This window comes from Bacillus sp. GS3m_15504 (assembly GCF_055825275.1).
In genome coordinates, this window is sequence record NZ_JBVVNL010000002.1 from 346,028 (window position 1) to 403,698 (window position 57,671).

Annotated in this window: 46 protein-coding genes and 10 pseudogenes (1 of these 56 cut by a window edge); 19 read left to right on the top strand and 37 right to left on the bottom strand. The window is 33.1% G+C overall.

What is annotated here, in order from left to right; genetic code table 11:
- Positions 1-412, bottom strand: a pseudogene (locus AC0L0O_RS21035) (helix-turn-helix domain-containing protein); it reaches 481 nt to the left of the window's first position.
- 342 nt (positions 413-754) lie between these two features.
- On the opposite strand from AC0L0O_RS21035, the gene AC0L0O_RS21040 reads away from it, so the two are divergent.
- Entirely contained in the window at positions 755-889 is a 135-nt protein-coding gene (locus AC0L0O_RS21040; RefSeq protein WP_270728302.1) for a hypothetical protein, read from the top strand.
- 187 nt (positions 890-1,076) lie between these two features.
- Here the strand turns inward: AC0L0O_RS21040 and AC0L0O_RS21045 are convergent, their stop codons facing one another.
- The 9 genes from AC0L0O_RS21045 to AC0L0O_RS21085 form a co-directional block, all read right to left on the bottom strand.
- Entirely contained in the window at positions 1,077-1,304 is a 228-nt protein-coding gene (locus AC0L0O_RS21045; protein WP_473786048.1) for a hypothetical protein, read from the bottom strand.
- A gap of 81 nt (positions 1,305-1,385) precedes the next feature.
- Positions 1,386-2,198 (bottom strand): DUF6973 domain-containing protein, encoded by an 813-nt coding sequence (locus AC0L0O_RS21050; RefSeq protein ID WP_473786049.1) that lies wholly within the window; start codon positions 2,196-2,198, stop codon positions 1,386-1,388.
- A gap of 322 nt (positions 2,199-2,520) precedes the next feature.
- Positions 2,521-2,916, bottom strand: a complete 396-nt coding sequence (locus AC0L0O_RS21055; RefSeq protein ID WP_473786050.1) for a hypothetical protein — start codon at positions 2,914-2,916, stop codon at positions 2,521-2,523.
- 477 nt (positions 2,917-3,393) lie between these two features.
- Positions 3,394-3,996, bottom strand: coding sequence for a DUF421 domain-containing protein (locus AC0L0O_RS21060; RefSeq protein ID WP_473786051.1), 603 nt, complete (start codon positions 3,994-3,996; stop codon positions 3,394-3,396).
- A gap of 583 nt (positions 3,997-4,579) precedes the next feature.
- Complete coding sequence (locus tag AC0L0O_RS21065; protein ID WP_473786052.1) at positions 4,580-5,218, bottom strand: DUF2953 domain-containing protein; 639 nt, start codon at positions 5,216-5,218, stop codon at positions 4,580-4,582.
- Between the two features lie 374 nt (positions 5,219-5,592).
- Positions 5,593-5,736, bottom strand: coding sequence for a hypothetical protein (locus AC0L0O_RS21070; RefSeq protein WP_473786053.1), 144 nt, complete (start codon positions 5,734-5,736; stop codon positions 5,593-5,595).
- A 211-nt stretch (positions 5,737-5,947) separates the two neighbouring features.
- Positions 5,948-6,334: a YidH family protein gene (locus tag AC0L0O_RS21075; protein WP_473786054.1), complete on the bottom strand. Its 387-nt coding sequence runs from the start codon at positions 6,332-6,334 to the stop codon at positions 5,948-5,950.
- Between the two features lie 16 nt (positions 6,335-6,350).
- On the bottom strand, positions 6,351-7,163 hold the full coding sequence (lgt, locus tag AC0L0O_RS21080; RefSeq protein WP_473786055.1) for a prolipoprotein diacylglyceryl transferase: 813 nt from the start codon (positions 7,161-7,163) through the stop codon (positions 6,351-6,353).
- 759 nt (positions 7,164-7,922) lie between these two features.
- On the bottom strand, positions 7,923-8,129 hold the full coding sequence (locus AC0L0O_RS21085; protein ID WP_473786056.1) for a spore coat protein: 207 nt from the start codon (positions 8,127-8,129) through the stop codon (positions 7,923-7,925).
- A 243-nt stretch (positions 8,130-8,372) separates the two neighbouring features.
- Between AC0L0O_RS21085 and AC0L0O_RS21090 the strand changes: the two genes are divergently transcribed.
- Positions 8,373-9,266 (top strand): cation diffusion facilitator family transporter, encoded by an 894-nt coding sequence (locus AC0L0O_RS21090; protein ID WP_473786057.1) that lies wholly within the window; start codon positions 8,373-8,375, stop codon positions 9,264-9,266.
- Positions 9,267-9,566: 300 nt separating this feature from the next.
- On the opposite strand, the gene AC0L0O_RS21095 is transcribed toward AC0L0O_RS21090, so the two are convergent.
- Together AC0L0O_RS21095 and AC0L0O_RS21100 are read right to left on the bottom strand one after the other, a co-directional pair.
- Positions 9,567-9,791, bottom strand: coding sequence for a hypothetical protein (locus AC0L0O_RS21095; protein WP_473786058.1), 225 nt, complete (start codon positions 9,789-9,791; stop codon positions 9,567-9,569).
- Positions 9,792-10,696: 905 nt separating this feature from the next.
- Positions 10,697-11,494, bottom strand: a complete 798-nt coding sequence (locus AC0L0O_RS21100) for an alpha/beta fold hydrolase (protein ID WP_473786059.1) — start codon at positions 11,492-11,494, stop codon at positions 10,697-10,699.
- 466 nt (positions 11,495-11,960) lie between these two features.
- On the opposite strand from AC0L0O_RS21100, the gene AC0L0O_RS21105 reads away from it, so the two are divergent.
- Positions 11,961-12,737 (top strand): C39 family peptidase, encoded by a 777-nt coding sequence (locus tag AC0L0O_RS21105; protein ID WP_473786060.1) that lies wholly within the window; start codon positions 11,961-11,963, stop codon positions 12,735-12,737.
- A 321-nt stretch (positions 12,738-13,058) separates the two neighbouring features.
- On the top strand, positions 13,059-13,784 hold the full coding sequence (locus AC0L0O_RS21110; RefSeq protein WP_473786061.1) for a DUF421 domain-containing protein: 726 nt from the start codon (positions 13,059-13,061) through the stop codon (positions 13,782-13,784).
- Positions 13,785-14,825: 1,041 nt separating this feature from the next.
- Here the strand turns inward: AC0L0O_RS21110 and AC0L0O_RS21115 are convergent.
- From AC0L0O_RS21115 to AC0L0O_RS21140, 6 genes and pseudogenes are all read right to left on the bottom strand, one after another.
- Positions 14,826-15,455, bottom strand: a pseudogene (locus AC0L0O_RS21115) (ZinT family metal-binding protein); the annotation flags it as partial.
- 27 nt (positions 15,456-15,482) lie between these two features.
- A pseudogene (locus AC0L0O_RS21120) lies at positions 15,483-16,427 on the bottom strand (metal ABC transporter substrate-binding protein); the annotation flags it as partial.
- A gap of 348 nt (positions 16,428-16,775) precedes the next feature.
- Entirely contained in the window at positions 16,776-17,645 is an 870-nt protein-coding gene (locus AC0L0O_RS21125; protein ID WP_473786062.1) for a DUF421 domain-containing protein, read from the bottom strand.
- Between the two features lie 20 nt (positions 17,646-17,665).
- The gene (locus AC0L0O_RS21130) at positions 17,666-17,872 is read right to left on the bottom strand and encodes a DUF1657 domain-containing protein (protein ID WP_473786063.1); all 207 of its coding nucleotides are present in this window, start codon (positions 17,870-17,872) and stop codon (positions 17,666-17,668) included.
- 165 nt (positions 17,873-18,037) lie between these two features.
- Positions 18,038-19,621 (bottom strand): bifunctional metallophosphatase/5'-nucleotidase, encoded by a 1,584-nt coding sequence (locus tag AC0L0O_RS21135; protein WP_473786064.1) that lies wholly within the window; start codon positions 19,619-19,621, stop codon positions 18,038-18,040.
- Between the two features lie 122 nt (positions 19,622-19,743).
- Positions 19,744-20,806 (bottom strand): annotated as a pseudogene (locus AC0L0O_RS21140) (MGDG synthase family glycosyltransferase).
- A gap of 180 nt (positions 20,807-20,986) precedes the next feature.
- On the opposite strand from AC0L0O_RS21140, the pseudogene AC0L0O_RS21145 reads away from it, so the two are divergent.
- A pseudogene (locus tag AC0L0O_RS21145) lies at positions 20,987-21,838 on the top strand (metallophosphoesterase).
- A 214-nt stretch (positions 21,839-22,052) separates the two neighbouring features.
- Here the strand turns inward: AC0L0O_RS21145 and AC0L0O_RS21150 are convergent.
- Together AC0L0O_RS21150 and AC0L0O_RS21155 are read right to left on the bottom strand one after the other, a co-directional pair.
- A pseudogene (locus tag AC0L0O_RS21150) lies at positions 22,053-25,001 on the bottom strand (Tn3 family transposase).
- Positions 25,002-25,043: 42 nt separating this feature from the next.
- Positions 25,044-25,589 (bottom strand): recombinase family protein, encoded by a 546-nt coding sequence (locus AC0L0O_RS21155; protein ID WP_473786065.1) that lies wholly within the window; start codon positions 25,587-25,589, stop codon positions 25,044-25,046.
- Between the two features lie 313 nt (positions 25,590-25,902).
- On the opposite strand from AC0L0O_RS21155, the gene lgt (AC0L0O_RS21160) reads away from it, so the two are divergent.
- Together lgt (AC0L0O_RS21160) and AC0L0O_RS21165 are read left to right on the top strand one after the other, a co-directional pair.
- On the top strand, positions 25,903-26,715 hold the full coding sequence (gene lgt / locus AC0L0O_RS21160) for a prolipoprotein diacylglyceryl transferase (protein WP_473786066.1): 813 nt from the start codon (positions 25,903-25,905) through the stop codon (positions 26,713-26,715).
- 32 nt (positions 26,716-26,747) lie between these two features.
- Positions 26,748-27,119, top strand: coding sequence for a YidH family protein (locus AC0L0O_RS21165; RefSeq protein WP_473786067.1), 372 nt, complete (start codon positions 26,748-26,750; stop codon positions 27,117-27,119).
- Between the two features lie 210 nt (positions 27,120-27,329).
- Here AC0L0O_RS21165 and AC0L0O_RS21170 read toward each other — a convergent pair whose 3' ends face one another.
- The gene (locus AC0L0O_RS21170; protein WP_473786068.1) at positions 27,330-28,022 is read right to left on the bottom strand and encodes a DUF1295 domain-containing protein; all 693 of its coding nucleotides are present in this window, start codon (positions 28,020-28,022) and stop codon (positions 27,330-27,332) included.
- A 141-nt stretch (positions 28,023-28,163) separates the two neighbouring features.
- On the opposite strand from AC0L0O_RS21170, the gene AC0L0O_RS21175 reads away from it, so the two are divergent.
- Together AC0L0O_RS21175 and AC0L0O_RS21180 are read left to right on the top strand one after the other, a co-directional pair.
- Positions 28,164-28,778 carry a TetR/AcrR family transcriptional regulator gene (locus AC0L0O_RS21175; RefSeq protein WP_473786069.1) on the top strand — a complete coding sequence of 205 codons (615 nt, stop codon included), beginning with the start codon at positions 28,164-28,166 and terminating at the stop codon, positions 28,776-28,778.
- 520 nt (positions 28,779-29,298) lie between these two features.
- Positions 29,299-29,928: a hypothetical protein gene (locus AC0L0O_RS21180; protein WP_473786070.1), complete on the top strand. Its 630-nt coding sequence runs from the start codon at positions 29,299-29,301 to the stop codon at positions 29,926-29,928.
- A gap of 165 nt (positions 29,929-30,093) precedes the next feature.
- Here the strand turns inward: AC0L0O_RS21180 and AC0L0O_RS21185 are convergent, their stop codons facing one another.
- The 4 genes from AC0L0O_RS21185 to AC0L0O_RS21200 form a co-directional block, all read right to left on the bottom strand.
- Positions 30,094-30,447 (bottom strand): hypothetical protein, encoded by a 354-nt coding sequence (locus AC0L0O_RS21185; protein ID WP_473786127.1) that lies wholly within the window; start codon positions 30,445-30,447, stop codon positions 30,094-30,096.
- Entirely contained in the window at positions 30,357-30,548 is a 192-nt protein-coding gene (locus AC0L0O_RS21190; protein WP_473786130.1) for a hypothetical protein, read from the bottom strand. The genes AC0L0O_RS21185 and AC0L0O_RS21190 overlap by 91 nt, the downstream gene beginning before the upstream one ends.
- 86 nt (positions 30,549-30,634) lie before the next feature.
- Positions 30,635-31,054 carry a universal stress protein gene (locus tag AC0L0O_RS21195; protein WP_473786071.1) on the bottom strand — a complete coding sequence of 140 codons (420 nt, stop codon included), beginning with the start codon at positions 31,052-31,054 and terminating at the stop codon, positions 30,635-30,637.
- A 22-nt stretch (positions 31,055-31,076) separates the two neighbouring features.
- Complete coding sequence (locus AC0L0O_RS21200) at positions 31,077-32,540, bottom strand: SulP family inorganic anion transporter (RefSeq protein ID WP_473786072.1); 1,464 nt, start codon at positions 32,538-32,540, stop codon at positions 31,077-31,079.
- 180 nt (positions 32,541-32,720) lie between these two features.
- Between AC0L0O_RS21200 and AC0L0O_RS21205 the strand changes: the two genes are divergently transcribed.
- Positions 32,721-33,263, top strand: coding sequence for a recombinase family protein (locus tag AC0L0O_RS21205; RefSeq protein WP_016097421.1), 543 nt, complete (start codon positions 32,721-32,723; stop codon positions 33,261-33,263).
- Positions 33,264-33,438: 175 nt separating this feature from the next.
- Here the strand turns inward: AC0L0O_RS21205 and AC0L0O_RS21210 are convergent, their stop codons facing one another.
- Positions 33,439-34,062, bottom strand: coding sequence for a YkoP family protein (locus AC0L0O_RS21210; protein ID WP_473786073.1), 624 nt, complete (start codon positions 34,060-34,062; stop codon positions 33,439-33,441).
- 213 nt (positions 34,063-34,275) lie between these two features.
- On the opposite strand from AC0L0O_RS21210, the gene AC0L0O_RS21215 reads away from it, so the two are divergent.
- From AC0L0O_RS21215 to AC0L0O_RS21230, 4 genes are all read left to right on the top strand, one after another.
- A complete protein-coding gene (locus tag AC0L0O_RS21215; protein ID WP_473786074.1) occupies positions 34,276-34,584 on the top strand; it encodes a hypothetical protein in 309 nt (102 codons plus the stop codon).
- Positions 34,585-34,868: 284 nt separating this feature from the next.
- Positions 34,869-35,063 (top strand): DUF1657 domain-containing protein, encoded by a 195-nt coding sequence (locus tag AC0L0O_RS21220; RefSeq protein WP_473786075.1) that lies wholly within the window; start codon positions 34,869-34,871, stop codon positions 35,061-35,063.
- A gap of 914 nt (positions 35,064-35,977) precedes the next feature.
- Positions 35,978-36,259 (top strand): hypothetical protein, encoded by a 282-nt coding sequence (locus AC0L0O_RS21225; RefSeq protein ID WP_000301883.1) that lies wholly within the window; start codon positions 35,978-35,980, stop codon positions 36,257-36,259.
- A gap of 21 nt (positions 36,260-36,280) precedes the next feature.
- Complete coding sequence (locus tag AC0L0O_RS21230) at positions 36,281-36,595, top strand: hypothetical protein (RefSeq protein ID WP_473786076.1); 315 nt, start codon at positions 36,281-36,283, stop codon at positions 36,593-36,595.
- Between the two features lie 202 nt (positions 36,596-36,797).
- Here AC0L0O_RS21230 and tnpB read toward each other — a convergent pair whose 3' ends face one another.
- Positions 36,798-37,919 (bottom strand): IS200/IS605 family element RNA-guided endonuclease TnpB, encoded by a 1,122-nt coding sequence (tnpB, locus tag AC0L0O_RS21235; RefSeq protein ID WP_473786077.1) that lies wholly within the window; start codon positions 37,917-37,919, stop codon positions 36,798-36,800.
- A 920-nt stretch (positions 37,920-38,839) separates the two neighbouring features.
- Between tnpB and AC0L0O_RS21240 the strand changes: the two are divergent.
- The 4 genes and pseudogenes from AC0L0O_RS21240 to AC0L0O_RS21255 all read left to right on the top strand — a co-directional run.
- A pseudogene (locus tag AC0L0O_RS21240) lies at positions 38,840-39,418 on the top strand (IS6 family transposase); the annotation flags it as partial.
- Positions 39,419-39,505: 87 nt separating this feature from the next.
- A pseudogene (locus AC0L0O_RS21245) lies at positions 39,506-39,847 on the top strand (transposase); the annotation flags it as partial.
- Between the two features lie 347 nt (positions 39,848-40,194).
- A complete protein-coding gene (locus AC0L0O_RS21250; RefSeq protein WP_473786078.1) occupies positions 40,195-40,677 on the top strand; it encodes a thioredoxin family protein in 483 nt (160 codons plus the stop codon).
- Positions 40,678-40,716: 39 nt separating this feature from the next.
- Entirely contained in the window at positions 40,717-41,862 is a 1,146-nt protein-coding gene (locus tag AC0L0O_RS21255; protein WP_473786079.1) for a DUF418 domain-containing protein, read from the top strand.
- 453 nt (positions 41,863-42,315) lie between these two features.
- Here AC0L0O_RS21255 and AC0L0O_RS21260 read toward each other — a convergent pair whose 3' ends face one another.
- The gene (locus AC0L0O_RS21260; RefSeq protein ID WP_473786080.1) at positions 42,316-42,999 is read right to left on the bottom strand and encodes a lysostaphin resistance A-like protein; all 684 of its coding nucleotides are present in this window, start codon (positions 42,997-42,999) and stop codon (positions 42,316-42,318) included.
- Between the two features lie 2,091 nt (positions 43,000-45,090).
- On the opposite strand from AC0L0O_RS21260, the pseudogene AC0L0O_RS21265 reads away from it, so the two are divergent.
- A pseudogene (locus tag AC0L0O_RS21265) lies at positions 45,091-45,875 on the top strand (sulfotransferase family 2 domain-containing protein).
- A gap of 215 nt (positions 45,876-46,090) precedes the next feature.
- Here AC0L0O_RS21265 and AC0L0O_RS21270 read toward each other — a convergent pair.
- The 9 genes and pseudogenes from AC0L0O_RS21270 to AC0L0O_RS21310 all read right to left on the bottom strand — a co-directional run bounded on the left by AC0L0O_RS21270 (position 46,091) and on the right by AC0L0O_RS21310 (position 57,590).
- Positions 46,091-46,390 (bottom strand): DUF2325 domain-containing protein, encoded by a 300-nt coding sequence (locus AC0L0O_RS21270; protein WP_473786081.1) that lies wholly within the window; start codon positions 46,388-46,390, stop codon positions 46,091-46,093.
- A pseudogene (locus AC0L0O_RS21275) lies at positions 46,383-46,760 on the bottom strand (hypothetical protein); the annotation flags it as partial. The pseudogene AC0L0O_RS21275 and the gene AC0L0O_RS21270, both read right to left, overlap by 8 nt.
- A 157-nt stretch (positions 46,761-46,917) precedes the next feature.
- A complete protein-coding gene (locus AC0L0O_RS21280) occupies positions 46,918-47,493 on the bottom strand; it encodes a hypothetical protein (RefSeq protein WP_473786082.1) in 576 nt (191 codons plus the stop codon).
- Positions 47,494-47,509: 16 nt separating this feature from the next.
- Positions 47,510-49,714 carry a lysozyme family protein gene (locus AC0L0O_RS21285; protein ID WP_473786083.1) on the bottom strand — a complete coding sequence of 735 codons (2,205 nt, stop codon included), beginning with the start codon at positions 49,712-49,714 and terminating at the stop codon, positions 47,510-47,512.
- Positions 49,711-53,727: a type IV secretion system protein gene (locus AC0L0O_RS21290; protein ID WP_473786084.1), complete on the bottom strand. Its 4,017-nt coding sequence runs from the start codon at positions 53,725-53,727 to the stop codon at positions 49,711-49,713. Before AC0L0O_RS21290 ends, AC0L0O_RS21285 begins: the two co-directional genes overlap by 4 nt.
- 30 nt (positions 53,728-53,757) lie before the next feature.
- Positions 53,758-55,836, bottom strand: coding sequence for a VirB4 family type IV secretion system protein (locus tag AC0L0O_RS21295; protein WP_473786085.1), 2,079 nt, complete (start codon positions 55,834-55,836; stop codon positions 53,758-53,760).
- Positions 55,837-55,838: 2 nt separating this feature from the next.
- A complete protein-coding gene (locus AC0L0O_RS21300; RefSeq protein ID WP_072181142.1) occupies positions 55,839-56,753 on the bottom strand; it encodes a hypothetical protein in 915 nt (304 codons plus the stop codon).
- Positions 56,754-57,104 carry a PrgI family protein gene (locus AC0L0O_RS21305; protein WP_001233518.1) on the bottom strand — a complete coding sequence of 117 codons (351 nt, stop codon included), beginning with the start codon at positions 57,102-57,104 and terminating at the stop codon, positions 56,754-56,756.
- A 66-nt stretch (positions 57,105-57,170) separates the two neighbouring features.
- Positions 57,171-57,590 (bottom strand): hypothetical protein, encoded by a 420-nt coding sequence (locus AC0L0O_RS21310; protein WP_473786086.1) that lies wholly within the window; start codon positions 57,588-57,590, stop codon positions 57,171-57,173.
- Between the last annotated feature and the right edge of the window lie 81 nt (positions 57,591-57,671).

Here is a 57,671-nt window from a genome sequence, read left to right on the forward strand (position 1 = left end):
AAAAGAGTTAAAGCAGTTTTTATTGATCTATTCACTTCAAATATAGCAATTGCTTCATGCCATATTAGAAATTGTTTCTCTTCTTTTGTTTGAAAATTATTTAAGTATTTCTCTTTTTTTACTATTTCATAAAGTTCTTTATATTGTTTTTGTTTTAAGCAATCTTTTATTACACATTTTACATTTTCTATATATTTAATTTTTTTGTTTTGAGTTAGTGCAAATATATTATTTGGATCAACACCAAGTCTTTCAGATAATTGATATAACAATATACTAGATGGATAAATCACACCTTTTTCGATCTTGCTAATTTGACTTTGTGAACATATTCCATGACATAATTCAGATTGTGATATATTTTTTTCATTCGAAGTTCTTTAATGGTAATACCCAAATCGTTAAATTCCATTTTCTCCACCTACTATTTAGCGCTTTATTAGTATAATATTCTTTAACCTTAATGTAATGTAAAATTAATATAGTTGCAATTATTGTTTGTTGTAAAGGTCTTATCCTTTCTATAGGAAGATGAGGCTTTTTTTGCATAAAAAAAGACACCCTGAGGTGCCTTCTTTTAGCTAAATAACCACTTCAAATGTAAAATATTTATAATTATAAATAGATCAGCAATATTTCATATCATAATTATTTTATCATGTTTTATAAATCTTAAAAACAAACTATTTAACTATATCAATAATAAAATTTTATACATACAATGTATTAAATCTAACAGAAGGGAGGGTTCGCCATGCAATTAGTATGTTTTAGAATAGTTGATGGTCAATACTTCTTATTTGTAGAAGATATCCAGATTCCTGTACCAATTCCAGCGCTTGTTGCAGCTCTATTAATTGGTTTAGGATTAATCCCGCTTTGTTCCTAATTTAAGGGATTCCAAACAGTTCTACCTTTCAATTGATAAGCCCTCAAGTGTATAAATACTTGGGGGTTTTCTTATAAAGAAAAGACACCCTAAGGTGCCTTCTGACTTGAACCATTTTAATTATATTTATTGGGTAATCCTATTTTATAACATCAGTAATATAAGATATATAGTTAGAGAATTGTTTTTAAGAACAACAGTATATTGCTTTATCAAATGATTTTTCAGGAATATAGACTTTATCACCCTCAATTTTGTACTCAATATTATTCCTTTTTAGGATTTCAGTGTTAACGGTATCAACACTATCACCCCATCTTACGAATTTCGTATTATCTTCTTTTTGATAGAAATAAAATGCTATTAACAAAATAAAACATGACAAACATAGGAGAACTATCTTTTTTTTGTTCAAAACAATCACCTCTTTATTTGATTTGTAAAAAAAAAAACCTGTATAAAAAATAATACAGGGTTTTTTTTACAATACTACTTCTTAGCTATTTCTGTCGCCATTTGTTCTAACTAATTGCTTATTAACGATTCTAGCAAGACCGCCATTTGCTACTGCATTTTTTAAATGATTGCTGTATTGTTCTATACTCCAAGAATAATTGTTGTATGCAAGCATTCTACCAATCCAGTTATTATGTAAATCCATTTCTAAATCAATTCCAGAAGCATATTGCTCATGAGCATTCGTCCAAATTTGCGCTCTGTCTTCTCCAAAATCACGTCCTTTATTACCACCTAAACGTTTAACAAGGGAGGCGTTCCAAAATGAATGTCTAAATGCATCTCCATTCCCTTGATTAAGTGAGGCCTGACTGTAATGATTCTTAGCTGCTTGTATTGCTGTAACGCCGCAAGCACTATAAATTGCGAATTCAAAAGGATTATTCTTAGCTAAGTTAACTTCAGCATCGGATAATTTACCAAATCCAGGGATTTCATATGAATATGCTGCAGCATAAGAAACGGTTTGGTTATTTTTAATTTTTTCAGCAACTAACTGATTTAGTTCATCTGTAGACTTACTAAATTCTGCATTTTTAACTTCTTCATAAATAGCATTTAAAGATTCTAAACTAATAGATTTAACTTCTTCAGTAGTTAAATACTGTTTTCCTTGTTTTGTATCATTGATGTTTAATATTTTTGCTTTTGCAGGCATGTTGGACTTAAAAGCTTCTACTTTTGCTGTATCTGCTTGCGCTGCATAAGAATTACTTGGCAATACCACTCCACTTAACATTCCTAAAGTTAATGCTGTAACACCTAATCGCTTTAAATTTTTAACTTTTTTCATAATTTCCCCAAAATTTCCCTAATATTTTTAGTACAATTAGAATTGTAATATATATCTTTTTGGATTTCAATATTTCTCTAAAAATTTTAAATAAATGTAATTTTTTTATTTTTTTACTAATTTGTTGTTAATTGGATTTAGAATAAGTACTTTTAGGGAATAATCATCTTGTAGTATTTTTAAACTAAAAAAGACACCCTAAGGTGCCTTCCTCCGACTTGATTAACATGAGATTTTTCTTATAGTACAAATATATCTGGGTTCCCACCCAACTTTGTTTCACCACATCTATTCATAAATTTTAATTAATTTATGGTTTAGACTACACACATTTATACATTTCAAACACCAAATCGTCTAACTTACTTGTCCATCTTAATCCAGAAATTTCAGGGAAAAGAGATCTATAATTACCCCAGTTTAAGATATGAATATCCTGAAATTCTAAATCCTTTAGCGAGGATATACTCCTAGCATTATATGCAGGTTTATGTACGTAAATTAACAATCTTTCAGCCAAGTCAATTTCAACTGACCATTCAGTTTCAGTTGGGTTTTTAGAACCATGAAACCTTCCAACATATATTTTAGTATTGTTAGAATCGTTAGTGTCCAGCCAATTTTCTTGGGAAATTCTTTTTCCTAGAGTCTGAAAATCGGCTTTTCCAATATACAACAGAACATCATTAGCATATATTGGGTAATTTCCTGTATGCATGCTGCTTCATTAGGGAAAAACCCATTTCCTTGTAAAGTCGCTTTTGGAATTATGGACACAAATTTTTTTGCGGAATTCAAATGAAAAGGTCTGCTTATTCAGCAGACCTCCCATCAAAAGAGATAGCTTAAGAAAATTCACAGAAAATCCAAACTTATCTTGATGAGCATGTATGGTGAGCCCAATTAGTTTTTGCTGACTGCCCTATTACAGAAATTTCTTAACAGGAGTAAATAAAATAAAATTAACATTTACGATACTTAAAACTCTTTTCTATATAATTGGGATTAACTTTTTAATTGGAATAGTTGGAACTAGTATTTACATGGACTATATTAAGTAGTTCAACTTTTCATTTCTTTGAATAAAGTTCAGTATTCAGTTAATGATAAGAACAAGCTACTTTTCCCCAAAGTAGTCCTTTGTTGCAGTGTTTGTAAGAGCAGTTTGCTTTCGCTAGCTGCTCTTTTTTATTTCTCACTTTAAATCATGATGTTTCGAATCAGATTGATCATCAATTTCTTGAAATATATTTGAATTATTATTTTTTGCTTGTAAATCTGTTGGATTATTCGATAGTATATTTTGATTTAAAATTTGAGGTTGAATTAATCTTTTTAAGTCTCCTACTGTTAACGGCTTAGCATCTTCTTTTAATTCATACCCTAATTGACCATTTGGTTCTAACGTTGCTGTTTTTACATCTCCAATTCTTGAAATCCCTTGGTTACGTAATCTCATTTCTAATTGATCTACTGTTAAACGCATTTTCTTCAAGTTAGAAACATTTAAAATACCGTTTTCAATCACTATTTTAGATTTGCCAGTAATAAACTTCTCAAATACATTAGATTTTAATTGGAGATATTCTATAATAACTACTGAAATGACAAATATAAGTGCACTTACAATAGCCTTTAATGCACTTTTTTCTACAATAGGTTGTACAATAATTGTACCAATAGAAATCATCACTACAGTTTGTGCTAATGTCATCTGCGAAATAGACTTTCTACCTGCTACTCGTAATAAAAGAATGCCGCTCAAAATTAAAATAAATGATTCCCATATAAAATTCATATAATCCCCCTCTAACAAAGAATCTCCATTTTACATTTCCCTTTTGTACTCGAATTAATACTTTACCTACTATTTTGCAAGATGTGCTTTTGTAATAACCCTGCATAACATTTTGAATCGCGTATACACTATTTTTGTAAGTGCAGCGTTTCTTTTGTACAACGAGCAGTTAGTTTTATTAACTAACTGCTTTGTTGTGCTTACTAAAGTTTTTATTTCGCTTTCTTGTATATCATTTTTGCTTCTGCTCATCCTATAGCTGTAACCTTAAGTTACAACGTGTTGTGGGTATCGTTCTTGTTGAACAATAAAGCAGTCAGTTCATTGAGCTAGCTGCTTTATTATTTAAATAAACACCACCACTTAATAAGTACAAACTAACGTTTTTGTTCACTTGTTCATTGCAGTTATGTAATATTCATATGATATTCTTTTTCAATATTAATTTTGTTCATAGAGTACCTTGAAAAGCACTCTTTCATTTTCGAATGTAGTCTTATCATAATTACTAAATGTAAAAAACAGTTAAAAAGTTGCTGAGAATGAACGCAATAAGTTGCTTTCTCTTTTTTATTGTCACCCTTTATATTTGAACTGATTTTTCTGTGCTAACAGATTGTTGTTTTTTCATGAATATAAGTAACATAAATACAGTTATGATTGAACGATAAATATGAAATGACGCTGTTAACTCACACCTAGATGCAAAACCTTTCCCTTGGAATACAGGTGTAATTTCAAGCTCTGGTATATCAATAATGTGCATATATTCTCCAGCAACTCCGACAACCATTCCTTTTATTGACCACGCAAAACCCGTTATGATTCCAGTACTAGCTGCGTCCCCTGTGCCAATTTGTGAATGCCATCTCCATTGATTGATTTTAACTTTTTTTAGATTTTTTTTAAGTACAGAATGAATATCTTGCAACTTTTTTGCTATCTCTCCAATACTATCAATCTGTGCCATTACTTTATTTTCAATACCGCCCTCTTCTTCCGCTTTTTCAATTTTTTGTCTAGTCTTTTTTTTCTGCTTTTCTATTCTCTCTAACACATCGAACGTATACTTGAATTTCCATATTTTAACTTGTAGTAAACACTGTTTTTCTATTTCTGTATATAAGAAAGTAACTTTCAAAGATATTTTCAAAAACAATATAAACAAAATAATCAATAACAAAATCCCAATCCCAATTACAAGCCACTTCATGCTTATCATCCTTTCATTCCATATCCATTATCGACATGCTCAAGGAATATTATACAAATTCTGAAAATCACGTATGAACAATCATCTTTAAACAATGAACAACATACAGCGTCTATCTTAAAATCCTTGTTTTGCAATCATAATAATTAAATAGCATGGTAGAATGTTAATCGTTAGAAAGAACAAAAAGTACACGATTTTTGAAATGCTACTATATAACTAAAAACACCTCTTACTATCGAACTTAATTAGATACGATAGTAAAAGGTGTTTCTGCTTGTTCTATTCCATTAAATCACTATATATATTGTTCTACTTCAATTAGTCTATTTTATATTTATGAGCTAACTGTACGTTAATGATAAATCTTATATTATATCCTATTATTGATTATTATTTTCTTGAATTTCTTCAGAAGATTCTTCTGTTGGATCTGGCTCATCTTCATCAACGCCATTGCAATCATATAACAAACCTACAGATAAAACAGTGGACATAAAAACAAGTAAATATTTTCTTTTCTTCATGGGGTAGCACCAGCTAATATTTTAAATTACCCTCTAAATGAAAATTTTGTGTTTTTATAGCATAAAAATTTATTTTTTTCCTTTTGAGGGTGACTTGTTTTCTTAAATTGATGGACATGGGGTTCAGCCGAGATATATGTAAAAATAGGTCATAATGCTACATTATTTACCAACAGTTGTTTTTTAGGATATTGGTAACATAAATCTTGCATCATATAATGAGCAAAAAATAAGATGCAATCACTAAAATAATCACAATCACTAAAATTGATAACCCTACTATTAATGCTGTATGTGCTTTAAATGTTTGTGAGTTAATGCTTCTACGCTTAATCAGATAGTGTGTTGTTGCAGTAATAATAATACATATTCCAGCAACAACTGATCCTACTCCAATGCCAATAGCAATTTTATTGTTTAATGTGGAAAGCTCTTTTCGAACAGCTAAATGAAGATTAGCTACAAGAAATCCCAAACCGGCAATGGTAATGGCAGTGCGAAGCCAAGCCAGGTAGGTTCTTTCATTGGCTAAATGTTGCTGAATATATTTCGAGTCCACTGTTTCAAATGATTTTGATTTAACCTTGTTTTGTTCCATTACATAGACCACTCCATTAATCGGCAGTATAGTGTAGTTGTGCGTATCCCTTCTTACGTCTATACAACGCGATAAGAATGCTACAAATAATGCATCCAAGTGAGACTAACTGAGCAATTCTAATATGGGATGTTAACATAAGACTATCTGTTCGTAAGCCTTCTACAAAAAATCTTCCTATGGAATACCATAATAAATAGGTTAAAAAGATTTCTCCCCTTTTTAAATTGGCTTTCCTTAATAAAAGTAATAGTATTACTCCAATAATGTTCCATATAGATTCATATAAAAACGTTGGTTGATAATATGTACCATTTATGTTCATTTGATTAATGATAAATTCCGGTAAATGAATAGATTCTAAAAAATCTTTTGATACAATTCCTCCATGAGCTTCTTGGTTCATAAAATTTCCCCAACGTCCGATTGCTTGACCTAAAAGTAAACTTGGCGCTAAAATGTCAGCCATTTTCCAAAATGAGAGATTCCGTTTTCTTGTAAACCATATAGTTGTTAATACAGCACCAATAATGCCACCATGAATTGCAATTCCCCCATGCCAAATTGCGAAAATTTCTTCAGGGTTTTGCTTATAAAAGCCCCATTCAAATACTACATAATATATTCGTGCTGAAATAATCGAGATAGGTAAAGCAAGAAAAATTAAATCAGAAAATGTTTCTGAAGAAATCCCACGTTTTTTCCCTTCATTATTAGCTAAGATAAACCCTAATATAGCTCCGATACCAATAATAATTCCATACCAATTTACATTTAGTGGCCCTAAGTGAATTGCAATAGGGTTTAAAGGTTGAATTTGTCCTATCATTGGGAAAATACCCCTTTTCATTTAAGAAATATAATAATATTTACAATCTATGTTAAATCTATTATACATTGAACTTTATCAATATATAAGTGAAGTTTGGTTCAGATATCTTTAAAAACAAGGTATATCCTAGATTCCATTCCCATTATATTTTTTCCATTTTTTATGGAACTAAATTTTCTCAGTATATATTTCCGTTAAAATGTGACGGTATCCCAAATATTATTTTTAAGCGAAATGAAAATAAAGAAAAGACGCTCTAAGACGCCTTTCTTTAGGCAGATAAAAAGTTAGATTTCCAATCTAATATGAAAAATATAAGCAGTTTCTTAAGCTTTATCATAAGTTTATAATAATTTTTAATGTAATATTATATATTGTTAATAATAAAGATACTCCAAACAAGTTCATCTTTTAATCGCAGTTTAGAAGGAACAGATTCATTGTCTTCTTTTGAAAGCCTCCCGTTAAAAGACTATACGCTCTACTTGGGATTTACTTCCAATTGAGTGGTACCATTTTATACATTTCAATTCAATGAGTAATAGTAGAGACATCAAAAATAAGATCAATCCGATTAATTAATTTACCTTCTGAGGAAATCCTAAAATCAAATCTTTTATATCTCTCTATAAAATGCTTGTTTCACTTCCTTGAAATATAACATAAAATAATTCATTGAGTATCCTTTTTTATTTCAAATCAAGATTCTTAGCAGTGTTTAAAGTAAATTACATGAATTCAAAGTTAATTGTGTGGTTAAAAAGATTGATTAACAGGTTGGTATATAATAACTAAAGTTTGCACTTCTGATTCTGGAGCTGTAGATAATGTATAATATCCTTTTTCGATCCTATATTTCCATGCATCGTATGCATGGCTACCACTATTTAAGAAAGTATTTTCTAAGAATGTTCTTAAGTTAGGGTTTGCGTATTCTAATACAGAACCAGCATAATTTAACATTGCTGACCTTTGATTTTAAATGCTTATTCCTTTATTTTAAATCATATATTTATATATTTAAAAATGAAGTAATACGGATTTTGTTTTTTCCCAATCTTTTTAAATATGAATAATATATGAATAATTTCTCTTTATCATCTTAATATTTTTATAACATGCTATTATATAGATGAAATGGAATTAATTAGAACTATTTTATTAGAAATCATATCCCTATTTTTATTCAAGAAGGAGGGAAAAATTATGAATAGAAGTTCCGTATCATCTCTATTTGCTGCTTGGATAAGTGTAATTAGTAATTTAATTATTTGTTTATTAAAAATCGGGATTGGCATAGTTTTCCGAAGTCAGGTATTGATAGCAGATGGTATTCATAATGGAGCTGACATTTTAGCATCTGTTACATCTTTAAGTTCCATAAAAATTGCGGATCAACCTGCAGATAATACATACCCATATGGTTATGGGAAAGTGGAACACATATCTTCTGGGATTATCTCTATTATCCTGATGCTTGCTTCTTTCTTTATGTTGTATCAATCAATAGAATCTCTTTTTCACCCTTCTAATGATGCCCACATAATTACATTCCTTGTAGCAGTCGCCTCACTTATTTGGAAATTAATTTTATATTCGTACACGATACATATTGGCCAAAAAGAAAATAGTCAAAGTTTAATAGCAACTGCCTATGATCATCTTGCAGATGTATACACTTCATTAGCTGCAATTTTAGGAATCGGTATTACATTACTTAATAATATATTTCCAATCCCCTATGCAATTTATAGTGATCCCTTTTTTGGAATAATAGTTTCAATACTAGTATTTAAAATGGCTATAAAAATTGGAAGAAACTCTTTAAAAAACTTGATGGAAGTTTGTCTACCTGCAAAAAAATGCACTGAATATCAAAATCTTATTCAAGTGCATCCTTATGTAAAACAAATTAACAAACTTTGTGCTCGGGATTATGGTCGTTATATTATTATTGATGCCCAGATATGTATTCCTGAAGAGTTAACTATCTATCAAGGAAATAAGGTTTGCAAAGAAATCCAAACTATAATTACTCAATATGACCCTAAAGTTAAAGAAGTTTTTATTAATTTAATACCATGGGATAAAAAAAGATAGTTTTATTTTTGAATAAAATACTTTGGTTTAACATGAAATGTTCTGCATAGAGCATGTATCTGATTGAATGCTCTGTTAATACTCATAAATCGATAGTTCTACTTCACTCAATTTATGAGTATTAACATCTAATAATCCAGCAGCTTCCCCTTGAGACATTCCGAATAAATACCGAAGTTCTGTTGACTTCTCTCATTAAGATTACTCGCAACATTTCGTTTCCACTGAATAAAACTCAATATTCGTTCTGAACCACATTCCATGATTGGAGGAGCAGTTAGGCTTTTGTTAGCTGCTCTTTTAACTTTTTGGATGGCCATACACTTCTGTATAATCCCAATGTCCTTTACACTCAGTTGAATTAGGCGCCATTTTGAAGTCTGTTAAACTTACTGATACACACTCTTTTAAATTAGAACAAATAGGAAAATACATATTCCAATAACACTCTGTGTAGCTACAAGTTAATTCTTGATTACCTTGCACTTGAGCAACCTTCATAAATAATTCTTCAAATTCATCCATATCTATTCCTCCTCAGTGAATAAATTCCCAAATCATGTATATAATATAGCTACACTTAATTATTGAACTTCCTAATTTAAGCTTTAAATGAATAAAATTCTAAATATTTTCTGATACTATGGAAGAATTTAAAAGGTGGCTTTAAATTCTTCTCACTCTAGCTCTCTTGGTCGAGAGGCGGGCAGTTAGCTTTTGCTAACTGCTTTTTTATTTCTTTCCTGTTCTTGCTTCTTAAAGAACTCTTTAATTGTCTTTTCCGAATAGTACACATTCTTTGTTTCTCCATGAATAAAATCTATAACTTGGCATATAATATCTACGCATCTAGATTATTACCTTTGTATCGAGCAGTTAGACTGGGCTAACTGCTCTTTTATTTGTGAAAAAATGAAAGTTTTTATTTAGTTTCACTGTTATCATTCACACTAGTACTAGTACCGCTAAGACATTAAAAAATCAACATAAATATCACAATTTCACCAAAATTTATAATTAATTTTCACAATATACAAAATGTTATATTTTTATCTTTTTTCTATTAACTGTTACTATTAAAAGTCAACAGCCCCATAAAAAGCAGCTAGCCGGTTCCTTATTTTACAGGAAATCGGCTAATCTGTTTTAATACGTACAATTCTCTTTTTTGGATATGGTGACCCAAATTAGTTTTTCGACATCTCCACTTGTTAATTTTTTATTTATCTTCTTTTAACTCATACCTTAATTGTCCATTAGTACATGGGTTGCTTTATTCATCTTCAATTTCCGAAAATCCCCTGTTTCCACGATTTTATTTCCAATTGATCTACTGTTCATTATAATTTTTCAAGTTAGAAACAAAACTCATCCCGTTAACCTTTTTGAAAATATTAATTTTAAACCCCTTTTAGATTTGAGATAATACTTTATGATTTAAGAACTTCTTTAGACACCTTAGAATGCGTACAAACAAACTGCTCAATCATTTGATTTAACTCTGTAGCCGCTTTTGTTGGTATTTGATGTTTTGCACCCGTAATAAATCTTAATTCATTACATGGCAATTCTTCATGTAGTAAGTTTGCATGACTATAAAAAATTTTGTCATTTTTTCCATAAACCAATAACATAGGTAGATGAATGCCTTTAAGGCGATTGGTACAATTATAGTGCAAACTATAGCGATAATATTGTTCGATATTTTTTGCATTACCTTTCCGAGCTTCTCGAAACATTCTTTTAAATAATTTTTTTGTATTAGAATTTCCCCACGAAATGGCAAATGCTAAAAATGAAATTGCTCTTGCTTTCGCCAATTGGACACCTAGAGAAATCTTGTTTTTTAAGTACCCTTTACGCACTTCTGACATTCCACCTATTAAAATTCCCCCTAAACTATTTTCGGGATATGTTAATAAAAATTCCAAGGCAACTGAGCTTCCTGTTGAATACCCACATACAAAAGACTTTTTTATTTCCAAGTGGTCCAGTAAACTCTTCATATCTTTAGCAATTAGTGAATACGTAATTGGCTGACTTGAACTCTGACTGTTCCCATGTCCTCTGACATCAAAAGCGATTACTTTAAAATTTCTAGATAATTCTTCTATCTGATATTCAAAATTTTCACAGGTAAGTGTAGGTGGGTGTATAAAAATGATAGGAGTCCCTTCTCCTTTTACTATGTAGTAAAGACTACATCCCTCTACCTCTAACTTTGGCATGTATTGAATCACCCCAACAATTTATAATCTCTTAATAAAATTCTACTGATTTCATAAGTATTTTACTCTTAATAATTTGTATAAAAAGAAAGAAATATACTTACTTCCTATTTTGTAAAAGGATTCAATATTCATTTCTCTCTTTACAAAACATAAAATGTTCAAAAAGTTCATTTTGATTAACGAAACATGTTAGACAGATATATACCCAGTTCATTAGTCATTTTGAGAATAAAGCTTTTAATACTTTTTATTCCTGCATAGCTCTCCTCAACTCGCTTATACTATAACTGTAACTTGAAGTCACAAATTATTGATCGGTGCGCGTGGGCTTCCTTTTTACTACACGTAAGTATTTGGAATTTGCCATATAAAATGAAGCTTATTAAACATTCTTTACCTCTAAAAAATATCGAATAATAGAATATTATGGTATTAAGTAAGTACTATTAAAAAGGTGAATGATATGAAAAGATTTCTAACTTTGTATGTCTTAGTTTTAATTTTAACGGGATGTTCAGAAAAAACACCCTCTCTTAAAAAGAATGAATTACAAGTTAAACAAAAAGATAATAAATTGATTCAAAATACAACACATTCATTTCCAAAAAATAAATCTTTACAACCATCTCCCACTTCAGCCACTAAAAAAATCATTTTAGATGTGCCGCTTATATCACAAAAGCCAGAATTAAAATATGGATGCGAAGTTACAAGCTTAGCGATGGTATTACAGCATGCAGGTATTAAAGTTAATAAAATGGATTTAGCTAAAGAGATAAAAAAAGATCCTACTCCACTGTCTACAAATAAAAGTGGAGACATTATTCAATGGGGAGATCCTAAAGAAGGTTTTGTCGGAGATATAACTGGGAAAAATAAGGGATACGCTGTCCACGTTCAACCGTTACAAGAATTAATGGAACGTTATCTACCAAATCGCACAGTAAACTTAACAGGAAAAACTTTTAATACTGTGTTAGCTCAAATTAAGCTCGGTAAACCTGTGGTAGTATGGACTACAGGAGATTATCGCCTTCCAGATAGATGGGAGTCTTGGAAACATGATGACAAAAAAATTACAGCTCCTTTGGATTTACACGCTGTTGTTATTGTAGGGTTAGAGGACAAATACATTTATATCAATGACCCATTAACTGTGAAAAAAGCACATAAAGTGAGCCAAGATATCTTCATTGAATCGTGGGAAGCATTAGGGAAACAAGCATTATCCTATCGCTAATGCAATTTCATTAAATAGTTAATACTTCCTTTAGGTGCACCTTGTCTATACAAAAAATAAAAAATACTCATTAAATCCACTTTCGTTTCGCATACTATTTCTAATGTCATTTATACTACGTTTGTAAATCAAGGTTACAAATCATTGCTGTAAGTGTGGGCTTGTAAGATGTAATAAAGCAGTTAGTTCCATTTACTAATTGCTTTATTGCACAAAAGTAAGATTATTCATTTTTAGCTACAGATCACTATTTTCAAGTATATATGCTCTGTTATAACAGTAGCACAAACACAATTACAAGTTTTCTAAAGAGGTGTAATTATGATTGATTTTTTAAAAGAAATATCACTAGTACTATTAAGAATAATCACCATCTTACCTTTATTGCTATTTGTCACTCTATTTATGGGGAAACGAGCAATTGGTGAATTACCTATATTCGACTTTCTCATTATTATTACATTAGGTGCTGTTGTTGGCGCTGATATAGCTGATCCTAGTATTAAGCATTTTCCAACGGTAATAACTATCATTGCAATGGGTATTCTCCAAAAAAGTGTTGCTAGTTGGAAAATATCAAATCGAAAATTGGATAAATTGCTTACCTTCGAACCAACAATTGTTATTCAAGATGGAAAAATTCTCGATAAGAATCTAAAAAAGATACGTTATTCTATTGATAATATTTTACAAATGTTAAGAGAAAAAAACGTATTTGATATTAATGATGTTGAAACAGCAATCATTGAAGCAAATGGTGCATTAAGTGTATTAAAAAAGCCTTCAAAAAATACAATTACACTTGAAGATATTAAAATACAAAACAAAATGTCTGCTATTTCCTTCCCTATTATCTTAGAAGGAAAAGTTTGTTTGAATATTTTAGAAAAGTTACATATAAACGAAGAATGGCTAAACCAACAATTGTCAGATCAAGGCGTTAATAATATAAATGATATCTTTTTTGCTACAGTAAATTACAACCTTGATTTGTATGTTTCTTTGCGAAATGAAAAGAATATAACAATTCCACCAATAGTACATTAATCAATTTATATGCCAGCTAGAATGCACGCTAATTTTTCAAAAATACATAAAAACTAATCACTAAGTTCTGTAATTTAACATTCCGTTAACATAATTTGCTGAACATTGTTTGTAGCTAAATTCTCTAAATCATTCTGTACATTACATCTCTAACTGAAAGTATTGATTTTCAGTGTTAAATATCTAAATGCCCCGTAATAAACCACATGATTGTTTCGTATTGATAGAATATTCACACTTATAATCATGATGTAAAATGTTCCAAAATTTCATATTGATCAACAAAACATTGTAAACACTTTGAACAAATATAATTTTTTCATGACCACTCCCTTTTTGAATAAAGCTGTTATTAAGTCTTATTCCTACATAACTCTTCCAATTTCTTTTATACTATAATTGAAACTTTAAGTTAGAATTCACTGTTTTCAAGCGCTAATTATTTTTATACAATAAGTTGTTATCAAATTGCTTTAACTACTTTAATGTACAAAATGATGTGTTTGTTTAGGTTAGTTTTCTTGCATATCAGAATAATATTCCCCCCCCTGTTCATACTATCACTGTAACTTTCACTTACAAAATATTTCTGTAAGCGCAGTGTTTCTTTTGTACAACGAGCAGTTAGTTTATTAACTAGTTGCTCTGTTGGATAGTTAGATAGGTAACTTTTGTAAGAAAACAAAAAGTTACTTTCTATAGGAATTCAAAATACACAAATGTTCTGTCATATCATTTACGATGGATGCTATTAGTTAGATTCTAATTACTCTACAATTGCTAAAGTGATTGAATATAAAAGAATAATTTGCAGCATTCCAAGCGTAAATGATACATCTGGAATAAACTTAATAACAGAGTAAATAAAAAAGCGTGTTTTAAAAATTGTTATTAAAACACGCTCTTACTATCGTTAAATATTTAGTTATTTTATACTTCTAATCTCATTAAATCATTTGTTACTATAAAAAATATAATTCTAGATTGATAATCTTTGAATTTTATATATTGCTCAAAGAAGTAATTATCGTGACCCCTAATTTAATGCGCCATCATCTCGTGCGCAATATCATGTCCATTCATATCCGATGGGTAGTAGGTAGGCCAGTGTATAACTTCATCGAATAAAGCTTCACGATTGTCACCCCAATACAAGTGGTAGTGATTAGCTTTATTCGGATAAATACCATGATCACTAAATTGAATATACTGAGGAACTCCTTCTGTTTTATCTGCTAGTTTAAATATGTATCTTACACCTCTATTCCCTGCATCATATGTCAAAATTTTGTATCCATCATAGATATACTTGCCAGAATATTCTTCTTTGTTTTTGTAGAATGTTACAGTATCTCCTTGAATCACGATACGGTTCACATCTGTTTGATATCCTTCATTATAATACTCCTTATATTCTTTGGCTGACATTTTACCTTTATGTTTCGCTTTGTGAGCAAATACCTCATCAAGCGTTCCATCTTGTAAATACGGATATACAGATTGCCAGTCTCCTTTCCAATCGGAAAGTGGTCGATCCTTCACTTGATTGTCTTCAAAATATCCTTCAAAAATTCTTTCTGTTGATTTATCATGAGCATGACTATGGTTATGACTGTGATCGTGTTCATTTTCATGTGTATGACTTTCAGTTGTTTGCTCTTGCTTTTCAGAAGGTTTTTCTGCAACTGATGCGAATTGTGTTGCTTCTTTTAAAGTATTCACGTTTTCTTCCATTAAAGTGAAGTAATCTTTATTGCTCTTCGCATCGTCTTCAGAAATAGTAGCAAGGTGATTTAAGCGTAAAATTTTTGTACCAGTTTCTTTCTGAATAACTGATGCTACTTTTGGAGTAGAAAATGTTTCGAATAAAATGTATTTTAGACCGTATTCTTTAACTGTTTTTGTAATTTCAGCAAGCTTTTTTTGAGATGGTTCATCAGAAGCTGAAATCCCAGCAATAGGAATTTGTTTTAAACCATAGCGTTGTTCCCAGTAGCCATAGGCTGCATTGGAAACTAAAATTTCTTTCGTTTTTGCATTTGCTACAACAGCTTTAAATCGATCGTCTAAATCTGTAAATTTAGTTTGAAGTGCTGCAAAATTCTTTTCGAATTCTTGTTTATAATCAGGCTGTAATTCTACAAGAGCATTTTTGATTTTTTCAGCTTGTTTCATCGCTAGTATAGGATCTAACCACACGTGTGGGTCTTTATCGTGATGATGTTCATCTTCTTTATGTCCATCTCCATGATCATGATGTTCATCTTCGGTTGCTGCGCGCAGTTCGATGCCTTTTGATGCATTTACAATTTTAACATTTTCTTTTTGTAATGTTTTTTCCATTTTTTCAGCAAACGGTTCTAATTCTACACCGTTATAAATGAATAAATCGGCTTTCGCAATTTTCACTGTTTGTTTTTGGCTTGGTTCAAATGTATGAGAATCTGCACCAGGAGGGTAAATTGCTTCAATATTTACATAGTCTCCACCAATTTTTTTTGCGAAATCAGCAAGTGGGAAAATAGTTGTATAAACAGAAAGTTTCTCATCTTTTTTTACTGCACTTTCTTTTTTATTAGAACATCCAGCATAAATTAAAGTGAAAATAAGTAGGAATGAAAACATAGTTAATTTTTTTGGCATGAAATTCTCCTCTTTTCTTTTTTACAAGTTTATTTCCTCCAATTCTATGAAGAAAATATCGCTTTGACGCAAAGCGTAATGATTACGTTTTATCTCGCGAACCTAGTATAATACATCTTTTCGAAATTCGCAATAAATAATAATCATTACGATTTATGTTTGTTATCAACTTAAGAAACTGGTAGTTTCCCAAAACGCAGAAAATGAGTTAAATTCTCATAAATAACTGTAAAGCAATAAAATTTTCATTTTGGGTGACACTTCAAAATATTAGCGTGATGTGCATGCGGTACCCTCCCTATATATTTTTTCATTCACTAAAATATAAAAAGAAGACAGCCTACCTTTTTATTCCTTTAAAAGGTAGGCTGTCTTCTTTAAAATAGCTTCAATTTGTTGTGCATTTTTAGCATACATTTCACTTGCCTTTTTTGATTTTGTTTCTAAAGAAAATAGCTCAAAATCAGCATGACATTTTTTTAAAGATGCCAATAATAAAGGTTTGTTTTGAGGAGAATGCATTTGGAGTTTGTCATTGTAAATGTCTATAGTGAGTTGCCCGTATGAGTCAATTTGACCGAGAAACACATTTTCTATGACAACGCCGAGTTTTTCTAATTCAGAATGTAACCAAGAGCGGTTATGCCCACTTGCGGAAAGAGGTTCATCTAGTACATTTCCATCCATAATAACAGTTTGTGGTTCTTTTTCATTTGGCACTTTTAAACCGAGATCTTTTGCAGTAAGTGGTTGAGAATCTTTCTTTAATAACACATTTAATTCTCCGCTCGGTTCTAAGACAGCAAATTCAACTTCAGCTATACTGAATGCACCATTACCTCTAAGAAGTTCGAGTAACTCATCACTTGTATATTTTTCTTTCTTTAAATTATCTTCAAGTACTTTGCCATCCTTTATTAAAACTGTAGACTTCCCTTCAAAAAAATCTCGAGCCGTTTTATTTTTTAAAGAAAGAATTCCGACAAAAAAAGGTACCAATGCGAAAGTAAGTATGGCAAAGACGCCGTGGAAAAACTTTTGGTCTAGCCCTGTAGATACTTGAGCCGCGATACTACCAATTGTCATTCCCGCTATGTACTCAAAAAAGGAAAGGTGAGAAATTTGCCTTTTTCCTAAACATTTTGTGATAGTGAATAAAACAATTAATATGAATACAGAGCGGAGAATAACAAGCGTCCATTCGGGTAGGTGAGACATAGTCATTTCCTCCAATCTACTTAACACCCTTTATATTGAGGTTCTTCACGTTCTAATATTGAAACTCTATCCTTTAAATCAGAGATGACACTGTCCATTTCTAATATACATTCATGGAATACGCATTTTGCTTCATCGTCTGTAGAATTTAGCGAAAGAGAGCTTAAGCTTGCTTGAGCTCCCCTTTTACTAGCAAGGAAAGTTTTTACACTAGCGATGACAGTCATACAAACACTCCTTATCCTTTCGGTTAGAATAGCAATGCACCAATCAAGCCGAAAATAATAACTGCTGATACAACGACGAAATTAAAAGCGTTAAAAAAACAAGATAATGCAAAATTAAATTAAATGATGGGGGAAGCCTATCTTTTTTGGTTTTATTAGAATTGTTTATTTGATAACTTTCCAATTACAGTTAATTGTCGCTTTAATTGTTCCACGTTCTAATATGTAATTCGCGATAAGTTCAGACATATCAATTGGTATGTCTTTTATGATGGGTTTATTTAGGTACATAGAATAATTTCCGCCACCACTTGCGCGATAATTATTCATGACTACGTCATATTCTTGATTAAGTTGAATGGGATATCCTTCATATTGTAGGAAAACGACTCTTTCACCAATTGGCTTTGAAATATTTAATATGTACGAAATTCCTTCCCACATATCGTAATTATAATGCTGTGGTTTTGGTTCGGTATAAGCAGGATTTACAATAATATTCCCATCTATATGTAACGTGAAATATTCAGCAGATAGCTCAAGGGCTTCTTTTATATCTCTTCCTGTAATTCTTATGACCTTTAAAGTATTTGGATAAATATAATTAGAAACAATATCTCTCATTGTAATGTGTTTTGGAAAGCCAGAAGATTCATTATGAAATAGGCTTGTACAAGAGATATTGACTTCAGCTACTTCCATCTGCACTTTATTTATAAATTCGATAAAAGGATGGTCTTGTAAACGTGTTTGCATTGCATCATAAATCAACATATCTCCTATAATTGTACCGATAGGCTGATCTAACCATTCTTGTGTTTGTTTTTCATAAATGGATACGAGTGATAAGACTGTTTTATCTGCTGGAGTGCTTTGGACAGATAACAGTTCTGAATGGCAGTCCTTAATCAACCATCGATCTTTATTTTTTTGTAGTTTTACATGAATTTTCCCTAATGAATGACCGTTACAACCGGTTTGCAAAACTGTCACATTATTTACTTTTGTATTAGAAATATAGCGGTGTTGATGTCCAGTTAATAGTATATCGATTCCTTCTATTTCTTGACACATTGCATATCCCTGATTTTCTCCTGTTAAAATTTCAGTCGGTTCTCCAGTTTGTAAGTCTCGCTCAAAGCCGCCGTGATATGCTACGATTAGTAAATGTGGTTGTTCCTTTTCACGAATGTAGAGAACCCATTTTTTTGTTGACTCTAGCGCATTTTCAAATAGTAAATCTTTAATATGGTTTGGTTGCTCCCAATTTGGGATGTAATGTGTTGTAACTCCCAAGATAGCGACTTTTATATTAGGGGGTATGTGTTTAATGACATAGGGTTTGCCGAAATAAGGATACTTTGTATGTCTACTTATAATATTTGCGGCTAGATAAGGCATATTCGCATTTAATACAAATTTGTTTAATACATCCATTCCATAGTTGAACTCGTGATTTCCGATAACGCCCGCATCATAATCAATGTAATTCGCGATAAGTGACATTGGGTTGTTTGTATGCTGCATATATTTAGCGTAGAAATAGGTGAATGGAGTTCCTTGTATAAAATCACCGTTATCGATCATAATTACATGTTCGTGCTGGTTACGCTCTTGTGTGATACGTGTTACAAGTTTGGCTAATCCTATTTCTGCTGGTTCGTTATTTCGATACTGAATTGGATAAACTGTACCGTGTATATCGCTTGTTAGTAGAATGTTTATATGAACAATATGGTTCTTATTCAAGCTTATCAACCTTCTTTTTTTGTTATCTTAAACAATCTGAAATCATTCCTAACTCTTCTTTAAAGAAAAAATAGCTCTAAAAAAATGATGCATACCAAAAAAATAATTTTAGTACACTAGCTTTACTCTTTCGTTATTAATTCTTTTATAATTTGTGAAGGTTCTTTATTGATAAGCTGTTGATGATATTTTGTTATACGTTCCTGATAACGTTGAAGCTGATTTTCGTTTTGAAAAAATGACTGCAATTGCTTGTCGAGCCTGCTTCTTTCATTCTCCCATTTGTTTAAATGAAAGATCACCCCTAACTTTTTGAGTTGTTGCAAATTAATTTCCTCTTGTCCAGGTAATACATGATAAATAAAAATAGGTATCCTTTTAAATAAACTTTCACTTATTGTTACTCCTCCGGGTTTTGTAACAATTGCATCTACTTGATCATAGAGTTTGTTCATTTTTTCCACATAGCACATAAAATTGAATTTTTGTTTCCGTTCCTATTTTGTAAATTAAATCTTCTATTGCACCAACTCCCAAACTTCCACCAGTAATTAAAACTGACCATGAAGAAGAAGTGGCGGTATTCATTATATTTTCTTTTGTTTTTTTTATTTTTTTATGAATAGGAATTCCTGTGAAAAAGATCTGCTCATCGTTTACGCCCTTCTTTTTTAAAAAGTCCCTCATATGATGAGACGGTACAAAATGACAATCAATATGTTCAATGCCCCAACAATTATGAATGAAATAATCTGTATATACATTTATAACTGGTGTTTTCAGTTCACCTTTTTCTTTTAAATAATTTAATATATATGAAGGTAAAGCATGAGTGCAAATAATCAGATCCGGTTGTTTATCTCTTATTAATCTTCTCATGAATGGTGCGAACAGAAGTTCATATAATCGATAACGTTTCTTCTCGTCGACATTTTTGTAGACAGAGTTTTGGTATATCCAATTATAAAAACCAGGGCATACTTTAATCCATTTTAAATAAACATTTGAAACCAATGCTTCTATGCTTCCGTAACTATACGAGAGAATATCCACTTGATCACATTTTATATCGATTTGATCCTTTTGTATTCCTTCCATTAATGCATGTGCAACTTGGTGATGGCCTGATGGAATCTGCAAAAATGGAAAAAACAAGATGGTCTTTTGTGTTGAATTTTGTTTCATAAATCACCTCTTGAGGTAAACTTGACGATATGTTTTTTCATTAACTTTTTTTATTATGTAGCACTTCTCCATTTCTATTCTGGCAACCATTTAGAATAAATTATTCTAAATCTTGTTCCATAAATTACATACAAAATGAATAGATTTTTCATGTATAATTTTTATAAAAGGAGTGATGTAATGAAAATTTTATTACTATCTATTTTATTTATTGCTCTCTTCTATCTATTCAAAAAAGCTAACAAAAACACGACTGATGTTGTGACAAATAGAGTTCAAATAAATCAAAAAAACATTCACGAAGATGATTCGATACTAAATATTCTCCACCTTTCTGATATGCATCTTGAAAACATCTCCATTTCCTCAGCTCAGCTTTATGAAAAACTAAAAGATGAATCAATTGATTTGATTGCACTTACTGGAGATTTCCTTGACCGTAAACGTACAATTCCTAATCTTGCTCCATATTTAGAGGTATTAAATCAATTACAGGCAAAGTATGGCATATACGCTGTTTTCGGTAACCATGATTATGTATTACATGAAAAAGATTTACAAAGATTAAAGGAAACACTTGAACAATATAACTGTAAAGTACTGCAAAATGAAAATTATGTCATTTAAGTTCAAGGTAAACGTGTAAATATTATTGGTATTGATGACTTTAGTACGAAACGTAGTGATCTTACAACTTCTTATAAAGAGATTAAGCAAGGTTTGAATTTGGTACTAACTCATGATCCAAATATCGTTCTTCATATGAAGGAATATCATTTTGACTATTTACTAGCTGGTCATTTCCATGGTGGGCAAATTTGTTATCCAAAAGCCTATCACCTTGCGAAAATGGGTAAGCTTGCAAGGATGAATATTATCAAAGGACTTCATACGCAAGATGGAAAACCTTTTTATATTAATGAGGGACTTGGTCAAACAGGAGTAAATATTCGAGTTGGAAGTAGACCAGAAATTACATTGCATCAACTATCAATATCAACAGTTACAATTGAAGAACAACACGCAATATAAAGTATAAAAGCTGTTAACGGACCTCGTTAACAGCTTTTATACTTTAATCATTTTGAATATAGAATTAAAAACCTTATAATCTTTTCAACAAAAGTAATTAACATTTTCTTTTAGCAATTTCATCTTGAGATTCACAATTAGGGGTTCAGCCGAGATACGTGTAAAAATGGGTCATAGACTGGTTTTTATTTCCATGTTATGACCCATTTATCTTTTATACAGGTATATTCTCTTCTATTGGTTGTGGAATGTTTTGTAAATCAATCACATAATCGCCAAAACGTTTTATATGTTTCGTCATATATGGACTTAACATCACCAGATCTTCTCGTGAGAATCGATAACCTTCTCTTTTGAGTTGCCATAAAATCATGGTAATATCAACGACATTTTGAAAAATGACTGCATTGGCAACGAGATCATTATATTTAATACGTTTTTCTTGTTCTACTGGATCATTTTCAGTAATAATCCCATCCCCACCAAAGAATAACCACTTTGAAAAACCATTATATGCTTCCACTTTATTTGTACTAGCTGTAATTTGCTCTCTCAATTTCATATCTGAGATATATTTAAGAAGAAATATCGTTCGAATGACTCTGCCTAGCTCTCGAAATGCTTGGTACAGTCGATTCTTTTTACTATCACTTCTCAGTTTTCTGAGAAGAGTTGAGGGTAGTATCTTTCCAGCTTTTATAGACAAAACAACTTGAAATAACTCTTGCCAATGAGTCTCAATTAACTTCCAATCGATTACATCACTAAATAAAGGATCTATATGTTTATATTGAATATGTTTGCTTGGTCTAAAGAATTTTAAGTCTTTCCAATTCCTAATTCTAGGCATTAAATTGATTCCTAATAGATAAGAAAGTGCAAAGACAGGAGTAGACTAGCCTTGTGTATCAGCATGAATCGTATCAGGTTGGATATCTGACTTATTTTTTAGCAATCCATCAATAATATAAACAGCTTCCCAAACCCCACAGGGGATAAAATGGCTAAATAAAGCAATATAATTATCCGAAACATGATGATAAGCTATTCCTCCATAGCCCCCATATCTGATGTGGTATTCTGACAGTAAGTTTTCTTCATATAAATCGTATTTTGTTCCATCAGCGGCGGCTGTTTTTCCACTCCCCCATAGTTTTGGAAGGCTAAAGAGGTTGTATTGATTTAAAATGTCTTGAATTGAGGCATCTAATTTTTGGACACTGATATGTCTACGATTCACAAAAGAAATCATATGAGGTGTTACTATATTTCGCATATGTTTAGCGGTTTGGGCTGGCCCTAAATTACAGCCATATCCAAATGAAGTAATAATATAACGTTCAATTGGATGCTCTAATTTAGGTTCAGATCCTGAAAATGGGCCGAAATGTCTTGTACAATGAGTCCAGTGTTCAACGTTACAAAGTATATCAAGAATCGTTCGTTCCGGTAGTCGTTGTATAATTTCTTTTTCTAACATTTTACTACTCTTGGAAGACTCTTTTCGTACCAAACGTTTCAGGATTGGTTCTCCATCTTCAGTTATGATAACTTGTCCATTATTAGGATAGTTTAGGTCAACAGTTTTTGCAGCGGATGTTAGCCAAATTTTTAACCGATTAACAAAATCAGTAGGTGAGGAAGGTAATTCTAGTTCATTACAATAATCTTCAACCATCGGTTGGCATTCTTCCCATGGAAGTAATTGTTGTCTATAATCAGCATATTTCTCAGAACCTTTTACACTAAGGTCTCCCGTCTTTAATTCAGAGGCTAAATAAGAAAATATACAGATTTCAAGACGTTTACGGTAAAGTAAATTTGTGCTTTTTTCAACGCGAATTGTATGTTTCCACTGTTCACTGGCGAATGATAAATCAATATCACTAGGTAGATGTTCAACCTTACGGTTTTCGTTCTCTAATAAAAATTCCAGGGCATTTATGAGGGAATCGTCTTGAGTTGTTGAGTCAATTTCTAATAATGTGATGAGCCGAAATAATGTTTTTCTATGATTCTTATAGAATTTTTCTAAAAGTGGTAGATAATTATTTCCGTTGTATGAGGATATTGCTGTACAGTCCTGTTTTAAAAATTCTATACCACCTTTAGCTTCAAATAGCTCAGTAATTTTGCTGCCAATTTGTGTATTATCATCATGCATAGCTGTTGCTTCTAAAACTTCACTCAGTACAGAAATAAGATTTTCACTTATGGAACGATGTTGCTCCCTCAAAAGAGCAAGTTCTTCTTTTCCTTTTTTATGAATGATTCCCATCCTTTTTAGAAACATTTCTACAAGGTTATCCCTAGTTGTAATTTGTGACCGATAAATAGTTGATAACAACAGCATATATCTTTTGTGAGGAGCGAAGTCCTTTATTTCTGAAGCATCTAAAGAATTCGCTTCAGCAGCAAAGTGCTTCAATTTAGAAATTGGAATGCCTTCTAATAAATCATGAATGTTTGGAAGGAAAGACGTAATAAATGAAAGTCTGTTTTGTAAATCTTTCATATGAGTAATAGAAAGGCTTTTGGGAACTTCTTTAAAATAATTATAACCAGAATGTTGAGTTTCTTTTGACGTATGAAGTAATTGATCGAGTTTATCTTTTTCTATATTAGACAAACGGGCGAGAATTGTATTACAAAGACGATTATTAACCAGCGTTCTCACTCGACGTGCAAGCCGATCTAGTGTACTGAATGCTGGTAATTCATAACGTTCCTTAATTAATTCTTCAATAGAAACATTAATAAGGTCAGCGGGGTTATCCATCACTTGAGATGCTTTATATATGGCATTAGTAGCAATATGTAAAGCATCCTTCCCAAAGGGCAATACTTGCAAATGCTCACGAATTGCTTTCTGGTGTCGATATATGGACTTTGTTCGGAAGTTTGGTTCGGTTTCATTTGATATACGCAAACTCGAACGGATATGATGAATTATCACAGATGGAATATCTTTTGGACGTGGAAAATAACCTAGTCGTTAGAAAGACTTTAGCATAACTAAAAGGCTAAAGACCGGAATAGTTCCACGTGCTACTCTATGGGCAAATTGGTTCTCCTCATATGTGACGGTATAAATCTCTTTCAGCTCTTTTCGAGTTAAGTTTTGTTTAAACCTTGGATAGGCTGTACGTTCAATTGAGGTCAATGTAATTCCTCCTACTATACTAAAATCAAAACTATATGTATTTTACTGTTGCATCTTACGGTACAAAGTCATTCTCGAGATACCAGCTTTCTCGGCGGCATCTGTACGGCTCATACCTTGATTAATAAGATATAAAGCGTAATCTACCTTTTCCTCATCGGTTTTTGGTCTTCCAGGATGTTTCCCTCGTTTCCTTGCAGCCTCAATCCCTTCTTTTGTCCGTTCAGAAGTTAAATCTCGTTCAAATTGAGCAATACCAGCGAAAATAGTAAACAACATTTTCCCATGTGCTGTTGTTGTATCGAGCCATGATTCCCTTAGACTTTTCAAGTGTGCTCCTTTTTGAGAAATTTGTTCCGTAATTTCAATGAGATCTTTTGTAGAACGTGATAATCGAGTTAAATCGGTTACAACGACTGTATCTTCTGGACGAAGAAATTCCAGCATACTATTTAATTCCGGCCGGTTTCGTTTTGTACCGGTTACTTTTTCGAAGAAAATACGGTCGCATTCAAATTCTTCAAGCTGTTTCTTTTGACGATCTAAATTTTGATCTAATGTAGAAACACGCATATAACCAAACTTCATATTTATCATCCCCTTCACCGACTATTGTATCAAAAACGATTAAATGGAGATATTGTTACAAATAATATTGTTACATATTTTTGTTACACTCAGTATGCAAGTTAATTAGACTAAAAGTTTATTAATAATGACCGTAACAAAAATGGTCGTTTTTGTTACAACGTAACGATAATTAATGCTCTCATAATATCATTTGTAATTTAATACGGATAATAGAAAAGGTGGTTTATATGTTGATAAGGTTCAATGTTATAATAAACATAATATTATGTATATATTGTTATACATTTTAAATAAAAGGGGGCATTTTTCAATGACAGAACAAATTAAACCCTTAGATCCTATTGCAATTCACTTAGGACCCATTGCTGTACATTGGTATGGAGTTATTATTGGTATAGGAGCTATATTAGGGTTTATCTTAGCAACTCGTGAAGGAAAAAAACGTGGGATACCTTCAGATGTATTTTACGACTTAATCTTTTTAGCTTTACCTATTTCAATTATTTCAGCACGAATATATTATGTAATCTTTGAATGGAATTATTATAAGGAAAATCCAGTTGAAATTTTTGCGATTTGGCATGGTGGAATTGCAATTCATGGCGGTATTATAGGAGCTGTATTAACAACTATATGGTTTACAAGAAAACGAAATCTTTCTTTTTGGAAAATCGCTGATATTTTAGCCCCAAGCTTACTTTTAGGGCAAGCAATTGGGCGTTGGGGAAACTTTATGAATCAAGAAGCTCATGGAGGAGTTGTATCTAAAAGATTTTTAGAGTCGTTACATTTACCAGATTTTATTATCAATCAAATGAATATAAATGGTACATATTATCATCCAACTTTTTTATACGAGTCTGTCTGGAATATTACAGGTGTGATTGTATTACTCGTATTAAGAAAAGTTGATTTGAAACGAGGAGAAATTTTTCTCACTTATTTATTATGGTATTCTATAGGAAGATTTTTTGTAGAAGGCTTACGTACGGATAGTCTCATGTTAACATCCCATATAAGAATAGCTCAATTAGTCTCAATTGGGTGCATACTTTGTAGTATTCTTATTGTGTGGTATAGACGTAAAAAAGGATATGCACATCTACACTATACTGCTGATTAATGGAGTGAGTCGATGTAATGGAGCAACACAAAGTGAAGTCAAAAGTCCTTGAAACAGTGGATTCAAAATATATTCAGCAACATTTAGCTAATGAAAGAACTTATCTAGCTTGGTTACGTACTGCAATTGCTATTGCTGGTTTAGGATTTCTTGTAGCTAATCTTCATTTAGCTGTTCGAAAAGAGCTTTCCTCATTACATAATAAGATTGCTATTGGAATAGGAATTGGATCCGTTATTGCTGGAATAAGTATTATTGTTATTGCAACCTTACAATATCTCATTAAACGTCAAAACATTAACTCACAAACGTTCCGAGCACATACCACATTAATTGTATGGTTATCACTCTTAGTTATTGCAGTTATTTTAGCTATTTCATCTTATTTTTTACTAATTATATAACAGAATATTACCAACTACGATTTAAAAGCTAAATAAAAAGCAATTTCCTGTTACTAGGAAATTGCTTTTTTATTTAGCTTAGGTTTTATGTCATTCGATTGGCTGTACCCCGTAAAGTGGATATACACTCGACTATGATTTTTCTGTTTTTTGTCAGTTCTTCTGAATCATGTATATATACAAATCCCCTTGTTACAATTGCGGGGCCTCTTAATAGAAGAAAGGAATAAATGTTTTTGTTTTTTCACGGTAATGTTTGAAATCATCGCCATACTTCTCAGCAAGGTACTTATCCAGCATCGGAATATTGTAGAACGCGAAAAAACAGAACAACCATAGTGGCACGAGCAATGCCCACGCGTTCCATGCGACGAGTGCCATCGCAAGCACCCACAATACATCGCCAAAATAGTTAATATGGATCGAATAGCGGAAATAGCCACCTGTGTACAGTTTTCCTTTATGTTCAGGATTTTGTTTCCATTGATAACGAAGCCATTCGGCATGCGAATTAAAAAGCGATCCTATGAAAAAGATTACAACAAATACAATATCCCATATGTTCAAAGATTTATTATGGGTCAAACTGAGAAGAGGAATAACGATATAATACAACGAAAAAGCCAATGGAATACTAAACGCCTCCTGCCATGGCATAGATCTTTTTAATAGAAAAAACATCGTAAATTTCATCCGAATGAAAACGATTAAAATAAGGATGAATAGAAGCAAATTCCTTTCTGAGTCACCATTTGTTAAGTTCCAATGAAATCCAGCATTTAAAACCTCCACGCCATCAAAAAAAAGCAGCCAGCCGGCAATTGCTAAAATAATCGTTTCTAGCGTAAATAAGGTAAGGCGAGGATACCAATAGCCCGTGTTTTGATTGTACAGAGTTTTCATGTTGCACCTCCTTGTTTTGAAATAACTTAACAACACATTTCAAAATTTATTATATCTCAATTTCACTCGATATGTTATATAATTTTGAAATTTGACATCATGATAGTTTAAAAATAAAGTTGAATAGTGGAGGGAGCGCAATTGAATGGATTTGAGAGACGAACAGAACAGAAGAAGCAACTTATACTAACCGTAACGAAAGAGAAGCTGAACCAAGACAAGTTTCATACAGAAACGATTAAAGAGATAGCCAAGGAAGCAAAAGTATCTCAAGTTTCCATTTACAATTATTTTGGGAGCAAGGATGAGCTACTATTTGAAGTTATCGTCGAAATGATGAAGGAACAGTTAAAGAGATATGAGCATTTATTAGAAGACCAGATGCAGATACCTTATCCAAAGCTCATGTATACAATAATGATTGAGGAAATGGAATTTGTTAAGATCATTAATGACTATATGAAGCAATCTGCTGATTTGATTGCGATGCAGGAGAGAGTGGATTGTTTTCTGGAGATGAAGTTCATTCCGTTTCTACTGAAGCTTATTCAGCGTGGGATGGAAGAGGAGTATATAGTAGAGGACTTGACGGAAGATGAACTTATTTTTTATTTCCACATGTACCAGAAAGCAATGAACCAATTCCAAAAAACTGACTGTTCTAATCATACTGTTATTTCCGAAGAACGCTTTATTCAATTTTTCTTCAAAGGTCTTATGGGAGATATACGAAATGCTAAAATAGAAAAGAGGTAATTACAGCACCGATTAAACTGGTATCCACACGCTATGCATCCTTTTCAAAGTGTCCAGTGTATAGGTACCAGTTTAAAATTTCGCCCCAAAAAACAGATATGGAAATAAAATTCAGACTGTGACTCATTTTTATACCTACCTCGGCTGAACCCCTTAAGCGCCTAGATATATTTCTATTCATTATACGTAAAAAAACAGTTCTTTTGTACTAGAATTGTTTTTTGTATGTAATTTAGTTATTACAGCAACTCGAACTCGTATTTTTAAATGTAGTCATATCAAGAATATTATAAAATAATAAGTAAACATTAAAAGACTCCTTATATATAAGGAGTCTTTTAAAAGGATACAATCCCTTTAGGTAGATAGTGATGGGTATCTATTATAACATATTTTTTTAATAAAAGATGAGCAATACAAAATTAGAATTAGTTAGTTATGTTACAGCAGTTATATGTGAATGAACATAGGATTTAAGTTGGAAAATATGATAAAATTTACCGTTGAGGGGGAGAGAGATTTGAGAGTTTTTATTTATATTGCTTTAGTATCATGTACTTGTATGTTAATAAATTCGTTGGTTTTGCAGAAGAAATTTTCATATAAAAAATATGATGTTTTTTTTGCTATTATAATGATAGGACTATGCATAATCTTTATAATTTATAGCTTTTATGCTGTTGATATTTCTATCGGTAGGCAATTATGGTACATAGGATTGTTTATATTAATTGGAGTTTTAACGGGTACTCTTATAAGTTTAGCTTGGAATCTGGGAAAAAGACAAGATAGATATAAAATTCATGTTTTTGGTCATATGCTAGGTTTTTTAGGATGTGGAATACAAGCTGTAGCTTACTTTTATATAGAATATCAATGGCATTTTTTTAATATGGAAATATTTGTTTCTTTTTTCTTGATTTTATTAACTATATTATTTGTTTGTATCGCAGTATTCTTTCATCGGATTTTTTTTATGTGTGTTGCAAGTATTCCAGGTTTTTTAACAACGCAACATGTCTCTATGTTTTGGGTTATTATAAGTAATAGTTTGTTGGTAATGGGAGCATTGCTTATGACTACAGAATATAAAAAGAAAAGACGGATAGATAAGCGTGTGGAGTATTTTAGAGGAAAAGGTTTTTCATAAGGTTTTAGTTTTAAAAAGAAATTCAGTGAGAATCTCGATCTGAAGACTAACAGACTATATAGGGGCGAGGAACCAGCGTATGGTAATTTTAATAGATTTATAGCTTTGGTACTGGTGAAATTAATATTGCTAATCCTGGTAGATACCCTTGTTTCTTATATGGACTCACGATACCAAATCATACGTTAAGAGACATCTGTCCATAAAACTATATAAAAATGGACTTAACACCTCTACAAGGGTTTGTTTTATTTGCGCCCAATTTACAATACCTTCACTCAGTAAAGTAGAAATACAATAAAATACAATATTTCCCATTTTGTTAACTAGTTCTTCGGATTCACGCATATATATAAATCCTCTAGTAACAATCGATGGAGAAGATACTAATTTCTTTTGTTTGCAATCTAAATTCAGACTTATAATAATTATTCCTTCTTCCGATAGTATCCTGCGATCACGTAATACAATGTTTCCAAATAATTTTGTTTCAGAAAATTTAAACCCAGAATCAATAATAAAAATCTCATCGTTGTATTCAACAACATCATGTTTTTTCCGATTTCTCCAAGTCCACCTAAAGCAAAAATCTTTGTTTTCCCAACTTGTAATTTCTCCATGTTCCAACTCCTTTATATCTAAATATAAAAATTCCTGATTTTGAAAGAACAGTCTTCAAAATCAGGAACAGTATGAATGTTATATGTTATTTCACAATCAACACAGGATATTTTACCCTTTTTACTACTTTGTGGCTTACACTCCCTAATACCATCTCTTGTAAGGCATTAAGTCCACGACTCCCTAACACGACTAAATCAAAACTCCCTTTATTCGCATAATCTACAATTGTTGGTCCAGGTTCTCCGTGTAAGATTTTAATTTCGTAAGACACACCTTGCGATAGCAACTTTTCTTCAATGGGCAAGAGTCTCTTACGGCGTGACAACTCTAATTCTTCTTTTCCTTGTGCATAAAGAACTTCGTCCTTTGCTTTTGAAAAATCAACCACAAATACAACTTCAACTTTACAATCCTTTATTAAAGAAGCAATTTTGACTGCTTCTTGTGTTGCACGTAAGGAATGCTCAGAGCCATCGACAGCTAATAGTATTTTTTTATACATGGTTTTCACTCCTAATACTGGATTAATGAGCTGAAAGTTTTCTATTCGGATTATTATATACAGCTAATTTTTCTACGAGTTTTTTACTAGAAGAATTTAAATTCTGTATAGTAACGATGTTACTGTTTTCACGATATTTAATAACTACCTTATCAATAGCCCCGACTGCTGAATCATCCCAAACATGGGTATTTGAGAAGTCAATAATAATACTTCTGTTTTTAACATTGAAATCAAATGCATCTACAAAACTTTCTACTGATGCAAAGAATAATTGACCTTCTACATCAAATGTTATATAGGAGTCAATTTGTCGTTTCACTACTTGTATCTTTGAAATTTTAGCAACAAAGAATATTGCACTTAATAAAACACCAGCAATTACACCTTTAGATAAATCGTGCGTTGCAACTACGATAATAACGGTCACTAACATAACTACTGCATCGCTTTTTGGTGCTTTTACTAAATAAGAAAATGAAGACCAATCAAATGTACCAATTGATACCATAATCATAATTCCTACTAGAACAGGCATTGGAATTTGTACAACTAAATCTCCTAATACAATGATGAGAAACATTAAAAATAGTCCTGCGATCAGCGTAGACAGTCTACCACGTCCGCCTGATTTTACATTGATTACAGATTGCCCAATCATTGCACAACCTGCCATACCACCAAAGAAACCATTGATAATATTGGCGATTCCTTGTCCTCTTGATTCTTGGTTTTTATTGCTATCGGTTCCTGTCATATCATCTACGATAGATGCTGTTAGTAAAGACTCTAATAACCCTACAATTGCTAAAGCGATTGAATATGGGAAAATAATTTGCAGCGTCTCAAAGGTAAATGGTACGTCTGGAATAAAGAACGATGGTAATGTTCTTGTAATCGCTCCTAAGTCACCGACTGTTCGTAAGTCTAGATGCATAAAAATTGTAACAGCTGTTAATAATACAATCGCTATTAACGGAGCTGGAATGGATTTAATAAATCGCGGTACAATATAGACAATAGCTAATGTAATTGCAACAAATACATATGTTAGATTGGAAATGCCAATAAAGTGTGGTACTTGAGCCATAAAAATTAAAATTGCTAACGCATTAACAAAACCAATCATGACAGCACGTGGAATAAATTTCATTAATCGTGCTACTTTAAATATCCCAAAAATAATTTGTATAACACCAGTCAAAATTGTGGCTGCTAATAAATAATTCAGCCCATGTTCTTTAACTAAAGGAACCATAAGCAATGCCATCGCACCTGTTGCCGCTGAAATCATTCCAGGACGACCACCTACAAAGGCAATAATAACTGCAATACAAAAAGATGCATATAATCCTACCATTGGATCTACACCCGCAATAATGGAAAATGCAATTGCCTCTGGAATTAATGCTAGTGCAACTACAATCCCCGCGAGGATATCTGCTCTAACATTAGAAAACCATTCTGTTTTTAATTTTTCTACCACTGTTTTATACACCTCATATCATTTATTTTGTGGCTTTTAAGTCTCATAAAAGCCGCGTTCACGATTTAATAAAAACAGTCTAACACTTATCGTCCCAAAAAGGAACCTTTTTGATACTGATTTTTCGACGCCAAGTTATGGTATGATAAAAGAAACATCTTAACTGTTAGGAGAGCATGTATGTTAATCGGATATATGAGACCATATCAAGATGATCTGAAATGCGAGGGACAACTAAAAAACTTAGAAAAAGTAAAGTGCACAAAAATCATTTCAGAGGAACATTCTTCAGCAAAAAAAAGAACACATCTTAAAAGTATGATAAGTAACCTGAACCCAGGTGATAAAATAGTCGTTACAAAACTTTTTACATTGGCTGATTCAACACGCCATCTGGTGGAGTTAATAGAAAAAATTGATATGAAAGGTGCTTACTTTCAATCTCTTACTGAGGGAATCGACACAAGCAATCAAGCTGGATATCAATTCAGCTTGATTTTAAATCATCTTGTTAATTTTCAAAGTGACGTGATAAGTGAAAAAACAAAAAAAGGCTTATACGAAGCAAAACAGAAAGGAATCACTCCAGGACGACCAAGAAAACCTGATGAAAATGTAAAGCGTGCGATTGTTATGTATCAAAGTGGAGATTATAGTCTTGCTCAAATAAAAGATGAAACAGGAATTAGCAAATCCACGCTATACAGATATCTAGAAAATTAAACATTAATTATATTTGGCATTGAACCTAATTAAACCTACAAAAATTGTGTAGGAATGTAGATACTCACTATAAAAAACAAACGATTCTTCCTCGACAGCTTGTTGAAAGAATCGTTTGTTTTTTATATAGATCTTGTTAAAAATTTCATTATATACCTATAAAGACAGCAAAAGGTCATGTAATGGAAGTTAACTCCAGTCTATGACCTATTTTTACACGTATCTCGGCTGAACCCCAATTATATATTTGTAATAAATTTTCCTTAGACATAAATAAATATTCTGGTGTGGAAGATATATTGTTCTTTATCATTTTGAAAATTGAATCATTATTTGATAATAAACATATTGGTAAAAATGCCAACCATTTAAACCATTTATAATAAGGATTAGAAATAGCAACAAATTCAAAACCTAATCGGTCTGCTCCTCTGTTTAACATTGAAATCCCAATTATCCCTTTAATCTCATTTGTTCTGGAATGATTTTGAATATATAATCCAAGACTAGGCAAGGATTTTTTAACATGTTGATAAATAAATCGCCCTTTTGTAATGTCATTTTTAATGGACTTCATTTCATTGATTAAACGAACATTATGTAAATGAATTTTAACCAAGATATCATTCTTATTGATCTGTGTACCATCAGAAAGAATAACATGTTTCCCCTTGTAACGAGTGAGTCTTACACGTAAAATATTGTCCTTGTGAATTTCGTTATGAATATAAGTTAAGCGAGTGAATTTATAATATATTGGATCAAGAAAATTCCAAACCAATAATACATAACTTTTCATTTTGTTTTCATTTCCTTTTTTGAATTTTTGATAACACTATTTTGCATATTTTGATAAATAATATTTAGGAAATCTTAGGGTTTTCAGTAAAAAAACTCAAAAATCATTAGTATAAGTTGGCATCATAAATTCCTATAAAATATTGCAACATAAATCATGTGAAATTGAACTTAGTGTTTTTTTTCCTAATTATTTTTACAGGGGGGCAAAAAAATGAATATCCTTAACTTCTTGATGACATTATTCAATTCTGGAAGAAGAACTCAGCAAGTGTTTAAATTATTTAGAAATAGACGAAATAATAATAGAGGATGGATTTGGGTTTCTTTACTAGGCTTAGGAACCATTTTTGGTGTAGTAGCAACGCGTAATTCAAATATGATGAGACCTATCCAACGTATGTTCCAAGGTGTTCAAAATACAACAAGAACCTTTATTCCATCCAAAGTAAATTTGGCAAATATGGAGTTTGCCAATGAAATTACGCCTAACAACCAAAAGAAACAAGGGAATCATAACTAATAACTATCGCGAATAATAAAAAACTCGTCTTTTAGTCACGAGTTTTTTATTATTCTTAATGACTCTATAGCTGAATCGAATCAGTTTTTCCATTTTTATTGTGCAACTTCACTTTGTTTTTAAGAACCATCTAACATGCCTTATTCTGTACGATTCGTTTAGTATTTTTTAAATCTTAGTCAATATATTCAAACTATAAGTATACCAAAATTTAGAAATCATACTGTTGATAGAAAATAACTATTATAAATAGTGAATTCATGATTATAAGGAGGAATTTAATTATGACAGTAATTACTAAGCTCAAACAAACTATTTCTGGATTAAAAAGTGCTCAAGCAAGTTTAGAAGGATTTGTTCTTGATACTGATAATCAGCAAGCAAAACAACTGTATCAAAATGCAGCTCAGCAAGCACAGACAATTATTGATTCTTTAGAACCACGTGTTCAGGAGGTTCAACAAGAAGAGCCTCAATAAAATCCAGTAATCTTCAAAGCTTTGGCAAAGGCTGGATTATGGCTAGATTTATATATCTAGAAAGTATTTATACTTTTTTAGGCTAATTGAAACGAGATGATTTAATTGCATCCTTTTTCTTTAGGTAACAAATAATAAATTTTTCGTATCTTATATAACAGTAAGCAAACCCCAATTTCTTTTTGTTAGCTATTATTAACATCCAAAATGCCGACTTGTTCCACATTTAAATGAGTCAGATACCTTATTATATAGATGTTTTTTACTTATAGAGCTTGTTTTTCACAAAGCACTTTTATAAATTGCTTTGTTCTATTTGTAGAATAGGCATTTTTATGTCTTTTTACATATTTTTAAAGTTGAAGGTCAAACTAAAAAGAAAAAATTTATATATTTTGTAAATATCTGCACATACTGTCCTTACGCCGCCCGGGCTGCGGTTGTATTCTATTCAAACTGGCAATCCTCTATCCCACTTGATTTAGAACATATTACATTGACAGATGATTATGTATGGAACTTAAATCAAAAAACAAATTTTGATAATTTAAGACTATTACGAGGCAAAAATCTATAAAAAAGCAGTAAAATAGCCAGTTCCCTGTACGTTAAGGAACCGGTTATTTTTTGTCTAAATTGTGTCTAAACGTACAATTCTCTTTTTTTGATATGGTGACCCCATGCCCATCAAGCTAAGATTTTTAATTCCCACCATAACGAAAATTTTATGCATCTTTGACTGCTGATAATAGGACGTTATGTTAACTTCACATGAATACGATATTTATTAAATTATTAGTTCTTGACATGTAATTTTTATCATATTTTAGTAATGTGTATTTTTAAAAAATTTAAATCATCTAAATTTTATAACTTAAAATTAATTAGAATTTAACAAAGGAAGGTGCATAAAAATGGCTGTTGTTAATCTTACACAAAGACCTTATACAACAAGGTGGCCACCGGGAACTGAGCAAGAATTTTGGATTGGGCCTGCAGATATATTCCGACACTCAACCATTACTGTAACTCCTCACGCATATGAGCCTACATATGAAAAAAATTTAATAAGTGTTCTGGAAGTTAAGATAGAAGAAAGACCCCCTGGAGAGGTAATAGTTTACGTTAGAATGCGTAATTCAGGAACAAGTACCATAAGGAGTTTTTACCTTTATGTAAGTACAGTTGGAGCATAACAAGACTGAGGAGGAAATCAAATGCGTTTAGTTGTAATTCACGATTCTGAAGGAACGATTATTTCGCTAACAGCCATACCTCCAAATGGTCTGTCGACTGGTAAAGTATTAAAACCAGGAGAATATATGACTGAATTAGAAACAATGGAAATAATGCCGAATCTCGATGAAGAAGAGATCATGAAGCATTTGTTAAATATTACAGACAACTACAAACTCGATATTTCATCAAATACCCCACGACTCATTAAATTAAATGAAAATGAATTACAAAAAATCAATCAACGCTTAAAAAAGTCATATTTAAAACGTGATAAAATAAGTTCAAGTAAGTAATGATTTGCTGTAAAAATAAAAGACCTGTGAGGTCTTTTTACACTGTCTACCTAAAGGGGATAATATCAGGGGTGTGGGTCCTTTTTAATGGAACAATAGAACTTTATGGGATTGCCAATATGCTACCTTGAACTACCCCCACTTTCACTTCGTTTAGAAGTGAGGGATTCCTAAGTAAAGAGTTCTATCGAACTCTAATTGATTAGGCTAACCCCGCAGTCCCTGCGGTTAGAAGCCTTATGGCTTCATTCTTTATATTGATACTTGCGTTAATATCCCTATCATGGTGTGTACGACAAGAAGGACAGTCCCATTTACGTAGGTTTAGATTTTTAACGTCTTTGTTTTGATATCCACAACAAGAACATAATTGGCTAGAAGGAAATGTTTTTGATACGACAATGACTTGTTTGCCATACCATTTTGCTTTATATTCCAACATAGTTCGAAATTGTGACCATGATACCTCACTAATTGCTTTTGCTAACTTATGATTCTTTAACATATTCGATACTTGCAAATCCTCTATACCGATAACATCGTGGTTTTTGATGATTTCAGTTGAGATTTTGTCTAAGTAATCTTTTCTAGCATTTGATATGTATTCATGAATTCTAGCTACTTTTACTCGTTGTTTATTCCAACGAGAAGATCCTTTCATTCTTCTAGAAAGAACACGCTGTGCTTTCGCCAACTTATCTTCTAATGATCGGAAAAACTTCGGATTTTCATAGGGGGTTCCATCTGACAAAATGACGAAATCTTTGAGTCCTACATCTATCCCAATGTAAGAATGTGTTTTCGGAAGTTCTTGTACTCCTGTTTCAACTAATAGTGACACAAAATATCTACCAGAAGGGTTTCGTCTAACTGTAGCATTTACAATACGTCCCGTTATTTCACGACTTTTGGCAAATCGAACAAGACCTAGTTTTGGCAATTTTATTTTGTTTCCTACAACGGCAATGTTTTCATTTGTTTGTTTTGTGGTATAAGATTGTACGTTATTTTTCTTGGATTTGAAACGCGGGACACTATTTTGTTTTTTGAAAAATCGTGTATACGCATCCGCAAGGTTGCGAACAGACGACTGAATCGCAATACTATCCACTTCTTTGAGCCAAACAAACTCTTTCTTCATGGCAGGAAGTTTGGCAGAGCATGTACCATATGTTAAACCTTTTCCAGTTTCTTTATATGCGTGATCCCATAGGGATAGAAAATGATTGAATACAAAGCGAGAACAACCTATTGTTTTATTAATTAGAATTGCTTGTGCTTGATTTGGATAGATACGAAACTTAAAGGATTTATTAATTATCATTTGATTCACCTCCATTTCGGTATATGACTATTATACACCAAACGTACATTCGATAGATAGTGAAGTAACACTTTATGTATGTCGAACAAGTAAGATGGCTTCCTGCCATCCCTTGTTCGAAGCCAATTCATCTCCCACCTAATCACTTCACGTTCCTTGAGGAAGGAGTCTTCTTGGCTAAAATGATAAAAGGTAATGAACTTCCATATAATAGGTGTTGAGAAAACTTTATATAAAAACTTCATTTTACACAACAAAGCAGTTAGTTTTATTAACTAACTGCTTGTTATACAAAAGAAAATTAGGCCCTACAAGTAAATGATATGTAACTTTGAGTTACAGCTATAGTATAATAAGTAGAATTGAAAATATTATGTGGGAGTGAAAATGAACTTAATAAAAATTTCATTTTATTATAAATAAAAGAGTGCCGTTACATACACTCCTTGACCAAGACTTATTGGGAAACGATGACTTGTGAGTTTCGTTCGAACAGTGCTTTTTCTCGGAGTGAATTGTGTAAAAAACTTCCTAAAACTGAATTAAAAAGTGGAATACTCAAGTTGTGAGACATGAGTAATATTCCTCAAATATAAGACATGATTTTATGTATAGTATGAATCATCGTGTATAAAGGTATTCTTTTTACATTCATTTAATTAACTTAATTAGCTCCTCTCTAAAGAGCACTGTTCAAAGGTGCTCTTTTTATTCATCCGAATAATCCTCACAATTCTTTATTATACTACCTGTAAGCAGCTTTTTTAACAGTGATTGCAGCTTGGGACCTTTCGGCAGTTAGCTTTTGCTAACTGCTCTTTTGTTTCGTTCCTCCTCCTATTTCTTAAAGAAATCGGTTCTGTTGCAAAGTTTTCTACATGAAGATACACTCTAGAAAACAGAATCTAGGAGAATTAGACATGAGATATTTTAAAGGAAAACAATTCAAGAAAGATATTATTTTAGTAGTTGTCGGCTACTACTGCCGTTTTTCTTTAAGTTATCGCGATGTATCTGAAATCCTGAAAGAACGTGGTATTTCAGTTCACCCAACAACTTTCATGCGATGGGTTCATGAATATAGCAATCTCATCTATCAAATTTGGAAATTGAAAAATAAATCTGCACGCTTATCTTGGCATTTGGATGAGACTTATATCAAAGTTAAAGGAGAATGGCGTTATCTCTATCGTGCAATTGATAAAGATGGGCACACATTGGATATTCAACTTCGTAAAAAACGGGATCATCAAGCGACATATGCCTTCATGAAAAGATTAGTAAAACATTTTGAAGAACCAACGATTCTCACTACAGACAAAGCGCTGGCGTTACTTTGCGCATTTAACAAATTAAGAAAACAAGGATTTTACCAAACTACAATCCATTGTACAATCAAACATTTAAACAATCTTATTGAACAGGATTATAGGCATATAAAGAGACGTTTTGCCAATTCCACAGGATTTCAAAATCTTCATCATGCTTCACGTACAATGAACTTCAACAATTACTAGCTACTTCCTAAACATCGGTCCTTATTTACCAACTTTTTTATGCTTTTTTCAAACTTTGCAACAGAACCTTTAGAGGTATCAACAGAAGTACTTATCAGTCCTGAAGGACTGAATCAACGATTTAATGCCACAGCCGTGCAATTTCTACAACAAGTGTTAGCCGAACTTCTCAACCAAAAGTTATCTTCAACTAAGCTTCTCTATTCTCCATACACTTCTATTTTCAAGCGTATTCGTATCCTAGATTCAACGTCATTTCAACTTCCAGATCCTTTTTCATTCGTTTATCCAGGTGCAGGGGGATGCAGCCATACAGCGGGAGTAAAGATTCAGCTTGAGTATGATTTATTAAGTGGACAGTTCCTTCATATTCATACGGGTCCAGGGAAACAAAATGTAATTAAGACATACTTCATAAATATACCAACTTTTTTAGAGGTTGTTTTTTGCATAATTTTACGCAAAATGACGGAGTATTTTTTTTCCTAACAATGGGATACAACACAGAGAATCCCTCTATTGTGGTGTTTATAAATTTTTCAAATAAATTCTGGTACATGAAATTATAAAAACTAAGTTATCCCTTTACTTTTCTTTTAAAATTCTTATAGTATTCTATATAGATTTCGTGGTATTATGTAGATAGAAAATTTGTTTCCATTGTTTATACTCTATTGTACGTAGCGTGAAGGACAAACCTTACGCCCTGTTAACTCGGGCGAGGTTTGTCCTTTTTTTACTTTAAGGAGGAATTTACTATGAAAAAAATCTACAAAATCGGAGCAGTTATAACAACTTTATGTGTTATTGGTATCACGATCTTTACTTTAACTAAAAATGAATCAGTCAAAACAGAAATAGTAACACCTGAAAAAACAATTGTATCTGCTGCAGATGTAAAAGGATTACCTGAAAATATAAAAGATATTTCAAAAGAAGAATTAAAGCAAAAAATAAAATCCTATGAAGAGTTCATTGCGTATTACTATCAACCAACCTGTCATTATTGTAAAAAGGCTGCACCAGATATAAATAGTATGTCAAAAAAGCATGATAGAACCATCTATCGTATTGATATCTCTACCCCAGAAAATCAAAGTGCCTTTCAAGAGTTCGACATTCCAGGTACTCCAGTTGTTGTAGCTTATAACAGAGGTGAAGAAGTTGAACGTTTAGAAGGAGCTGTGTCAGCTGCTACCTATGATGGATTCTTTGCAAGACGTAATTCGAGTGCTAGCTAGTATAGTGCTCGTTTTTCTTTGTACGAAAGGAGAATTAATATGCAACAAAACGCCCGTATTCAATCTTTAGACATAATAAGAGGTATCGCCATACTATGTATCCTTTTTGCGAATCTACCTACTATGACGGGACTAGATCCCTTTAATCAGGCAGGTTACTCCGGCACAGATAAAGCGATTCGTTTTTTAGTAGATTTGTTTATACAAGCAAAGTTCTATACTATTTTCGCATTCTTATTTGGCGTAGGTTTTTATATCTTTATGAAAAATACAGAAGCAAAAGGATACCCCATGTATAAGTTGTTTATTCGCAGACTGTGTATTTTATTAGCCTTCGGTTTACTTCACTGCACCTTTCTATGGTATGGAGATATTCTACATGCGTATGCTATAGCAGGATTTATTCTATTGTTCTTTTATAAGCGATCTACTAAGCTTATTTTTATAGCTGGTTGTAGTTTCCTAACGGTTAGTTATGTATTACGTATTATTGTATTTTTACAAGCAAGTTCTTCTATTCTTGAAGTGCCAACTTACTATCAATATATGTTTACAGGCAACACTACCAACCACACGGTAAATCTATTTACACATTATTTAAATCAAGTAAAAGCACGTTTGTTTTTTCTGATGATAGAGGAACCCCAACAACTACTAATTGCAATTCCAGAATATATAGGCTTATTTTTAATAGGTTTATGGGCTGGTAAGAAAGATATTTTAAAAAGGATACCGGGGTTAATAAAGAAGATTAGATTTTTACAGTGGAGTTCGCTATGCATTTCATGTCTTCTCTCTTGTCCCATTATCTACTATTTTATAAAAATGGATGTCTATTACTCTAAGGGTGTACAACTATGGATTCTATTTGGAGGGAAAACGCTAGCTATATTCTATATCTGTACCCTACTTAGAGTGTGTGAGAATAAAAAATATATAGAGTGGCTGCAGCCCTTTATGAACGTAGGTAAGTATGCTTTAACGAATTACATTAGCCAAAGTATACTAACCATTGTCATACTTTCGTTGTACTTTAAAGATGTCTCACACGTATATTACTGGCAACTATGTATCTTTGGGCTTTTAATTATCTTTGTACAAATTATATTCAGCAAAATTTGGAGTAAATATTTCCGCTATGGTCCTATTGAGTGGGTATGGAGAAAAGGAGTTTACAAGAAATAGTGGTCACTATATCATTTTGATCCTATTAAACAACAAATAAAAAAGTGCAAAATCCCTCAACAGATTTCGCACCAAAACAGATAAAAGTTATAATCACTAGAAATATAGGAGAGTGTTTCACCACTATTATAAACCATATCCTCACATTTTTGAGCGGTATTTTTAAAATGTGTAAATATTTATCAATTTATTTTGAACTTTCTTTGTGGTTGAGTTATACTAAACTACAAAGAAACAACTCTCCTTTAGGCCGTCAATTATTATGCTAACAAAACACACACCAAAAAAACCAATTCCCGTGTAATGGAATTGGTTTTTTTGTGCAATTCATTCGATACAGCAACTTGAACCCACATTTTCAAATCTAGTCTTTTTAATCTTACCATAACTTTAAAATTCATAAACATAAAAAAACTAAATCACTAGTAAGTTGCGCGAATCCGCTGCTTTTCATCAAGAAATCTGGAGTATAACAACAATTGAGTTCATACTAGCATGAACAACAAATGATACTAGTAACCTATTGGTACGCACATATACTAAAGCTAGTATAACTCCAATTAAAAAATATCCAAATATAAATGGAAAATCAAAATGCATGATAGAAAAGAACGATGAGCTTATTAGTATGCTCCAAGTTTGCTTAAACTTGGACATTAAAATGTTTATGGCCGCGTAACGAAAAACAAACTCTTCTACTAACGGTGCAAGAAGAACAATTGAAATAAGTGCCACAGGAGATATTGCTGCAGCAGCGACTGTATTAGACGTATTTGCTGATTGATTAGTTAACTGAAATATACTTTTATCTAACATACTACCTACTATCTGCGCAAGAAATACTACTATAATCCCAACTAAAATCCTTACGAATAAACTTCCTGATAATTTAATTGATAACTTTGGATCATTCATCAATTCTTTACTAAATATAAGAAAAATGATTATTAGCATAAGTGAAAATCCAATTAGGTCCCAATGCACAAGAAGTTGTTGGATTGCTTGCTGTTGGTTCCCCTGAATATCATACCAACCTGTCTTCGCAAGCAATTGTACACCTATAATCCCAACAAATTGAATCATTATAAAATATATAAGTATAATATAACCTGATTTATGTAAAATACTATTATTCATGTTTATGTATTTACCCTTCACTTTTTTATTTAATTAACCTTTTCTCTTACGAATCCGCCCTTAATACACTTTACATTTTCTTCTTCAATTTCAAACACTTCTTGTACTTCCTTACTTAATTCCATCTTAATATCCCCCTTTCCCTCAAATATGGTTTGTTTTAGTTTTCTTCTAGTTGTTCTATATCACCATCTTCTTCCATTGTTTCTAGCTCTCCCTGATTCACCCTACATGTCGGACAAAAGTATGTATTACAACATGGGCAGCCAACTAGAAAAGAGTTTCCTTATTTCTATAAAATGAAATTTTTATTTAACTTTCTTGCATAACATTTTCGCTTCGGCTCATACTATGGTTGTAATTCGCAATTACAACAGCAACATTTTCTTTTCTTACCAGGACAGCTAGCTAATCATGCTAGCTGTTTTATTGTATAAAATGAAGTTTTTATAATCATTATTAGTTAAAATTTACATATACTTTAATGAGACTGGGTATTTATTAGCAACTGAGAGTGTCCTAATAAGTCACTCCTTTTTTTTCAGACGCAAAATAGCTTTTTTATTAAGTGCATATTTTTTCAATACTCAACATATAGAAAAAATAAGTAATATCTCTTATCATATAGGTAGCCTCAACTTACACTTCGTTAATAGCCTTTCTGAAAAAGGACCTACCCTCACAACAGGTCCTTTTCAAAAAGGTTTCTTCCATCCAAATAGCTTTTTTATATAAAAATGTTTCACGCTTATCAAAACATCACATATAATACCACGTATCCTTTACCAGCAAGAGGGATAGGCATTTTACTAAGAGCACTTCTGTAAGTGTTCTTTTTTATTTCACGATTACATAACGATTTTATTAAAACTTTTTCACCTTTTAAATGGCCAAGCATATGTTATTGTATAGGGCACTCCAGTCCATACGTTCAAACCTTTTAGTCTAGAAGCACACTTATATGTGTGCTCTTTTTTTATTTACTTTCAAATAACAATTTGATTCAAACTTGCACATAAAATAAAAACATACATAAGATTTAATTGCCGATACTTTTCAATATAAATCTTGGTCAAAGAGCGCTTTCTCGGGCGCTCTTTTTTTCTGTTGAAATAAAGATTTCGTTTACTTTTGCTGGCTACCCTTCCCTTGTATAAATGCACCTTTTTTACATACCATATTAAAATCCAAATAATCCCCTTTTAGAAAGGAATTAATATGAGCAAGACATTAAAATACATTTTAATCTTCTTTTGTGCGGTGTTTTATATTGTAATTATGGGCTGGATTGTCTATTTAAACTTTGTTTAAGAGTATTTTATTTCTCTAAGCAAGAAATCAATCTAAGATCGAACATAAGCATCATAAGGAGTGCTCTACAAGGCACTCTTTAGCTTTAAAATAAGGATTTTATAAATATCGCCATTTCTTAATTTAATAATTCATGTTAAAATCATCCCATATCAATCTTTTTACTTTCACTTTAGAGATGATACTTCGATTGTGGTCCTAGTTTACTAGGGCCTCTTTTTTATTTTTAAAATTTTATTTAAATCCATTAACCGATCTCATGCTTTGACATACAATACTACTACCTTTCTGTATAACGTGAGCTCGTCACTTTCGTTATAATGAGGCATAAGGAGCGCTCTCGATCAGTGCTCTTTTTATTTTTTGTCAAATAAGAATTTTTTTAAAAATTGATTCACTCTTTATTTATGAAATTCATACATTTATACGGACTATAAAAAATAAAAAATATAGTTCTTGGTCGAAGAGCACCTTAGAGCAAATGGTTCTCTTTTTGATTAAAATAACTATTTTGTTATATTCCTTGCACTTTTAAATGAGACAAGCATATGTTGTAGTATAGTGTTTCATCACTTATATACACTTCCTTTTTTCAAGAGTACATATCAAATATGTACTCTTTTTGAATTTATATACAATAACACTTTTTATAACTCGCATTCATGCTTCTTAATCAGCTTTAGGATCTCTTTTGCATACAATCCAAAATCTCTTGTTCATATGCCAGGTTCTTTACCCATATACTAAAAGTAATTTACCTTAATTAAATGGAGGGTTAAAATGTCTATTTCAAATATTATTAATTATGGACGCGTTCCCCACTTCAACCCTAACTTCCCTTTGATTTTATTTTGGAGTCAAAAAAGTGGTTGTACTTCCCTTGCACATTGGTTTTTTTATCAAATTAATTTATTTAAACAAGCTATAAAGTACAATTCTTTCATCCATCATTACGAAAATGAAATATATAAAAACTCCTCAGACTATTTTATTGAACTAGCTGCAGCTTTATATGTAGAAAGAAAAAACACCTATAAACTAGTCAGAAATCCATATACAAGAACTGTAAGTTCATTCTTCTCACTAATGCTCCCCCTTACATAGAAAACCCGGCATGGAAGCCCATTCGACGTTTTTATTATGGTGATGATAATTGTAATAAGCCTATTTCATTTAAAATCTTTCTCTATTACTTAAAAACACAAATGACAGATTTGGAACAAGTAGATCCACACTTAATGCAGCAATATGTACCAGATGAGGAGGAGTTTGTTACAAATTATATCTACCTCGAAAATTTCTCTAACGAAATTGTACATCTGGAACAAATATATCAATTGAAACCTTCTCCTTTACACATACTGACCAAATCATGGCATCACCAGAAGGACAAGGCAATTTTTAAAGGTAATTTTGCAGATGCTGATATTACCGACCCTTTATTCCCACGCCTCCCAACCTACGATAGTTTTTATGATCATGAAACTATCCAATTAGTACAAGATATTTTTAACAAAGATTTCATCACATATAAATATCCATTAAACTCGTTAAAAAAAAAGTGATTTTTTAACCTCAGTTTCATATATTATAGAGAAACTTAAAATCACCTATTTAAGTTGCCTCATAAAACTCTCGTAGTAAGTTGGACACTGTGAAGCAGTGTCTTTTTTAATAAAATTCAAATTTTAGTAAGTTAAGTGATTACTAATTTGATAAAAAATATATAATGATTAAATGATTTAATGTCCAAATATTTATCTCAGACTACCTACCAAAATCAAGCCGCTTGCAGCTGCTTTAATCCCATTTCAAGCGCACCGGTTCCACCAAATCCCGGATTAAATAATAGTGGGACATCATACTTCTTTGCGTACTCTTTTGCTACATCAATAGATACATGACCACATGCACCTTTTTGAATGACAATAACATCGCATTTTTTGATAACGCTTCGAAACGTTTTCTTTACGCCACCGTGATTTTTCCCATCATGGAAAATAACCTGGCAGTTTCTTTTTTTGGCCAACTTCTCTAACGTTCTTCCATTTGATCCACCTAAAACTAGAATTGTACTCATTCTCCTTATCTTTCTTCTTTATATATGTACTTGGTGATGTTAATAACACAAGTGTACAAGCAACAATATTCATTAAAACGAAACAAACTATTAATAAAATAATGAAAAGTGGGGACAACAAGATGAGAATAAAGCCACTTACTACCAAACAGATGAAAATAAAACCATTGCTCATATCTTCATAACCATCTAATCCTCGTACAATATTCAAACTATGCATCCATGCTGTGATGCTATCCCAATTTTCTATTAATAGATAGCCACCACCCAACAAAAAAGCCCATCCAAGCAACGTTCCTAATAATCCGGAATTTCGTCCTATATAATACCCCGAAACAAAATTCGCAACTGTTCCAATTAACATTCTCATTTGTATTCCTCCATATTCATTTTAGCGCTATATACAAATTTCGTTTAACCATGATTATATTATATCTGAAAATTATGAATATTAAATAAGTAATTTTAGGTACTCTTTATTTTTTATAAAAGGGTTGTGTTTTTCTTCCACAACCCTCATTTTCTTCTTAATCCACAGGTACTTCTTCTTGTCCATGTGGAATTTGTGCAATTGGTGTTACAATTTGTGCATATTGGTTTACCTGCACTTTAAATTGTCGTGGTTCTAAGAAGTTTACCTGTTGAATTAAAACTTCAATATGAAAGGTATCTACTTTTTTCCCACGGTCAATTTTGGTAATTCGCGCATTGTAAAACTTATCCCCATTTAGGAAATATCGTTGTACAGCTTCTGTAGCAAGCATACGCTCATTGCTTGTCATCTTCATTGGTTCAATACCAAATCCAGCCTTTGTAAACAAATATGGGACATCATAACTACTGTTAGAAATTTTTCGTAGTAAATCCTCTACAGTTTTGGTCTTTGCTATATATTCCTCTTCTTTTGTATCAAATCCCTTTGGTTTATCTCCAAGCATCTCGATTTCATCTTGATTTACTTGCTCTTCCTCTTGTACTTGAGATTTCATCATGTAACGATGAATAATATTATAGGTAGCAACGCCTACTACTAAAACTATAATTCCCAATATAACTAAGTACTTACGAGGCATATTGGATAAAATGTTGATTATTTTCTTCATCTATTCTCATCCTTTATCAGTCTATAACATTACGTATTTGCGTCATATGTTGACCTCTTGCCGTATAGTTTAGACCAGTAATTTGTACACCTTTGTTATCACCAATATGAATCATTTTTTGATTCCCCATATAAATTGCAACGTGCCCTGGATTTTCATAGAAGATAAGATCTCCTGGTTGTGCATGATTAATGTCAGGTACTTGTTTACCTTGCCCAACTTGAGCACCTGTCCAATCTCCAAGTTGGACACCTATACTTGTTCTAAAGACATACTGCGTAAATCCTGAGCAATCTGACGTACCGCCTGGTGGATTACGGTCTCCTAATACATATCTGACCTTTCCTTGCCCTAGCCATTTTTTCGCTTCTTCCAATACCTTTTGTCGTTTAGCATTTGTCATGGTAGGAGAACCACCAGATGATAACCCTGGATCATCATTTTTCTTAAAGAACTTCATTGGATCCGTCGGTTGATCATTTATACGAATTTGGAAATCTAAATGGACAGCGTATCCAAGCATATTCAGAACGCCGCCAACATAGTTAGAACCACCCATTTCTCCGATAATTTGTCCTTTTGTTACCATAGTTCCTGGTGTAACTGAAATCTTACTCAAGTGTAAATAACGAGATACAATGCCATTTCCATGGTCAATATAGACACCTAGACCACCGTAGTTTACATATCCTGTTTGAGCTGTAACTACTCCTGCTTCCATCGACCATACAGGGTCCCCTGGTTTTCCAGCGGTCATAGCTCCAATATCTACAGCATTATGTTGCTTTCCATTACGAACTGCATCAAATGTATCTGTAATACGACCTGATTTCGTTGGCCATTTCCAACCTTTATCAGAAATCCATTCTCCATCACCAGCTGCCACACAACCCAAGTCTTTGTAATATTTCAAAACTTTGGAAACATATGTAAAATCCCCATAACACGCTCCGACTTTGGTTCGAAAGTTATTTGGATCAGAACAGCCAGCTCGATTTTCCCCAGCATGCTCCCTAGAAAACGCAATAGCTGTTTCTTCTGAATATCCACCTCTTGCTAATGCATAACTAATGAATCCAGGACCGTAATTATAACTCTGTAAGGCAAGTGCTATATCTCCATTTGCCTTTCCTAGCACATCTTTAAATTCTTGTACGCCTGCTTCAATAGAAATATTTGGATCTTTAATACACCCTATACGAGCACTTCCTCTTAGACCTACACAATATGAACTTAAGTTTCCATGACTCCCTTCTGCTGCTTGCATTGGGTCATTTCCCTCTCCTTGTGATTCCTGCATCATTTGAGCAGCCAAAATACCAACATATTCAGCAACACCATGTTTTTCTGCCATTTCTTTAATTTTAGGAAGATATCCTGTAACTTTTGCATTAAGGTTAACAGGCTCCCCGCCAGGACTCACATTACCTACACACATACCACCAACAAAATTACTAGAAGGGGCCAGATGTCCATACGTTGCCTCTAACAACCCAGCTTCTAATATCTCACGAGCACGCTCTTTTTGACTCTTACTAAACTTTACGAGTTCCATCGCTTTCTCTAGCCCATGAGAAGATGTTGTCACTTTTTTACTTCCACTCGCATTAATCTCATCTATTTTTTTCTTAAAATCTGTATCTCCTAATATCTTTTTTACATCTGGTCCGGAGTAACTTTCAGATTTGGTTTTTTGCATCTCCTTTTTCTTTTTTTCACAAGGACCATTCGGTCCTGCCTCGCATACCTCTTTTTCCGTATATTCTTCATATTGGATATCCAAGAAATATGATATAGCATCATGCGGATCTTTACCAGTCAAATCATTATCATATCGCGCCATATCAAAAGCGACAACCTCTTTCCAATCCACATTCAGAGCCATTGAGACTTCCATATATTTTTTAACTTGTTCCTCTGTTTTCGTATCATCATCGGTAAAAGGTACCAAAGAGACTAAGATTACACATACAGCAATAATGACCCCCATTACCAAAGCGGCAGGTACTCCAACCGCTGCTATAACAGCACCCACAATTTTTAGTATACCTGCTTTTAGCATTTTGGCAGCAGCTTTCGCTGCCGCCTTTCCTGCTTTCCCTGCTAATTTCGCTATCTTCCCGCGCGCTTGCATCCCTTTTTTCTTAATATAGTGGGAAGCTACATCTTTTAAAGGATTACTTTTTTTCTGTTCATTTGGATCATTAGGATTTTGACTCATAGACTTATCACACCATATTTTCCATTTTGAGAATTTCTTCCTCTTCGCTGTGCTAAGCGAGGGTTTGGCGCAAATGGAATCAGATTTTGCGGGTCATGTTCTGATAAATTCAGATGCGTCTCTGTACGAACAACTTCGTCCTGTGTGTGTGTGACTAAAATTTCTTCTCGTGGCTTAATACTACTGTCTTTCACTTCACAAGCTCTTTCAATCCTTTGGTTTGCTTGTAAACGCGTATCTCCTTTTCCGAATGGCGAAATACGCGTCACTGTACCATCTGTTGTTGTCGCAACCATGTAACTACGATCTCTTTCTACCACCATTTGTACATTCTTATAGCCACCTTGGTCTAAATCAGACATATAGAAGTGACCATTGTCTACCTTGTGATTTACCGTAAGTGGTGGTTCATTAAATACCGGTTTCTGTTGTAACGGTCTTTGATTTTGATTTCCTACTAATTGATTTGGATTTACATTGATCGAGCGATTAATATTGATTTTGCCACCACTTGAATCTTGTATATAGGCTGGAGAAGCTTTCGTACCATTACGATACTGCGTTAATTGTCCGTCTGAAATATTTAAATCCTGATATACCACTTGTCCAGAACGAATACTACTATCTCCACTACCATAACGAGATACAACCTGCGTCATACCACTAGCGTCTTTTGCTTCAATCCACGATTTATTATTTGTCATCACAAGACGTACTGCACCTTTTACAACCGATTGCGCGCCTGTATGATCTGTTGTTGTCGGTACCATCTGTTGAATTTCCTGAATCTCTTTTGCTTCTTTACGAACTGCACTGTTATACGGATTATGTTTACTTACCATACGTGCAGTTGCTTGATAAGCACCCGCACCACCAATAACGCCTGCGGCGTAACTCAGTCCTTTTGTTACATTATAGTGACGCTCTGCCGCATTCCCTCCTAATGAAGTATTGACAGCCGCAGTGGTCCCACTTATCACTCTTTGTACTGCATTCCCTCTGGATTGTTGAACAGCACTCGCGGCACTAAAGTATGCATTTGATACCGTATCAATGCGATCCGCAAGCATAAGGTGTTTCGCACCTTCCATTACACTCATGCCAAGTTTTGTACTTTGCTGTGTCATACGTCCCACTGCAGAAGTTGGGATAGACATTTTACCCGCACTTTGTGCAATATTCGCTACACTTGTTGATGCATCGGCATAAGAGCGTTCAATTTCCGCAACGGAAAGATCTCCTGCACGTGCGATACTCGCTTGCGTTTGTGTCGCTGCGTATACAGCTTTATTAATTGCGCCACCTGTCGCAACGCCATGTGAACGGACACCTTGAATCGCACTAGTAATTCCAGAACCTACTTGTTGACTCACCGTTCCAAGACTTGCATGGCTTTGTAAACTTTTCGTTAATTGCGAAGCAAAGGCATCTTTATTAATATACGATTGATTATGTAGACTCTTCCCACTCGTATCTTTTTCCTGTACGGGCATCGCTCCCGCTTGTACTGCCGCTTGTTGTGCAACTGCTTTAAATTCATTTCCTTTTTCATTCAGGTGCGACTGCCAAGCTTGCTCTTTTTGTGGTTGAGACATAGTTGGAGACAAGTTTTTCATAAAGCTTGCCTGTTGCTCTGCTGCATAGCCCTGTTTAAAGGATTCTGTAGAGGCTTGTACTAGGTTCCCAACATTACTTACTTGTTTTGCTTGCTGGCTTCCAGTTCCACTTGTCAAACCGTGTGTTTTCACACCATTGACTGCCTTCTGAATGCCTGCCGCACTGGATATCCCCATTGCATTTAAGTCAGGATTTTTTTGTAACTGTTGTGATAAATGAGAAGCGAAAGCTTCTTTATTCGCATAGTTTGTACCATCTTTTTGTTGCACAATCCCTGCTTGTTCTGCCGCTTGTTGTGCATAATTTTTAAATCCTTGTACTTTTTGATCTAAATGTTTATTCCATGCTGCTTCTTTTTCTTGTTGCGACATATCTGCAGGGAATTGTTTCATGAATCCAGCCTTATGGTCTGCACTATAAGCTTTCTTAAATGCAGCGGTAGAAGCACCGACAAGAGCACCGACTTGCCCCATATTTTGATGGCCACTTTCTAACGTTTCTCCTTTTACTCCCTCAACTGCTTTTCCGACTTTTCCTAACGCAAGTTGAGAAGCAAACGCATCTTTATTGACATAGGACTTATCAAACAGGTTATTTCCTTGCTTATCCTTCGCATCAACTGGCATGGCTCCCGCTTTTGTCGCTGCCTGTTCTGCGTGGTTTCTAAATCCTTGTACTTTTGCGTTTAGATGGTCATTCCATTGTTTCTCTTTCTCTTCCGCTGACATATTTTTTGGTAATTGACTCATAAACGTATCTTTATGGTCTCCCTCATATCCCTTTTGGAATGCATTCGTTGCAGCGTTAACTAAATCTCTAGCATTTCCATATGGTGTAGCAGTTTTCTTCATATTTTGTAAATCTTGTTTCCGCTGATTTGTGAAACGAGACATTTGATCACTATTTGTTTTCGCTACTTTTTTAGCAATCTCTGCATCGGAAGCATTAGGGAATGCTTGTTTTAAGCGGCTTGCCACCGCAGAATCAGGATTATCCGCTTTCCAATTTTCAAAATCTTTTGTAGCTAAATCCTGTGCGATATCTTCATCGGTTAGTTCCGGATACGATTCACCATTTAGATTTGAATACGTGTCCGCACCCTTCTTTATACTCGAACCAATATGTTTTCCTAAGGCTACAGCTCCTTCACCCACTGCAGCAACATTCCTACCAGCCGCTGCTCCAGGAGCAGCACCTAATGCATTTCCAACCTGCGATCCTGCTATCATCGCTCCCGGTCCAAGACCTGCACCTGCTGCCATACCTGCAAGTCCTGTCGTTACTTTACCAAGTGAGCTTCCAACTTGACCTGCCTTTAACATACGAGCTGCACGAGATGTTGTACCAACATCTGTCCCTAAATTCGCTCCTAATGTATCTTTTGGGTTATCTGCATCTTCTTTTGTCTTTTCTTTATCCCCTTTATCATCAGGTTTTGCTTTTGAATTACGATAATCATCACGAACACCTTTAACTAAACCAGCCACACTTGCTAAAGCACCCATCCCCATCATCGTACCCGCTCTATGAATACCACCTGATGCATTGGTGCTAAGGCCGATAAAGCTTTTCACAATCTCACCAACTGGAATAAACATGGCAAGCAATACTAATTTTATAATAGGATTTTTTGCATCCCCAATAAGTGTAATGACTAACCATAAGGTAATTGCGTGAATCGCTTGGATTAATACTGCCCCCATAAACTCACGAATCCAATATAATGTCTGTTGTTTCTTTTGTGGGAACAACCACATTCCTACCATTACAGGGCCTAGTAACATTAATACGTACAGTGTCACCGCACGCATTAAATAATAAAAGTTTGCCCATATCATTAATCCAGCTTCAATGAATAGTCCGAATATGATAAACATATAATCGTTTTCATGACCTTTCATTGAGAGCTCTGTAATTGTCTTATAGTCAGACAGCCCCGACTTTAACAAAGGTATTTGTTGATCCGGGTTGAAATTCCCGTTATTTACTCCATTTATCGCCTCTTTAAATTCCAATGTAATCCAATTGTTTAGATTAAATACAAAATTATAAAAGAAATCCAAATGCCAGAGACAAATCGAGATAATCATTAAGTCTTTTGCATATTCAATTAATGCCGTCCGATTATTTGGATTTATAGCCGTTGCTGAATATTTTGCTGCTGTAACAACTACACTGACGAGGACACAAAAAGCAACAAATTTAAACATGACAGGCATACCGGTATCTAATACATTCGTTACCGCATTCTTTGAATATAAAAAATCTAGATTAGCATTATCTCCACCAAAGACTAGAACTGGAATAGTATCCATAAATCCATAAATAGGCGCTAGGAGAGTCTTTACCATATGGATAATAAGGCCACCGACCCAATCTATTATTTTCTCAAGCATATTTTCACCTTCCTTTTCAAAGGTACGCTATTACCCTGCGTACCCTTGTACTTTCTTCATGTTATTTAAAAGCTCTTGTAGTACCGCTTCATTCGATTCAATGAACATCATTTCTTTATCTGATGGATCTGTTTGAATCCAAACTGAGCTATCCCCTACACGGAAGATTCCTTCTCCTTTTCCTGGGTTGTTTAGGATAATATCTAACTCCCCAGCAGTTAAATTAAAGTTCTCTTGGATTTTTTTCTTATCAATCTTATTTTGCTCTAAGAAGAAATAAGAGAAGGTAGATTGCAAGATACCACGTGCTTTTACATTTTCTAAAATACGAACAAAGTCCTGACTGGCCCAACACATACCTGCATTTCTTTTACGTGAACGACGTGCTACTTTTTCTAAGAAGTTAACCGTTTGTTCATAATCAATAAACTGCCACATCTCATCCACATACAGTACTTTTCGTTTAATAGCGTGCTCTGGACTCTTAATCCAATGCTCCCAAATATAGTTCAGGATAACGTGGAAGGCGATTGGTTTTAAGAATCCCTCTTCTAAATGACTAATATTAAAGTTAACAACACGTGATTCATTTAACTGTGTTTCTACACCACGTCCAAAATGACTTTGTCCATCAAATAATGGCTTGGAACCATCACGTAAAAACGGACGAATCGCGGCAATTAACTCTTCTGCTTTCACATCGTCTCCATGACGTTCTACTATGACATCATAGATTTCTTTTAACTCTGGCTCTGGCTTTCTCACTTGAGACTGAATTAATTGTCCATCCACCTTTTTCACTTCATCTGTATATAAAGAGGATGGATGTGAGGTAATACCATGTTTATCAAACACTTCACGAATCGCGTCTTCTAGCATCGTACGCTGGAATACATTTAATCCTGGTTGATCAAAGTCTTGCCCACGAATAATAATGTCAAAGAATCCTAGTATTTCATTGATTTTCTCTAAAATCGGCACAAACCTTACATACTTCACGCCATCACGCTCTACGAGTTCCTTCTTATCGTATTGTTCAAGTGCTTCTAGCTCTTCATCTTTATCCGTAATCTGCAGCTCCGTTACAGCAATTGCACAAGGGTTGATAATGATATTGCTTTCAGGTGAAATGTTTAAATTAATACCACCTAAACGTTTTGTAATTTTTACGAATTCACCTTCTGGATCGATAATCATTGCATGCGTATCTGCAAGTGACGTTTCACGAGCTAGCTTCATTTTTAAAAGTAAACTTTTCCCGGAACCTGAAATCCCTGTTACACCAATGTTGTAGTTTGGGGGACGATAATCTGCATTCCCGAATGAATTTAAAAATTCTACCTGTCCAGTAATCTTGTTCTTTCCTATCGGTATCCCACCATTAAACCTTCCGGAACCTGACACAAAAGGTGCAAATGTACATAACGCACGTCTATCGATATTTCGATAGGTATCTTGCAAAGTATTCGGTGCCCCTAGCGGCATAACAGCTTTCAACCCACTCTTCACACGATTCCAAGTACTCGCTATCTTAAAGTGAGATGCTTGCATTTCATCTTCAATATACTCACATAAGACGTCCAATTCTTTCTTTGATTCGGCATACGCTACACCCATTGTACTTACCATATAGGAGTCGTTTTCATTGAACTGGATTTCATCCATTAAATTGTTTGTATCTTGAATTTTTGCATCTAAGTCTTTTTCTTGGTCAATGTTGCCTCGTGTACGCTGGAAGGAAAGATTCGAACGTAGCATCGTAAGCTGCATATCTAATGAGCGCATTGCTTTTGCTTTTGGTTCTTTATGAATATCAATCATGACATCTACTTCCCCAGATGAAGTTAGCATATTTAGCCAATTCGTTTGCATCATACGTGGATACCCATCACGTGGAATATAAAACGGACGGAAGAACGTATTACTTCCTAAAGATTGTTTAATGACTCCATAATCTTCTGCGTCAATTTTCATTCCTTCTGGAGCGATGACATCAAATACGGTTGTTTGATTATCTAATTGGGTCGGTAGTTCTTCCTCTTCCTCCTCTAGTTCTAACTCATCCTTTACTTCTGCTTCTATTTTTTTCTTTTTTCCGAATAACTTCATGTTTACGCCACCCCGTTGTTTGATTTTTCTGCCTTTTCTTCCGCTAGCACTTTCTTTAGTAACTCTAGTTTTCTTTCATTCGTTTCACCAGTTGAATATAGAGAGAAATTCTCATTTTCAATTAAGTCCTGGAAACGCGCTTTTACAGCTTTACGACGGTTAAACGCTACGTATAAGAGTTCTATTAATTTATCTTTCGTTAACATTTCTACATTAATTTTTGCTTTCGATAATAGATTTCTAGAAGCATTATAGCGACGATATAATTCGTTAAATGCCTTATCTACAATCTTTTCCTCTAACTCGTCCTCTGTATCGGCAGTAATCGTACTAATATCCACCTTGTATGGATAAATTAAATATCGTTTTTGTTCATATCGAGGTTGCGAACGTTGCCAGTATTCTAAGTTATCGATAACTTCTTGCCCATATAGTACTGTCTCTGGTGTAAGGTCCTTCGCACCTTTCATCGTTTCTGTCATTTTTCGTACAGGATCTGTTAAATCTACAAACTTACTTTGAATATATACTTTTGTATTGAACTCTAATGTGGTTAACCATGATTCAATTTTGATATCAATGGCTTCTTGTTCCATATTGGAAAGTAAGTAATAATTAACTGGATGCGCTTCCGCAATCAAGACAAATGTGTCATCATGATAACGAATCATATGATTATCAATTTCCTTAATGTCTTCTACAAAAGCACTAAAGAAATCAACATTATCCTCATCAACTTCTGATTCAGCAGACATATTCTTTTTATTTTTCTTTCCACTTTTTTCAGCAGTGTGTTTCTCTACTCTGCCTTGATTTTTCCCCTTTTTCTTAGACCCAAACAGCGGTTTTCCATTCATTTTCCGATAAAAGAAAAATCCTACAATGGCTATCGCCGCAAAATATATCATTTCCAACATCTATAAATTCTCCTTTATCCATGTAGTTGGCTCGTACCCTTTTCTCCACTTCCCTTTTTCGGAACGGCTACGCATTTTGATAAGTAAAAATCTATCTAGGTACATGTGTTGTTTTTCTTTATAAATAAAAGCAAACGCTATTACACCTACTACCGTTGGTAGTGCTAAAATTAAGCAAATAAAAAACGCTACTACCGCATCAAAGGGTGCAAATAGCCGCCATAAAAATGGTACATATAAATAAAGAGCTGCCCCGCCACCTAATAGATAAATCAATTGGCGTTTACTTAATACACCTAACAGCGTTTTTTGTTCCGAAGTCATGTCAACAGGAACAGTTACTTTTCTCATATTGTTTCCTCCCTTATATAAGAGAAGCTCTCCCCAAATGGAGGAGAGCTTGTACGAACTCTTATGTTAGATTGTTGTAACCCATGAAGCGATGTCGTACGCTTTGATCATGACAAAGCCTCCAATTGCTGCGCAAGCTAAACCAATCATAGCTTGTGTACGGTTTTCAGGGTTCTTCCCTTGCGCACCTGAGAGTTTGATACTTGCGAATACAACACAAGCAACTACCCAAATACCTCCAAAACCAATTAATGTTTTTACAAGGGTATTCATGCTATCTTGGACAGTTGCAGCATTCGAACCACTAGTGTTCTTACCAAGCCCTCCCGTAAAACTATCTTTTGCCAGTAAGAAATCTCCTACTGATGTTGTCATAAGTTTTGCAGACAACCAATTCAACATAATTCCTGCACCTCCGGGTGATTTTGCTCGCAAAACGCAAAAAGACCCCAATATACGCACACGTCCCCTAAGGACATGGCGCATATTGAGGTCTTCTCTTATATGCGAACTGATTCATTTTTTATTTTATTGTAAAATCTTATTACGTTTATATTATAGCAATAC

Excerpts from the sequence above, each read along its gene's own strand:
- AC0L0O_RS21040 (WP_270728302.1), top strand. The coding sequence starts at position 755 with ATGCAATTAGTATGTTTTAGAATAGTTGATGGTCAATACTTCTTATTT.
- AC0L0O_RS21050 (WP_473786049.1), bottom strand. The coding sequence starts at position 2,198 with ATGAAAAAAGTTAAAAATTTAAAGCGATTAGGTGTTACAGCATTAACT.
- AC0L0O_RS21055 (WP_473786050.1), bottom strand. The coding sequence starts at position 2,916 with ATGCATACAGGAAATTACCCAATATATGCTAATGATGTTCTGTTGTAT.
- AC0L0O_RS21060 (WP_473786051.1), bottom strand. The coding sequence starts at position 3,996 with ATGAATTTTATATGGGAATCATTTATTTTAATTTTGAGCGGCATTCTT.
- AC0L0O_RS21065 (WP_473786052.1), bottom strand. The coding sequence starts at position 5,218 with ATGATAAGCATGAAGTGGCTTGTAATTGGGATTGGGATTTTGTTATTG.
- AC0L0O_RS21070 (WP_473786053.1), bottom strand. The coding sequence starts at position 5,736 with ATGAAGAAAAGAAAATATTTACTTGTTTTTATGTCCACTGTTTTATCT.
- AC0L0O_RS21075 (WP_473786054.1), bottom strand. The coding sequence starts at position 6,334 with ATGGAACAAAACAAGGTTAAATCAAAATCATTTGAAACAGTGGACTCG.
- lgt (WP_473786055.1), bottom strand. The coding sequence starts at position 7,163 with ATGATAGGACAAATTCAACCTTTAAACCCTATTGCAATTCACTTAGGG.
- AC0L0O_RS21085 (WP_473786056.1), bottom strand. The coding sequence starts at position 8,129 with ATGTTAAATTATGCTGGTTCTGTATTAGAATACGCAAACCCTAACTTA.
- AC0L0O_RS21090 (WP_473786057.1), top strand. The coding sequence starts at position 8,373 with ATGAATAGAAGTTCCGTATCATCTCTATTTGCTGCTTGGATAAGTGTA.
- AC0L0O_RS21095 (WP_473786058.1), bottom strand. The coding sequence starts at position 9,791 with ATGGATGAATTTGAAGAATTATTTATGAAGGTTGCTCAAGTGCAAGGT.
- AC0L0O_RS21100 (WP_473786059.1), bottom strand. The coding sequence starts at position 11,494 with ATGCCAAAGTTAGAGGTAGAGGGATGTAGTCTTTACTACATAGTAAAA.
- AC0L0O_RS21105 (WP_473786060.1), top strand. The coding sequence starts at position 11,961 with ATGAAAAGATTTCTAACTTTGTATGTCTTAGTTTTAATTTTAACGGGA.
- AC0L0O_RS21110 (WP_473786061.1), top strand. The coding sequence starts at position 13,059 with ATGATTGATTTTTTAAAAGAAATATCACTAGTACTATTAAGAATAATC.
- AC0L0O_RS21125 (WP_473786062.1), bottom strand. The coding sequence starts at position 17,645 with ATGTCTCACCTACCCGAATGGACGCTTGTTATTCTCCGCTCTGTATTC.
- AC0L0O_RS21130 (WP_473786063.1), bottom strand. The coding sequence starts at position 17,872 with ATGACTGTCATCGCTAGTGTAAAAACTTTCCTTGCTAGTAAAAGGGGA.
- AC0L0O_RS21155 (WP_473786065.1), bottom strand. The coding sequence starts at position 25,589 with ATGAAGTTTGGTTATATGCGTGTTTCTACATTAGATCAAAATTTAGAT.
- lgt (WP_473786066.1), top strand. The coding sequence starts at position 25,903 with ATGACAGAACAAATTAAACCCTTAGATCCTATTGCAATTCACTTAGGA.
- AC0L0O_RS21170 (WP_473786068.1), bottom strand. The coding sequence starts at position 28,022 with ATGAAAACTCTGTACAATCAAAACACGGGCTATTGGTATCCTCGCCTT.
- AC0L0O_RS21190 (WP_473786130.1), bottom strand. The coding sequence starts at position 30,548 with ATGGAGAAATTACAAGTTGGGAAAACAAAGATTTTTGCTTTAGGTGGA.
- AC0L0O_RS21195 (WP_473786071.1), bottom strand. The coding sequence starts at position 31,054 with ATGTATAAAAAAATACTATTAGCTGTCGATGGCTCTGAGCATTCCTTA.
- AC0L0O_RS21205 (WP_016097421.1), top strand. The coding sequence starts at position 32,721 with ATGTTAATCGGATATATGAGACCATATCAAGATGATCTGAAATGCGAG.
- AC0L0O_RS21210 (WP_473786073.1), bottom strand. The coding sequence starts at position 34,062 with ATGAAAAGTTATGTATTATTGGTTTGGAATTTTCTTGATCCAATATAT.
- AC0L0O_RS21215 (WP_473786074.1), top strand. The coding sequence starts at position 34,276 with ATGAATATCCTTAACTTCTTGATGACATTATTCAATTCTGGAAGAAGA.
- AC0L0O_RS21220 (WP_473786075.1), top strand. The coding sequence starts at position 34,869 with ATGACAGTAATTACTAAGCTCAAACAAACTATTTCTGGATTAAAAAGT.
- AC0L0O_RS21225 (WP_000301883.1), top strand. The coding sequence starts at position 35,978 with ATGGCTGTTGTTAATCTTACACAAAGACCTTATACAACAAGGTGGCCA.
- AC0L0O_RS21230 (WP_473786076.1), top strand. The coding sequence starts at position 36,281 with ATGCGTTTAGTTGTAATTCACGATTCTGAAGGAACGATTATTTCGCTA.
- tnpB (WP_473786077.1), bottom strand. The coding sequence starts at position 37,919 with ATGATAATTAATAAATCCTTTAAGTTTCGTATCTATCCAAATCAAGCA.
- AC0L0O_RS21250 (WP_473786078.1), top strand. The coding sequence starts at position 40,195 with ATGAAAAAAATCTACAAAATCGGAGCAGTTATAACAACTTTATGTGTT.
- AC0L0O_RS21255 (WP_473786079.1), top strand. The coding sequence starts at position 40,717 with ATGCAACAAAACGCCCGTATTCAATCTTTAGACATAATAAGAGGTATC.
- AC0L0O_RS21260 (WP_473786080.1), bottom strand. The coding sequence starts at position 42,999 with ATGAATAATAGTATTTTACATAAATCAGGTTATATTATACTTATATAT.
- AC0L0O_RS21270 (WP_473786081.1), bottom strand. The coding sequence starts at position 46,390 with ATGAGTACAATTCTAGTTTTAGGTGGATCAAATGGAAGAACGTTAGAG.
- AC0L0O_RS21280 (WP_473786082.1), bottom strand. The coding sequence starts at position 47,493 with ATGAAGAAAATAATCAACATTTTATCCAATATGCCTCGTAAGTACTTA.
- AC0L0O_RS21285 (WP_473786083.1), bottom strand. The coding sequence starts at position 49,714 with ATGAGTCAAAATCCTAATGATCCAAATGAACAGAAAAAAAGTAATCCT.
- AC0L0O_RS21290 (WP_473786084.1), bottom strand. The coding sequence starts at position 53,727 with ATGCTTGAGAAAATAATAGATTGGGTCGGTGGCCTTATTATCCATATG.
- AC0L0O_RS21295 (WP_473786085.1), bottom strand. The coding sequence starts at position 55,836 with ATGAAGTTATTCGGAAAAAAGAAAAAAATAGAAGCAGAAGTAAAGGAT.
- AC0L0O_RS21300 (WP_072181142.1), bottom strand. The coding sequence starts at position 56,753 with ATGTTGGAAATGATATATTTTGCGGCGATAGCCATTGTAGGATTTTTC.
- AC0L0O_RS21305 (WP_001233518.1), bottom strand. The coding sequence starts at position 57,104 with ATGAGAAAAGTAACTGTTCCTGTTGACATGACTTCGGAACAAAAAACG.
- AC0L0O_RS21310 (WP_473786086.1), bottom strand. The coding sequence starts at position 57,590 with ATGCGCCATGTCCTTAGGGGACGTGTGCGTATATTGGGGTCTTTTTGC.